General features: G+C 68.2%; 56 protein-coding genes, 1 rRNA gene and 1 pseudogene (1 of these 58 running past the window's edge). 33 read left to right on the top strand and 25 right to left on the bottom strand.

Annotated features, from left to right (window positions below):
* The 6 genes from LDL49_RS49195 to LDL49_RS49170 form a co-directional block, all read left to right on the top strand.
* On the top strand, positions 1-996 hold the 3' portion of the coding sequence (locus LDL49_RS49195) for a trypsin-like serine peptidase (RefSeq protein ID WP_225301865.1). The gene continues 126 nt to the left of window position 1, outside the view; 996 of the gene's 1,122 nt are visible here — the last part of the coding sequence; its start codon lies off the left edge, out of view; the stop codon is at positions 994-996.
* Between the two features lie 313 nt (positions 997-1,309).
* Complete coding sequence (locus LDL49_RS49190; RefSeq protein WP_225301864.1) at positions 1,310-2,386, top strand: trypsin-like serine peptidase; 1,077 nt, start codon at positions 1,310-1,312, stop codon at positions 2,384-2,386.
* 189 nt (positions 2,387-2,575) lie between these two features.
* The gene (locus LDL49_RS49185) at positions 2,576-3,742 is read left to right on the top strand and encodes a trypsin-like serine peptidase (protein ID WP_225301863.1); all 1,167 of its coding nucleotides are present in this window, start codon (positions 2,576-2,578) and stop codon (positions 3,740-3,742) included.
* 393 nt (positions 3,743-4,135) lie between these two features.
* Positions 4,136-5,644, top strand: a complete 1,509-nt coding sequence (locus LDL49_RS49180) for a trypsin-like serine peptidase (protein ID WP_225301862.1) — start codon at positions 4,136-4,138, stop codon at positions 5,642-5,644.
* A 432-nt stretch (positions 5,645-6,076) separates the two neighbouring features.
* Positions 6,077-7,594: a trypsin-like serine peptidase gene (locus LDL49_RS49175; protein ID WP_225301861.1), complete on the top strand. Its 1,518-nt coding sequence runs from the start codon at positions 6,077-6,079 to the stop codon at positions 7,592-7,594.
* Positions 7,595-7,818: 224 nt separating this feature from the next.
* Entirely contained in the window at positions 7,819-9,303 is a 1,485-nt protein-coding gene (locus LDL49_RS49170; RefSeq protein WP_225301860.1) for a trypsin-like serine peptidase, read from the top strand.
* A gap of 64 nt (positions 9,304-9,367) precedes the next feature.
* On the opposite strand, the gene LDL49_RS49165 is transcribed toward LDL49_RS49170, so the two are convergent.
* Both LDL49_RS49165 and LDL49_RS49160 read right to left on the bottom strand, forming a co-directional pair.
* Positions 9,368-10,714, bottom strand: a complete 1,347-nt coding sequence (locus tag LDL49_RS49165; protein ID WP_225301859.1) for an NsdA family TPR-like regulatory protein — start codon at positions 10,712-10,714, stop codon at positions 9,368-9,370.
* A 171-nt stretch (positions 10,715-10,885) separates the two neighbouring features.
* Positions 10,886-12,088 (bottom strand): NAD(P)-dependent malic enzyme, encoded by a 1,203-nt coding sequence (locus tag LDL49_RS49160; protein WP_225301858.1) that lies wholly within the window; start codon positions 12,086-12,088, stop codon positions 10,886-10,888.
* Between the two features lie 260 nt (positions 12,089-12,348).
* Between LDL49_RS49160 and LDL49_RS49155 the strand changes: the two genes are divergently transcribed.
* The 4 genes from LDL49_RS49155 to LDL49_RS49140 are packed head-to-tail and all read left to right on the top strand — an operon-like array spanning position 12,349 to position 15,283.
* Positions 12,349-13,215, top strand: coding sequence for an ABC transporter substrate-binding protein (locus tag LDL49_RS49155; RefSeq protein ID WP_225301857.1), 867 nt, complete (start codon positions 12,349-12,351; stop codon positions 13,213-13,215).
* Positions 13,170-14,048 carry an amino acid ABC transporter permease gene (locus tag LDL49_RS49150; protein WP_225301856.1) on the top strand — a complete coding sequence of 293 codons (879 nt, stop codon included), beginning with the start codon at positions 13,170-13,172 and terminating at the stop codon, positions 14,046-14,048. Before LDL49_RS49155 ends, LDL49_RS49150 begins: the two co-directional genes overlap by 46 nt.
* Complete coding sequence (locus tag LDL49_RS49145; RefSeq protein WP_225301855.1) at positions 14,045-14,788, top strand: amino acid ABC transporter ATP-binding protein; 744 nt, start codon at positions 14,045-14,047, stop codon at positions 14,786-14,788. The genes LDL49_RS49150 and LDL49_RS49145 overlap by 4 nt, the downstream gene beginning before the upstream one ends.
* 57 nt (positions 14,789-14,845) lie before the next feature.
* Positions 14,846-15,283 (top strand): CGNR zinc finger domain-containing protein, encoded by a 438-nt coding sequence (locus tag LDL49_RS49140; protein WP_225301854.1) that lies wholly within the window; start codon positions 14,846-14,848, stop codon positions 15,281-15,283.
* On the opposite strand, the gene LDL49_RS49135 is transcribed toward LDL49_RS49140, so the two are convergent.
* Positions 15,253-15,609: a S24 family peptidase gene (locus LDL49_RS49135; protein ID WP_225301853.1), complete on the bottom strand. Its 357-nt coding sequence runs from the start codon at positions 15,607-15,609 to the stop codon at positions 15,253-15,255. The genes LDL49_RS49140 and LDL49_RS49135 overlap by 31 nt on opposite strands.
* Before the next feature lie 30 nt (positions 15,610-15,639).
* Here LDL49_RS49135 and sodN point away from each other — a divergent pair, with 30 nt between their 5' ends.
* The 3 genes from sodN to LDL49_RS49120 all read left to right on the top strand — a co-directional run bounded on the left by sodN (position 15,640) and on the right by LDL49_RS49120 (position 17,391).
* On the top strand, positions 15,640-16,041 hold the full coding sequence (gene sodN, locus LDL49_RS49130) for a superoxide dismutase, Ni (protein ID WP_214640147.1): 402 nt from the start codon (positions 15,640-15,642) through the stop codon (positions 16,039-16,041).
* 127 nt (positions 16,042-16,168) lie between these two features.
* Entirely contained in the window at positions 16,169-16,594 is a 426-nt protein-coding gene (locus LDL49_RS49125) for an ATP-binding protein (protein WP_214640148.1), read from the top strand.
* Positions 16,595-16,611: 17 nt separating this feature from the next.
* Positions 16,612-17,391, top strand: coding sequence for an RNA polymerase sigma factor SigF (locus tag LDL49_RS49120; protein WP_214640149.1), 780 nt, complete (start codon positions 16,612-16,614; stop codon positions 17,389-17,391).
* A 27-nt stretch (positions 17,392-17,418) separates the two neighbouring features.
* On the opposite strand, the gene LDL49_RS49115 is transcribed toward LDL49_RS49120, so the two are convergent.
* On the bottom strand, positions 17,419-17,811 hold the full coding sequence (locus tag LDL49_RS49115) for a hypothetical protein (protein WP_225301852.1): 393 nt from the start codon (positions 17,809-17,811) through the stop codon (positions 17,419-17,421).
* A 90-nt stretch (positions 17,812-17,901) separates the two neighbouring features.
* Here LDL49_RS49115 and LDL49_RS49110 point away from each other — a divergent pair, with 90 nt between their 5' ends.
* Both LDL49_RS49110 and LDL49_RS49105 read left to right on the top strand, forming a co-directional pair.
* Complete coding sequence (locus LDL49_RS49110) at positions 17,902-18,867, top strand: diacylglycerol/lipid kinase family protein (protein ID WP_225301851.1); 966 nt, start codon at positions 17,902-17,904, stop codon at positions 18,865-18,867.
* 281 nt (positions 18,868-19,148) lie between these two features.
* The gene (locus LDL49_RS49105; RefSeq protein ID WP_225301850.1) at positions 19,149-19,403 is read left to right on the top strand and encodes a WhiB family transcriptional regulator; all 255 of its coding nucleotides are present in this window, start codon (positions 19,149-19,151) and stop codon (positions 19,401-19,403) included.
* Positions 19,404-19,545: 142 nt separating this feature from the next.
* Here LDL49_RS49105 and LDL49_RS49100 read toward each other — a convergent pair whose 3' ends face one another.
* A complete protein-coding gene (locus LDL49_RS49100) occupies positions 19,546-21,018 on the bottom strand; it encodes a PAS domain-containing sensor histidine kinase (protein WP_225301849.1) in 1,473 nt (490 codons plus the stop codon).
* Between the two features lie 473 nt (positions 21,019-21,491).
* Here LDL49_RS49100 and LDL49_RS49095 point away from each other — a divergent pair, with 473 nt between their 5' ends.
* Positions 21,492-22,211, top strand: a complete 720-nt coding sequence (locus LDL49_RS49095) for a GntR family transcriptional regulator (protein WP_225301848.1) — start codon at positions 21,492-21,494, stop codon at positions 22,209-22,211.
* A gap of 10 nt (positions 22,212-22,221) precedes the next feature.
* On the opposite strand, the gene LDL49_RS49090 is transcribed toward LDL49_RS49095, so the two are convergent.
* Positions 22,222-22,803, bottom strand: coding sequence for a hypothetical protein (locus LDL49_RS49090; RefSeq protein WP_225301847.1), 582 nt, complete (start codon positions 22,801-22,803; stop codon positions 22,222-22,224).
* Between the two features lie 100 nt (positions 22,804-22,903).
* Here LDL49_RS49090 and LDL49_RS49085 point away from each other — a divergent pair, with 100 nt between their 5' ends.
* The 5 genes from LDL49_RS49085 to LDL49_RS49065 all read left to right on the top strand — a co-directional run bounded on the left by LDL49_RS49085 (position 22,904) and on the right by LDL49_RS49065 (position 28,302).
* On the top strand, positions 22,904-23,872 hold the full coding sequence (locus tag LDL49_RS49085) for a thermonuclease family protein (RefSeq protein WP_225301846.1): 969 nt from the start codon (positions 22,904-22,906) through the stop codon (positions 23,870-23,872).
* An 81-nt stretch (positions 23,873-23,953) separates the two neighbouring features.
* Complete coding sequence (locus LDL49_RS49080; RefSeq protein ID WP_225301845.1) at positions 23,954-25,114, top strand: sensor histidine kinase; 1,161 nt, start codon at positions 23,954-23,956, stop codon at positions 25,112-25,114.
* A 34-nt stretch (positions 25,115-25,148) separates the two neighbouring features.
* Positions 25,149-25,802: a response regulator transcription factor gene (locus LDL49_RS49075; protein WP_225301844.1), complete on the top strand. Its 654-nt coding sequence runs from the start codon at positions 25,149-25,151 to the stop codon at positions 25,800-25,802.
* Positions 25,799-26,569: a DUF4097 family beta strand repeat-containing protein gene (locus LDL49_RS49070; protein ID WP_225301843.1), complete on the top strand. Its 771-nt coding sequence runs from the start codon at positions 25,799-25,801 to the stop codon at positions 26,567-26,569. The genes LDL49_RS49075 and LDL49_RS49070 overlap by 4 nt, the downstream gene beginning before the upstream one ends.
* 86 nt (positions 26,570-26,655) lie before the next feature.
* Positions 26,656-28,302 (top strand): acetolactate synthase, encoded by a 1,647-nt coding sequence (locus LDL49_RS49065; RefSeq protein ID WP_225301842.1) that lies wholly within the window; start codon positions 26,656-26,658, stop codon positions 28,300-28,302.
* Positions 28,303-28,392: 90 nt separating this feature from the next.
* On the opposite strand, the gene LDL49_RS49060 is transcribed toward LDL49_RS49065, so the two are convergent.
* Positions 28,393-30,111 (bottom strand): serine/threonine-protein kinase, encoded by a 1,719-nt coding sequence (locus tag LDL49_RS49060; protein WP_225301841.1) that lies wholly within the window; start codon positions 30,109-30,111, stop codon positions 28,393-28,395.
* Between the two features lie 257 nt (positions 30,112-30,368).
* Between LDL49_RS49060 and LDL49_RS49055 the strand changes: the two genes are divergently transcribed.
* Positions 30,369-30,749: a thioesterase family protein gene (locus LDL49_RS49055; protein ID WP_225301840.1), complete on the top strand. Its 381-nt coding sequence runs from the start codon at positions 30,369-30,371 to the stop codon at positions 30,747-30,749.
* A 17-nt stretch (positions 30,750-30,766) separates the two neighbouring features.
* Here the strand turns inward: LDL49_RS49055 and LDL49_RS49050 are convergent, their stop codons facing one another.
* The 8 genes from LDL49_RS49050 to LDL49_RS49015 form a co-directional block, all read right to left on the bottom strand.
* Positions 30,767-30,979, bottom strand: coding sequence for a biotin/lipoyl-binding carrier protein (locus tag LDL49_RS49050; RefSeq protein WP_225301839.1), 213 nt, complete (start codon positions 30,977-30,979; stop codon positions 30,767-30,769).
* A gap of 32 nt (positions 30,980-31,011) precedes the next feature.
* Complete coding sequence (locus LDL49_RS49045; RefSeq protein WP_225301838.1) at positions 31,012-32,379, bottom strand: acetyl-CoA carboxylase biotin carboxylase subunit; 1,368 nt, start codon at positions 32,377-32,379, stop codon at positions 31,012-31,014.
* Positions 32,380-32,610: 231 nt separating this feature from the next.
* Positions 32,611-33,441 carry an alpha/beta fold hydrolase gene (locus LDL49_RS49040; protein ID WP_225301837.1) on the bottom strand — a complete coding sequence of 277 codons (831 nt, stop codon included), beginning with the start codon at positions 33,439-33,441 and terminating at the stop codon, positions 32,611-32,613.
* Between the two features lie 228 nt (positions 33,442-33,669).
* Complete coding sequence (locus LDL49_RS49035) at positions 33,670-34,932, bottom strand: HD-GYP domain-containing protein (RefSeq protein ID WP_225301836.1); 1,263 nt, start codon at positions 34,930-34,932, stop codon at positions 33,670-33,672.
* The gene (locus tag LDL49_RS49030) at positions 34,929-36,284 is read right to left on the bottom strand and encodes an HD-GYP domain-containing protein (protein WP_225301835.1); all 1,356 of its coding nucleotides are present in this window, start codon (positions 36,282-36,284) and stop codon (positions 34,929-34,931) included. Before LDL49_RS49030 ends, LDL49_RS49035 begins: the two co-directional genes overlap by 4 nt.
* A gap of 243 nt (positions 36,285-36,527) precedes the next feature.
* On the bottom strand, positions 36,528-37,466 hold the full coding sequence (locus tag LDL49_RS49025) for an NAD-dependent epimerase/dehydratase family protein (RefSeq protein ID WP_225301834.1): 939 nt from the start codon (positions 37,464-37,466) through the stop codon (positions 36,528-36,530).
* Positions 37,467-37,475: 9 nt separating this feature from the next.
* A complete protein-coding gene (gene rsrA / locus LDL49_RS49020; protein ID WP_225301833.1) occupies positions 37,476-37,742 on the bottom strand; it encodes a mycothiol system anti-sigma-R factor in 267 nt (88 codons plus the stop codon).
* Positions 37,739-38,344 (bottom strand): sigma-70 family RNA polymerase sigma factor, encoded by a 606-nt coding sequence (locus LDL49_RS49015; protein WP_214640210.1) that lies wholly within the window; start codon positions 38,342-38,344, stop codon positions 37,739-37,741. Before LDL49_RS49015 ends, rsrA begins: the two co-directional genes overlap by 4 nt.
* Positions 38,345-38,578: 234 nt before the next feature.
* Between LDL49_RS49015 and LDL49_RS49010 the strand changes: the two genes are divergently transcribed.
* Positions 38,579-39,346: a class I SAM-dependent methyltransferase gene (locus LDL49_RS49010; RefSeq protein WP_225301831.1), complete on the top strand. Its 768-nt coding sequence runs from the start codon at positions 38,579-38,581 to the stop codon at positions 39,344-39,346.
* An 11-nt stretch (positions 39,347-39,357) separates the two neighbouring features.
* On the opposite strand, the gene LDL49_RS49005 is transcribed toward LDL49_RS49010, so the two are convergent.
* The gene (locus LDL49_RS49005) at positions 39,358-39,690 is read right to left on the bottom strand and encodes a TraR/DksA family transcriptional regulator (protein ID WP_225301830.1); all 333 of its coding nucleotides are present in this window, start codon (positions 39,688-39,690) and stop codon (positions 39,358-39,360) included.
* A 153-nt stretch (positions 39,691-39,843) separates the two neighbouring features.
* Positions 39,844-40,590: an SOS response-associated peptidase gene (locus LDL49_RS49000; RefSeq protein WP_225301829.1), complete on the bottom strand. Its 747-nt coding sequence runs from the start codon at positions 40,588-40,590 to the stop codon at positions 39,844-39,846.
* A gap of 94 nt (positions 40,591-40,684) precedes the next feature.
* Between LDL49_RS49000 and aroA the strand changes: the two genes are divergently transcribed.
* From aroA to hisN, 4 genes are all read left to right on the top strand, one after another.
* Positions 40,685-41,977 (top strand): 3-phosphoshikimate 1-carboxyvinyltransferase, encoded by a 1,293-nt coding sequence (gene aroA / locus LDL49_RS48995; RefSeq protein WP_225301828.1) that lies wholly within the window; start codon positions 40,685-40,687, stop codon positions 41,975-41,977.
* Positions 41,974-42,132 carry a hypothetical protein gene (locus tag LDL49_RS48990; protein WP_225301827.1) on the top strand — a complete coding sequence of 53 codons (159 nt, stop codon included), beginning with the start codon at positions 41,974-41,976 and terminating at the stop codon, positions 42,130-42,132. The genes aroA and LDL49_RS48990 overlap by 4 nt, the downstream gene beginning before the upstream one ends.
* Positions 42,133-42,232: 100 nt before the next feature.
* A complete protein-coding gene (gene rsgA / locus LDL49_RS48985; RefSeq protein WP_225301826.1) occupies positions 42,233-43,177 on the top strand; it encodes a ribosome small subunit-dependent GTPase A in 945 nt (314 codons plus the stop codon).
* Positions 43,178-43,297: 120 nt separating this feature from the next.
* The gene (hisN, locus tag LDL49_RS48980; RefSeq protein WP_225301825.1) at positions 43,298-44,083 is read left to right on the top strand and encodes a histidinol-phosphatase; all 786 of its coding nucleotides are present in this window, start codon (positions 43,298-43,300) and stop codon (positions 44,081-44,083) included.
* On the opposite strand, the gene LDL49_RS48975 is transcribed toward hisN, so the two are convergent.
* Together LDL49_RS48975 and LDL49_RS48970 are read right to left on the bottom strand one after the other, a co-directional pair.
* Complete coding sequence (locus tag LDL49_RS48975; protein ID WP_225301824.1) at positions 44,078-44,863, bottom strand: fructosamine kinase family protein; 786 nt, start codon at positions 44,861-44,863, stop codon at positions 44,078-44,080. The genes hisN and LDL49_RS48975 overlap by 6 nt on opposite strands.
* Entirely contained in the window at positions 44,850-45,272 is a 423-nt protein-coding gene (locus tag LDL49_RS48970; protein WP_504854026.1) for a low molecular weight protein-tyrosine-phosphatase, read from the bottom strand. Before LDL49_RS48970 ends, LDL49_RS48975 begins: the two co-directional genes overlap by 14 nt.
* A gap of 171 nt (positions 45,273-45,443) precedes the next feature.
* Here LDL49_RS48970 and pstS point away from each other — a divergent pair, with 171 nt between their 5' ends.
* The 5 genes from pstS to LDL49_RS48945 are packed head-to-tail and all read left to right on the top strand — an operon-like array spanning position 45,444 to position 49,928.
* Positions 45,444-46,556, top strand: coding sequence for a phosphate ABC transporter substrate-binding protein PstS (gene pstS, locus LDL49_RS48965; protein WP_225301822.1), 1,113 nt, complete (start codon positions 45,444-45,446; stop codon positions 46,554-46,556).
* Positions 46,557-46,562: 6 nt separating this feature from the next.
* Positions 46,563-47,543, top strand: coding sequence for a phosphate ABC transporter permease subunit PstC (gene pstC, locus LDL49_RS48960; protein ID WP_225301821.1), 981 nt, complete (start codon positions 46,563-46,565; stop codon positions 47,541-47,543).
* Entirely contained in the window at positions 47,540-48,415 is an 876-nt protein-coding gene (gene pstA / locus LDL49_RS48955; RefSeq protein WP_225301820.1) for a phosphate ABC transporter permease PstA, read from the top strand. The genes pstC and pstA overlap by 4 nt, the downstream gene beginning before the upstream one ends.
* 14 nt (positions 48,416-48,429) lie before the next feature.
* Positions 48,430-49,206 carry a phosphate ABC transporter ATP-binding protein PstB gene (gene pstB, locus LDL49_RS48950; protein WP_225301819.1) on the top strand — a complete coding sequence of 259 codons (777 nt, stop codon included), beginning with the start codon at positions 48,430-48,432 and terminating at the stop codon, positions 49,204-49,206.
* 26 nt (positions 49,207-49,232) lie between these two features.
* Positions 49,233-49,928 (top strand): response regulator transcription factor, encoded by a 696-nt coding sequence (locus LDL49_RS48945; RefSeq protein ID WP_225301818.1) that lies wholly within the window; start codon positions 49,233-49,235, stop codon positions 49,926-49,928.
* Positions 49,929-49,958: 30 nt separating this feature from the next.
* Here LDL49_RS48945 and LDL49_RS48940 read toward each other — a convergent pair whose 3' ends face one another.
* The 4 genes and pseudogenes from LDL49_RS48940 to LDL49_RS48925 all read right to left on the bottom strand — a co-directional run bounded on the left by LDL49_RS48940 (position 49,959) and on the right by LDL49_RS48925 (position 54,019).
* Positions 49,959-50,909: a serine hydrolase gene (locus LDL49_RS48940; RefSeq protein ID WP_225301817.1), complete on the bottom strand. Its 951-nt coding sequence runs from the start codon at positions 50,907-50,909 to the stop codon at positions 49,959-49,961.
* 553 nt (positions 50,910-51,462) lie between these two features.
* Positions 51,463-52,382: pseudogene (locus LDL49_RS48935) on the bottom strand (aminoglycoside phosphotransferase family protein).
* A gap of 237 nt (positions 52,383-52,619) precedes the next feature.
* Positions 52,620-53,450, bottom strand: coding sequence for an MBL fold metallo-hydrolase (locus LDL49_RS48930; protein ID WP_225301816.1), 831 nt, complete (start codon positions 53,448-53,450; stop codon positions 52,620-52,622).
* Positions 53,444-54,019, bottom strand: coding sequence for a dihydrofolate reductase family protein (locus LDL49_RS48925; protein ID WP_225301815.1), 576 nt, complete (start codon positions 54,017-54,019; stop codon positions 53,444-53,446). Before LDL49_RS48925 ends, LDL49_RS48930 begins: the two co-directional genes overlap by 7 nt.
* Before the next feature lie 95 nt (positions 54,020-54,114).
* Between LDL49_RS48925 and LDL49_RS48920 the strand changes: the two genes are divergently transcribed.
* Positions 54,115-54,612 (top strand): winged helix-turn-helix transcriptional regulator, encoded by a 498-nt coding sequence (locus LDL49_RS48920; protein ID WP_225301814.1) that lies wholly within the window; start codon positions 54,115-54,117, stop codon positions 54,610-54,612.
* Positions 54,613-55,380: 768 nt separating this feature from the next.
* Here the strand turns inward: LDL49_RS48920 and LDL49_RS48915 are convergent.
* Positions 55,381-55,845, bottom strand: a complete 465-nt coding sequence (locus tag LDL49_RS48915; RefSeq protein ID WP_225301813.1) for an Imm7 family immunity protein — start codon at positions 55,843-55,845, stop codon at positions 55,381-55,383.
* A 462-nt stretch (positions 55,846-56,307) separates the two neighbouring features.
* Positions 56,308-56,424, bottom strand: a 5S ribosomal RNA gene (gene rrf, locus LDL49_RS48910).
* Positions 56,425-56,567 lie beyond the last annotated feature (143 nt).

The raw sequence follows: 56,567 nt of genomic DNA, 5'->3' as shown, positions 1-56,567 counted from the left end.
GCGGCCACTCCCGCGGAGCAGGCGGTCCAGTTCTGGACGCCCGACCGCATCAAGCGGGCGGCCGACTACGACACGAACCTCGACGCGCGTTCCAACGGCGTCAAGGGCGTCAACTCCACCCCCGACGGCCCGCCCGGATCCGTCCCCCCGATCGGCGAGGAGAAGACCAGGACGGTCAAGAGCAAGCAGGTCAACCTGCCCAACACGGTCGGACGCGTGTTCTTCACGCTGCCGGGGTCGAACCCGGCGAACCCGGCGAGCTGGCGGTACTGCTCGGCCACTTCCGTGCAGGGCAGGTACCGCAACCTAGTGGCAACGTCGGCCCACTGTGTCTACGACACCAAGAAGGACACCTTCTACGACAACTGGATCTTCATCCCGTCGTACTGGGACGGCAACAACGCCTGGGAGGGCAAGGCCCCCTACGGCATCTACGCCGCCAAGACCTTCAACGCGCATGACGACTTCGTGGTGAAGGAGGACTACGACTACGACTACGCGTTCGTCAACGTCTACAACGGCATCAAGGTCAAGTGGGAGAAGGTCAACGACAAGTGGCAGTGGACGCGGAAGAACGTCGGCCGCCTCGGTGACAACGTCGGCGGCCAGGGCTTCACCTGGAACCGCAGCACCAAGGCGAACGTCTTCTCCTTCGGCTACCCGGCGGGCGAGCACCCCGACGGCGACAAGCCGTTCACCGGCCGCACGATGAAGTGGTGCTACGGCAAGACGGCCCCGATGCCCGCCGCGCCGAAGTACAACCTCCAGGAGCACATCGGCCTCAAGTGCGCCTTTACCGCCGGCGCCAGCGGCGGGCCGCTCCTGTACAGCTACAAGAGCTCCACCCGCACCGGCTACCTGATCGGTGTCAACAGCGTCGCGTGGGACACGGACGGCAACGACCGCTACGACCACATCTCGTCGCCGTACTTCAACACCGACACCTACAAGGTGTACAAGGCCGCCGCCAACCGGTGGACCGGCAACATGCCGTAACTACGAGGCAGCACCCATCCCTGGGCCCCGGTCTCTCCCGGCCGGGGCCCTTCTCACGCGTGATCAGAAACACCCAGGAAAAGCGGATGGACAACGAAGTCCGCTCATGTACTATGCCTCTGACGTGCTGAAACGATCCCCTACATGGATCGGAGACGCTATCCGGATGGAACCCTTGACGCACCCCTTATGGGACACAAGTCACGCTTGATCAGATAACGAATCTCCATCCGAGCTGCAATACAGTGAGTGATCTGGAAAAATCCATCGTTACACCCCCAGAAGTACTAACCCCCAAAGGCAAGGCATTTCCATGATCCCCCGGGCATGGCACCTGGTAGCGGCTGCGCTCAGCGCGCTGCTGATGCTGCCTGCCCTCGCGGGGACCGCCTCGGCCGCGCCGAACAGCCGGGTCTACTCGGTCACGCTGGCGAAGTCGGCGGCGGACATGAAGAAGGTCGCCGAGTACTGGAAGCCCGACCAGCTCAGGAAGGCCGACCAGTACAGCCCCGCCACGCCGGCTTCGCAATCCTCGCCCACCGCCACGACCGCCGGCGGGGCGGGCCAGATCGTCCAGGCGAAGCGCTCGCAGGTCCTGTCGAACGTCGGACCCGCCCTCCCGAAGGGCAGCGCGGCCGCCAAGACCATGGGCAAGGTCTTCTTCCGCTTCGGCGACAAGGAATACTGGTGCTCGGCCAGCTCGATCGCGGCCAAGAACCGCAGCGTGGTAGCGACCGCCGGACACTGCGCGTACGACTCGCGCCAGGCCAAGCCCGCCGATTACTGGATCTTCGTCCCCAATCCGGGTCCCGGTGGGGCAACGCCCGACGGCATCTACGTGGGCGCCGCGATCAGCATGCACGAGGACTGGCCGGGCAAGGGCGACTACGACTTCGACTACGCGTTCGTGACCGTGCACCGCGGCTTCAAGTGGGTCGAGAAGAGCGGCCAGCTCACCATGCAGGACGTGGGCCGGCTGCAGGACAACGTCGGTGGGCAGGGCCTGACGCTCGGCAAGGGCCTGGCCCTCACGATCACCGCCTTCGGCTACCCGGCGGGCCCGCAGCCCGACGGCAGCCACCCGTTCGACGGCAAGACACTGAAGGTCTGCTCGGGGAGCACGAGACGCACGGTCTCCCCCAGCCTCGACCTTCAGTACGGCGTGCAACTTCAGCCGTGCGACTTCAGCGCCGGCGCCAGCGGCGGCCCCTGGTTGCTCAACTACCAGCCCGCGCAGAAGGTCGGACTCCTCACCGGAATCAACAGCCTGACCTGGAACAGAGACGCCAAGGGCGGTTACGACGCGGTGTCCTCGCCGACCTTCAACGCCACGACCGGCGAGGTCTACCGACGCGCCGCAGGGCTCGCAACGCCGCAAAATGTGACGTAAGTTACACCCAGCGTATCGCCACCCCGAGTGATCAGCCGGTTTCACATCTCGAGATGGTCACGGCCATGATCGTCGCGCTTTACTGCGGTAACGGGTAATTCACACGACCAGAGTCAGACCGATAGGTTCCCGCCTGTCCGTTTGCTGCATTCTGGGGTGCACGAGGCGCCCCGCGTCTGGAGTTTTACCTTGAAGCGCATCCTTTTCCCGGCCGGTAGCGCCGTCCTGGCGACCGGCCTCCTGGCCGCCGGCCTGGCAGGCACCGCTCAGGCACAAGGCGACATCGCCACCGACCCCATGGCCCGCAACACGCAACAGGCCTCCTCGGTCGCGTCCTTCTGGGCCGCGTCGAACTTCGCCGCCCTCCGCTCCGCCACCGCGTACCCCTGGGACGCCAAGGAAGTCAGGAAGGTCGTCTCGAAGGGCGGCTACAGCCCTGACGGCAACCCGGGCAGCGCCACTCCCATCGGGGAGGAGAAGAAGGCCCCCGGCAAGGCCCAGAACGTGAACATGCCCAAGACGCTCGGCAAGGTCTTCTTCGTCGACGGCAAGGGCAAGTTCCGCTACTGCTCGGCCACGTCCATCCAGTCGAACTACCGCAACCTGGTCGCCACGGCCGGCCACTGCGTCTACGACACCGACAGCAACAAGGCCACGCTCGACAACTGGGTCTTCGTGCCCGGCTACTACGAGGGCAAGGCTCCGTTCGGGATCTACGTGGGCAAGCAGGCCTTCACCCACTCCGACTTCGACGTGTACGAGGACTACGACCGCGACTACGCGTTCGTGACCGTCTACAACGGCATCTCCTTCAACGGCGTCAAGCAGGTGACCAAGAAGGAGTACGACGACTTCGTCGGCCCCAAGCGGAACTGGGGCGGGCGCTACTACATTCTGCTGTCCAAGGACGCCGGCCGACTCGGCGACGTCGTCGGCGGCCAGGGCGTGTCCTGGAACCAGCCCACCGGCAAGCAGGTCCGCGCGTTCGGCTACCCGGCCGGCCCGCACCCTGACGGCAACAAGCCCTACAGCGGCGTGACGCCGAAGTGGTGCTACAACAAGACCACCGCCAAGGCCGTGGGCGCCCCGTGGCTGAAGATCGAGGAGCACATCGGCCTCAAGTGCGCCGTGACGCCCGGCTTCGACGGCGGCCCCTGGCTGGCCAACTACAGCAACGGCAAGCGTCTGGGCTACGTCAACGGCGTGACCAGCACCTTCGCCGACCAGGACGGCAACGACCGGATCGACTACATCACCTCGCCGTACTTCGACGGTGAGACGGCCGCTGTGTACAACTCGGCCAAGAACACGTGGTCCGGCAAGATCGTCGGCCCGAACGGCGAGCTGTACAAGTAACCACGCAACACCCAAAAGGGGCTCGGCCGGGTTCGGCCGAGCCCCTTTTGCGTGCTCTTTCAAGATCATTTATGCGGATTTGGCGATATTAGACGGAACTCGCGCCAATCTGGTTCCTGTGATCTGAATCACATTGAGCCGCCTACTCGACGTGACACGCCCTTCACTGCCGCCTCGCCGCATTCCCCACATACCCAGCGAAAACGTGGTCTATCGATCACTTTCCGCGAAGATCTCTGACTGGTAACAAGACGGTAACGGCGGTAAGGCGGGCTTCCGGATGCCCCAGAACGGCTTTTACCTGCGGAGATCACCACGCTATGTTCCTTGCTATCCCTTTACTGACGCATGGGACACCTGTTGCGTCCCACGACAGAGCAAGGAGCAGTTCCCTTGAAGCGCATCCTCATCCCCGCCGGTGGCGCCATCCTGGCTACCGGCCTTCTGGCTGCCGGCCTCGCCGGTACCGCCACGGCCGCCAGCGACGTAGCCTCCGACCCGATGGCGAAGAGCGCCGCTGACGCCAAGGCCATCGCGGAATTCTGGGCGGGCACCAACAACGCCGCCCTCAAGGCCGCGAAGGAGTCCAACGTCTGGGACTCCGGCGACGTCGCCAAGCTGCAGAGCAAGGGCGGCTACAGCGCCGACAGCAAGCCTGGCTCGTCCGTCCCGATCGGCCAGGAGAAGAAGACCTCCACCAAGGTCCAGAACGTGAACATGCCGAAGACCATCGGCAAGGTGTTCTTCGTCAACAGCAAGGGCGAGAAGAAGTGGTGCTCGGCCACTTCGGTCCAGTCGAAGTACCGCAACCTGGTCGCCACGGCCGGCCACTGCGTCTACGACACCGCCACCAACTCGGACGTCATGTCCAAGTGGGTCTTCGTGCCCGGCTACTACCAGGGCAAGACGCCGTTCGGGATCTACGTGGGTAAGCAGGCCTTCACCCACTACGACTTCGACGTGTACGAGGACTACGACCGCGACTACGCGTTCGTGACCGTGTACAACGGCATCCAGCTCGGTGGCGGAACCGCGAAGCAGGTCTCCAAGGCCGACTTCGACAAGTTCCAGGGCATCAAGGACGCCAAGGACGTGGCGATCACTGAGGCCGAGTACCAGAAGTGCAAGGACCTCAACGGCGGCGAGACCCCGGACTGCTGGGCCAAGACGGACAGCAAGATCGAGGTCGTGGGCCCGGACTACCCCGGTGCCATCAAGGCCCTCACCGAGGTCGCCAAGGAGCAGTACGACGCCGCTCCGACGGGCAAGGCCAACGGCACCAAGGCGCCCGCCGCCACCAAGACGGAGAACGTCACCAAGAGCGAGTACGACGCCTACAAGGGCCCGGGCTACCGGAAGATCGACTCCAAGGGCAACTTCACGATCACCCACTACTTCGTCAAGAACTGGGTGAAGAAGACAGACATCAAGGGTTACTACAAGACTGTCTTCTACATCGTCGAGGGCTTCGCCAAGGACGCCGGTCGTCTCGGTGACGTCGTCGGTGGCCAGGGCGTGTCCTGGAACCAGCCCACGGGCAAGTACGTCCGCGTGTTCGGCTACCCGGCCGCGGCGCACCCCGACGGCCACAAGAACTACACGGGCATCACGCCCAAGTGGTGCTACGGCAAGACCAGCAAGAAGGTCGTCGGCTCGGCCGCCAAGAAGATCGAAGAGCACGTCGCGCTCAAGTGCGCGATGACCGAGGGCGCCGACGGTGGCCCCTGGCTGCTCAACTACAGCAACACCAAGCGTCTCGGCTACGTGAACGGTGTCACCAGCACCTTCAACGACCAGGACGGCAACAAGCGAGTCGACTACATCTCCTCGCCGTACTTCGACGGTGAGACCGCTGCGGTCTACAAGTCCGCGGCGAACGTGTGGTCCGGCAAGATCCTCTAAGTAACGCACCGCGACCGTTCCAGGACGGTGCGCACAGCGGTAACTCGCGAAGGGCCCGGCATCGCCGGGCCCTTCGGCGTTCCCGGACAAATCTGAAGGGCGTTTTGACGCATGGGACGCCCGGACGGTGCCATCAAGTCGATGTGATCTGTGTCACATCAGCTGACGGGCCGCCGAGAGGGCGGCACTCGAGCCACCGCAGTCACACTGACAACTTCCTTATGTTGATCTGCGGAAACGGTGTCATCCGACACTTCCGGCAAGTCATCCTCTATCGCGACTTAAACATCACAGAACGATCACGCCCGCCTTAGCGCCGTTTTTCCTGCCAAAGCAGCTACCGCACTTCAAGATCCACACTGTAAGTTCTGGCTATCCCTTTACTGACGCATGGGGCGCAAGAAGCGCTCCACGACAGACCAAGGAGTTACCTTGAAGCGCATCCTCCTCCCCGCCGGTGGTGCCATTCTGGCCACCGGTCTTCTGGCTGCCGGCCTCGCCGGTACCGCTGCTGCCAACGCGAGCGGCGACGTCGCGTCCGACGCCCTGGCGAAGACTCAGGCTCAGGCTGAAGAGACCCTGAACTTCTGGACCAAGTCGAACAACGCGGCCCTCTCGCAGGCAGTGGCCTTCAACCCCGACTCCCTCGAGGTTGAGAAGATCTCCCGTGGTGGCGGTTATAGCGCCGACACCAAGCCGGGCGGCTCCAAGCCGATTGGCGAGGAGACCAAGGTCACCGTCAAGTCCCAGAACGTCAACATGCCGAAGACCATCGGCAAGGTGTTCTTCGAGGGCCGCGACGGCAAGCTGTACTGGTGCTCGGGCACCTCGATCCAGTCGCAGTACCGCAACCTGGTCGCCACGGCCGGTCACTGCGTCTACGACATCGCCGGCAACGACGAGGTCGTTTCGCGCTGGGTCTTCGTCCCGGGCTACTACCAGGGCAAGACGCCTTACGGTGTGTACGTGGGCAAGCAGGCCTTCACGCACTACGACTTCGACGTGTACGAGGACTTCGACCGCGACTACGCGTTCGTGACCGTGTACAACGGCATCGGCGGCGTGCAGAGCAACGGTGCCCCGACCAAGGTCTCCAAGTCTGAGTACGACGCCTACCAGGGCGAGAAGTTCGCTAAGGACATCTCGATCACCGAGGCCGAGTACACGAAGATCAAGGACCTCAATGGTGGCGAGACCCCGGACGCCTGGGCCAAGCCTTCCACGATCGAGGACCTTGTCGGCCCGGACTACCCCGGCGCCATCATGACCCTCAAGGAAGTCAGCGTCGAGCAGTACAACGCTGCCCCCTCGGGCAAGGTGAACGGCGGCAAGTCGCCTTTCGTCTGGACTCAGAACGTCACGGAGTCGCAGTACAAGGCCTACACCGGCCCGGGCTACCGGAAGATCGACCCCAAGGGCAACTTCACCATCACCCACAACTACCTCCGGTACTGGGTGAAGAAGACCGCCAAGGTCGAGTACTTCCGTACCGAGTTCTACACCGTCGCTTCTCCGCTCAAGGACGTCGGTCGCCTCGGTGACGTCGTCGGCGGCCAGGGCGTGTCCTGGAACCAGGCTCCCGGCAAGGTCGTTCGTACCTTCGGTTACCCGTACGGCCAGAACCCTGATGGCAGCAAGCCCTACACCGGTGTTGCGCCGAAGTGGTGCTACGGCAAGACTGCCAAGAACGTCATCAAGGTCCCGGCCCGTAAGGTCGAGGAGCACCAGTCGCTGAAGTGCGCCGTCACCGCCGGTTACGACGGTGGCCCGTGGCTGGCGAACTACAGCAACTCGAAGCGTCTCGGCTACGTCAACGGCGTCACCAGCCTCATCGTGGACGTCGATGGCAACAAGCGCTACGACACCATCACCTCGGCTTACTTCGACGGTGAGACCGCCGCGATCTACAAGGCCGCTGCGGCCTCGTGGTCCGGCAAGCTCGTCAAGTAGTTAGCTGAACCGAACGAGGATCTAGGTCATCGTTCACCTGCTTCACTGAAGGGCCCGGCATCCTGCCGGGCCCTTCAGCCTTTCCGCACAAACCAGGCCCCACAAACCAGGCCATGACCTGGTACTCCACCATTTCTGTAACACTCCCGCACGATCTGTTACCAGAGTGACCAGTGGGTCGATAGGGTCTCCACATCTGCTTGTTAACTTTGTGGAGATCCTCAGTGAAGCGCCTGCTCGTCCCCCTGACCGCCGCCAGCCTGAGCGCCGCCGCCCTCGCCCTCCCCGCCAACGCCGCCCCCGACTGGGTCCAGGACCCGCTCGCCCCCAAGGCCGCCGAGGCCTACAGCAACGCCTACTTCTGGCTCGACGCCAACGGTGCCGCCCTCAAGAAGGCCACGCAGTACAACGTCGACGCCAAGGACGTTCAGAAGCTGGTCTCCACGCAGGCGAAGGCGCCCGACGGCAAGCCCGGCTCGGCCTCCCCCACCGGCACCACGCCCGCCGCCACCAAGACCAAGGCCGTCAACCTGCCCAAGACCATCGGCAAGGTCTTCTTCCTCGACAGCGGCGGCAACTACCGCTGGTGCTCGGCCACGTCCGTCCAGGCCAGGAACCGCAACCTGGTCGCCACCGCGGGCCACTGTGTCTACGAGCGCGGCAAGGACGTCTTCCGCAAGTGGGTGTTCGTCCCCGGCTACTACCAGGGCAAGGCGCCGTTCGGCGTGTACGCGGGCGCCTACGCCTTCACCAGCTACGACCTGGACACCTATGACGACTACGACGGTGACTTCGCGTTCGTGGCCGTGCACAACGGCTTCGCGCTCCCGAACGACAAGAAGGTGTCGTTCAAGGAGTTCCAGGAGTGGCGGGGTGACAAGTGGGTCAAGCCGGTTGAGATCAGCCCCGCCGAGTACGCCAAGTGCGTCCTGACCCTCGGCCACTGCTGGTCCGAGGGCGCCGACACTCCGGCTGACAAGGTGGGCCCCGACTTCCCCGCCGCGGTCCTGGAGAAGGTCGAGGTGGGCGACAAGGAGTACGAGGCCGCCAAGACCGGCAAGGGCAACGGCTTCAAGTTGGGCGAGCCCGAGACCGTGCCCGTCACCCTGCCGGAGTACGAGGCGTACAAGGGCCCGGGCAAGAAGACCATCGACAAGTCCGGCAACTACCTCATCACCCACTACTACACACAAAAGTGGGTCAAGCCCGGCACCTCGCGCAAGTACTACATGGCCGAGTACGTCATCGGCATCGCCAAGGACCAAGGCCGCCTCGGTGACATCGTCGGCGGCCAGGGCGTCGCCTGGAACCAGCCCATGGGCCAGACCGTCACCGCCTTCGGCTACCCCAGCGCCCCCCACCCCGACGGCGACAAGGCCTTCACCGGTGTGACGCCCAAGTGGTGCGCCGGCAAGACCGGTACGAAGACCTACCAGGTCAACACGTTCAAGGTCGAGACGCACCAGGTGCTGAAGTGCTCCATGACCCCAGGCGCCGACGGTGGCCCCTGGCTGATGAAGTACGACAACAACAAGCGCACCGGCTACGTCAACGGCGTGACGAGCATGTTCCACGACCAGGACGGCAACGGCCGGATCGACTTCATCAGCTCCGCCTACTTCGACGGCGAGACCGCTGACGTCTACAACAAGGCCCAGTACGCCGCGACCAAGTCGATCGTCGGCCCCAACGGCGAGATGATGCAGTAATACCTAGAAACAAACGAGCCCGTCGCCGGATCTCCGGCGGCGGGCTCATCTCATAGAAGAGGACTCACACGGCCGACAGCTCGCGCAGCGCCCGCACCACGGGTTCGCTCTTGTACGGCTCCAGCCGCCGACGCAGATCGGCCGCGTAGGACCGAGACCGCACCGACTGCAGCTCACCGGCCAGCTTGAACGCCGTCTCCGCCACCTTGCACGCCTCCTCCAGCTCCCCGCACTGCAGCAACCCGGCCGCCAGGAGCGACAGGTTGAACATCCGCCCGCGCACGTAACGGCCGTCCATGTCGAGCGAGCGGTGCGCCTGCCGGACGACCCGCTCCCCCTCCCCCAGGTCGCGGAAGCAGTGGGCGAACTTGGCCGACAGGTACGCCTCGTCGAAGTAGCTCAGCCAGGCCGGCTCGTCGGCGGGAGCCCGCGAGTCGAAGGCCACCTCGGCCGCGTGCAGCGCGCTGCCGCAGGCGCGCGCGTCGCCGAGGCCCGCCTGAGCGTGCGCCTCCAGCACCAGGCCGGAGCACAGCAGGGTGTGGACGCCCGCGCGGCGGGCCGAGAGCTGGGCGGCCCTGGCCAGGTCGAGCGCGTGGGCGTGCTGGCCCATGTAGATGGCCTGGTGCGCCATGCCGGCCAGGATCTCGCCGCCCAGCGCGTGGTCGCCGGCGCCCTGGGCCAGGCGCAGCGCCTGGATCAGGTAGCGCTGGGCCAGACCGTGCTGCTCCAGGTCGTAGGCCATCCAACCGGCCAGCCGGGTCAGCTCCGCGGCGGCCCCGGCCAGTTGCCTGCCCGTCGCCTCGCCATAGGCGCCCTCTTTGAGCAGCGGCGAGACCGCGGTGTCGAGGTATTTGATGACCGACGCGCGGACCCGTCCGCTGCCGAACCGGTTGTCGAGCTCACCGAACGAACGGGTGACCTCGTGGATCGCGGTGATGTCGGTCCTGCCGACGCGGCGTGCGCCGGAGCCACCCGGGCGTTCCTCCGGCGGGGCCGTCAGCCAGCGGACGGCCCCTACCGAGCCCGCACCAATCGCGAAAGTCGAATCGATCAGGAAGCGCCGCCTCTCCATATCGGCCCGCCACAGCGCCGTCACGGTCGCGACCCCCTCCTTCCACGTGTGCGTGAACTCCTGTCCGAGATCCAGGGGTGTAACGATGGCCGGCATGCCCACCTCCACGGGGGAGAAGGGCCGGCCGAGCCGGAGTGCGAAAATCTCGGTAAGAAGGCACGGCACAGGGTCCCGAGGCCGCTGACCACCGATCCAGCGCAGCACGGAGCTGTGGTCGTACTTCAGGCCAGGGGTGCCACGCGCGGCTCCCAGGTCGTTGAGGCGCCTGGCCAACCCCTTGTGGGAGAAGCCGGCCTCCGCGATCAGCTGCTGTAGCAGTCGATTGGGCTCGCGTTCCATCGCTCTCCTCGCGGCAACAGGAGTCGGCGCCCGCATCCTTACAGAGAGCCCTCTTTATAGCACGGAGAGTAAAGGAAATTTGGCGGTTCCCTGAGGAAGTGCAGGTTCCTGCGGAAGTGCAGGTTCCTGCACAAGCGCAGGTCGCCGCGGGAGTGGCGGGTTCCCGGGGAACTACAGGCGGGCGACCCCGTCGGCGCGGGCCTGGGCGGCCACGGCGGCGGTCACCGCGGGCGCCACGCGGGCGTCGAACGGGCTGGGGATGACGTAGTCGGCCCTGACGTCCGCACCCACCACGTCGGCGAGCGCGACGGCGGCCGCGACCTTCATGTTCTCGGTGATCGTGGTGGCCCGGACGTCGAGCGCGCCGCGGAAGACGCCGGGGAAGGCCAGCACGTTGTTGATCTGGTTGGGGAAGTCGGAGCGGCCGGTCGCGACCACCTTGGCGTACTTCGCGGCCACCTCGGGATGCACCTCGGGGGTGGGGTTTGACAGGGCGAACACGATCGAGTCCGCGGCCATCGAAGCGATGGCCGCCTCCGACACCGTCGAGCCGGACAGGCCGAGGAAGACGTCGGCGCCCGCCAGGGCCTCCTCGGTCGAGCCCTTGTGACCCGCCTTGTTGGTGTCGCGGGCCAGGGCCTCCTTGACCGGGTTGAGCCCTTCCCTGCCGTCATAGATCATGCCCTTGGAGTCGGCGACCGCGATGTCGCCGATGCCGGCCTCCAGGAGGATCCGGGTGACCGCGACCCCGGACGCGCCGGCCCCGGCCACCACGGCGCGCAGGTCGCCCAGAGAGCGGCCGGTCAGCCGGGCCGCGTTGGTCAGTGCGGCGAGGGCGACGATGGCGGTGCCGTGCTGGTCGTCGTGGAAGACCGGGATGTCGAGCAGGTCCCGCAGCCGGTCTTCGACCTCGAAGCAGCGGGGCGCGCTGATGTCCTCCAGGTTGATGCCGCCGAACGAGGGCGCCAGTCGTACGACGGTCTCGACCAGGGCGTCGACGTCGGTGCAGTCGAGGCAGATCGGGACCGCGTCGACGCCCCCGAACTCCTTGAACAGCAGCGCCTTGCCCTCCATCACGGGCATGGCGGCCGCCGGGCCGATGTCGCCGAGGCCGAGCACGGCCGTGCCGTCGGAGACGACGGCGACCACGTTGGAGACCCAGGTGTAGTCGTTGACGAGTGACGGCGTGTCGGCGATCGCGGTGCAGACGCGGGCGACCCCGGGGGTGTAGGCAAGGGAAAGGTCGTCGGCGTTGCGGACGGGGATGGTGGATCGGACCTCGAGCTTGCCGCCGCGATGCAACGCGAAGGCGGGATCGAGATCGAGGGATTCGACGGAAGTGGGTGTGGTAGTCACAGCGACCCCAGTAGTCATCGGACGGATGAGACCTTCGGCAGACGGCGCGAGAGGCCTGGCTTCGGTAGCCGCCAGGTGCCCCTCCTCGATCGTCTCGTAAGAGGGGTTACGGGGGTCACCCGTCGCTCCATAGTGCCACATGCTGAGATGGGGTCTGTCTCAGGACCGACTCCGTTCTGTTGACGCATTGTTAATTCTCAGATGACGGTCCGCAGCAAAAGCCCATTTAAACTTCACAAAAACCAACTTTCCTTACATATCACTCGAGGAGGCCCGCAATGGCCCTCTGGCCCAGGACGCGCCGTGGCTACACCACCGGTGCGCTCGCCCTGACCGCCGCCCTGGCGCTGTCCGCCTGCGGCAGCACCTCGCAGACGGGCACCAGCGCCTCGTCCTCCGCACCCGCCACGGCGGCGGGCGGAGTACAGCTGGTCGCCCCCGGAAAGCTGACCACCTGCACCAACCTGCCGTACCCGCCGTTCCAGTCCAAGGACGCCAGCGGCAAGGTCGTCGGGTTCGACGTGGACATGATCGACCTGGTCGCCAAGAAGCTGGGTGTGACGCAGGACATCGTGGACATCGACTTCGACTCGATCAAGGGCGGTGCCGCGCTCAGCGCCGCCAAGTGCGACGTCGCCGCCGCCGGTATGACGATCACCCCGGACCGCAAGCAGCACCTCGACTTCTCCAACCCCTACTTCGACGAAGTGCTCGGCCTGGTGACCAAGAAGGGCGCCGGTGTGCCCGACCTCGAGACCGCCAAGACCAAGGGTCTGAGCGTCGGCGTGCAGGCCGGCACGACCAGCCTCACGCTCGCCAAGAGCAAGGGCATCGAGGCCAAGGAGTTCAAGGACTCCGGCAAGTTGCTGCTCGCGCTGCAGTCCGGCCAGGTCGACATGGTGATCCAGGACCTGCCGGTGGTCGTCGACTGGATGAAGAAGCCGAACGTCTCCTCCGCCTATGAGCTGTCCGGCCAGGTGCCGACCCACGCCCAGTACGGCTTCGCCGTCAAGAAGGGCAACGCCGCGCTGCTCAAGGTCATCAACGAGTCCCTGGCCGAGGCCATCAAGGACGGCACCTGGACCAAGGAGTACCAGGAGTGGATGGGCGCCGCGCCCGTCACGACCCCGTCGCCCGCCTCCTGATCATGACGACCACGCCGACCACCGCTGAGCCCGCGAAAAGCGGGCTCAGCCCCCGCCAGCGCCGCCGCGTCAGCCTCGCCATCCAGTACGCCGTCTTCGTCCTCGTCCTCGTCGCGGTGATCCTGATCGCGGACTGGCCGAAGATCTTCGAGAACTTCCTCAACGGCAAGGTCGCCGCGGGGATGTTCCCCACGCTGTTCACGGTCGCGTTGAAGAACACGCTGATCTTCACCGTCGCCGGTTATGTGATCGGCTTCGCGCTCGGTCTCGTGCTGGCGCTGATGCGGTTGTCCTCGGTGGTCCCCTACCGGGTGGTCGCCCTCGTCTACATCGAGATCTTCCGCGGCCTGCCGGCACTGATCATCTTCCTGCTGCTCGGGTTCGGCCTGCCGATCGCGTTCCCGGGGTTCAAGCTCCCCGGCGACGTCTACGGCACGGTGGCGCTCGCGCTGGGCCTGGTGGCCGCCGCCTACATGGCCGAGTCGTTCCGCGCGGGCATCCAGGCGGTGCCCAAGGGGCAGATGGAGGCGGCCAGGTCGCTCGGCATGAAGCCGGGCCGGGCGATGCTCTCCATCATCCTGCCGCAGGCCATCAGGATCGTGATCCCGCCGCTGACCAACGAGCTGATCCTGCTGTTCAAGGACTCCTCGCTGGTCTTCACGCTGGGCGTGACGGCGGCGACCACCGAGCTGACCAAGTTCGGCTCCGACACCACGATCGACCAGGCCAACAGCACACCGCTGATCGTGGCCGGCGCCACGTACCTGCTGATCACGATTCCGCTCGGGTTCGTGGTACGCCGCCTCGAAGCGCGCCAGGGGAGGAAACGGTGACGCACGCCGTAGAGATCAGGGAACTCCACAAGTACTTCGGCGACAACGAGGTGCTCAAGGGCATCGACTTCACCGTCGAACCCGGTCAGGTGGTCTGCGTCATCGGCCCCTCGGGCTCGGGCAAGTCGACGCTGCTGCGCTGCGTGAACGTGCTGGAGACGCCGACCAAGGGCCGGGTGTTCGTCAACGGCTTGGAGCTGACCCATCCCGACGCCGACATCGACGCGGCCCGGCGGCACGTCGGCATGGTGTTCCAGCAGTTCAACCTGTTCCCGCACCTGACCGCGCTGCAGAACGTGATGATCGCCCAGCAGCGGGTGCTGAACCGGAGCAAGAAGGAGGCCGAGATCGTCGCCAGGGAGAACCTGGCCAAGGTCGGCGTCGGCGACAAGTGCGACGAATATCCCGGCAAGCTCTCCGGCGGACAGCAGCAGCGGGTGGCCATCGCCAGGGCGCTGGCCATGAACCCGGACCTGATGCTCTTCGACGAGCCCACCTCGGCGCTGGACCCCGAGCTGGTCGGCGACGTGCTCGCCGTCATGCGCAAGCTGGCGGAGGAGGGCATGACCATGCTGGTGGTCACCCACGAGATGGGGTTCGCCCGCGAGGTGGCCGACCGCGTGGTGTTCATGGACGGCGGGGTGATCGTCGAGGAGGGGACGCCCACCGAGGTGATCGGCGACCCGAAGCAGGAGCGGACCCGCTCCTTCCTCAGGCGCGTCCTGCACCCGGAAGGTTGACCTTCGAAGCGGGGCGCCCGAGGCTGGGGCGCCCCGCAGGTCGTGTAATACTCCGGCATGGACCTCACCTCTTACGCCGAGTGGGCGGTCCGGCTGGTGAACGATCCGCACCCGCCGCCGGAGCTCATAGAGCTGCGTGACGAACTGGCGGCCCTGTTCGACGGGACCGGTGGCGAGCAGGCCGTCGTGGCGCGGCTGAACGCGCTGCTCGTGCGCCATCCGGTGCGCCCCCAACTGTCGGACCACGACGGGCAGCGCTGGCACCTCCACCTCGCTGTGGACGCGCACGGCACAGCCGCCGCCGGGGCCGTGATGGGCCTGGCCGCACTCGTCGCCGAGCTGGGCGCCGACCGGCTCGGCCGCTGCCAGGAGCCGCGGTGCATGCGGGCCTTCCTCGACACCTCGTCCAACCGCTCGCGCCGCTACTGCTCCGCCCGGTGCGCCAGCAGGGCCAACGTCGCCGCCTACCGTGCCCGCCGCAGGAGCGGCCAGTAGCGCAGCACCACCCGGCCCACGATGTCGTTCACCGGGCCGAAGTCCCAGCTGTCGCGGCGCCCGCCCGCCCGCTGGTTGTCGCTCTCCAGCCACCAGCCGTCATCGCCGCGCCAATGGGCCCGCTTGACGATGAGCCGATCGGGCTCGCCCGGGAGCCGCGCCACGACCAGATCTCCGGGACGCACCGCGGCGCCACGCCGTACGAGAAGCCAGTCGCCGGGCATCAGCGCGGGCCGCATCGAATCCCCCTCGACACGCACTCTCATGGGCTGTGACCCCCTCCGCCGCAGGCGTTTGGACCCGAGTAAGGTCGGTAGTTGGACCAAGCTGATTCAGCATCAAGGAAGGATTTTCTGATGCTCGCACGACTGCTACGACCCAAGCATGTCGCTTCCGCCCACTGCGACCTGCCCTGTGGGGTATACGACCCCGCGCAGGCCCGGATCGAGGCGGAGTCGGTCAAGGCGATCATGGAGAAGTACGCGGCCAACGAGGACCCGATCTTCCGCGCCCGGGCGCTCTCCATCAAGGAGGAGCGGGCCGAGCTCGTCAAGCACCACCTGTGGGTGCTCTGGACCGACTACTTCAAGCCCCCGCACCTCGAGCAGTACCCTCAGCTTCACCAGCTCTTCTGGGAGGCCACGAAGCTCGCCGGCGCGGCAGGCGGCAAGGGCACCGTCGAGGTCACCAAGGCTGAGGACCTTCTCGGCAAGATTGACGAAATCTCCAAGATCTTCTGGGAGACGAAGGCCGCCTAAACCGGCACAAAGGCTCTGTGCGGCGACCTTCCGCGCAGAGCCTTTTCGGTCGATGGCGAGTCTGAATCCGCCAACCACCTCCCGGGGGCGGTAAGTTGCAGTCAGCGCCGTATACGCGAGGAGGAACGTGACCGAGGAAACCGAGACGCGGGCTGAGGGCGTGGCCGGCATCCGCGACGTGGTGAGCATCAGGCTCCCGGCCGCGAGTGCCTACCTGTCCGTACTGCGTACGGCCACCGCCGGGCTGGCTGCACGGCTCGACTTCACGCTGGACGAGATCGAGGATCTGCGGATCGCGGTCGACGAGGCGTGCGCGATGCTGCTGAGCGAAGCCGTGCCCGGGACCGACCTGACCGCCGAGTTCGAGCTGACCGGGCAGGAAATGCAGGTCAGGGTGGAGGTCGCGACGGTCGGCAGCTCCGCGCCGAAGCGGGACGACTTCGCCTGGATGGTATTGACCGCCCTGGCAGACGATGTGGAAGCGGTGATCGACTCTCCCGATCGCATGGCGATCGTCCTGCGTAAGCGCCGAGGCACGGCGAGGCCGGCGTGACGGAAAGGACTGGAGCCATGGCCACCAGCGACCACGCCGTGCCCGACAGGGTGCGGGCCCGCATCCTCTTCGCCGAGCTGGCCGAGCTGGGGCCTGACGAGCCGCGTCGGCAGCGCATCAGGGACGAGCTGGTCGAGCTTCACCTTCCTCTGGTCGAATATCTGGCCCGCCGCTTCCGCAACCGGGGCGAGTGGCTCGACGACCTCACCCAGGTCGCCACCATCGGGCTGATCAAGTCCATCGACCGCTTCGACCTCAACCGCGGCGTGGAGTTCTCCACCTACGCCACGCCCACGATCGTCGGCGAGATCAAGCGCCACTTCCGTGACAAGGGCTGGGCGGTGCGCGTGCCGCGCCGCCTGCAGGAGCTCAAGCTGTCGCTGACCAAGGCGATCAGCGAGCTGTCGCAGCGCGAGGGCCGGGCGCCGACCGTCGCGGAGCTGGCCGCCTACCTCAAGATGACCGAGGAGGAGGTGCTCGAGGGCCTGGAGTCGGCCAACGCCTACTCGACCGTGTCCCTCGACGCGCCCGACTCCGGTGACGACGACGCGCCCGCCGTGTCCGACTCGCTGGGCATCGTGGACGAGTCGCTCGAAGGCGTCGAATATCGCGAGTCGCTCAAGCCGCTGCTCGAACGGCTGCCGCCCCGCGAGAAGCGCATCCTGCTGCTGCGGTTCTTCGGCAACATGACGCAGTCGCAGATCGCCACCGAGCTGGGCATCTCGCAGATGCACGTTTCACGGCTGCTGGCCCGCACGCTGGCCCAGCTGCGCGAGGGCCTGACCGCAGACGACTAACTCTGGACGACTGACGCTGGACGACGACTAACCCTTCTGCGAGTCCTCGCCATATAGGGCGTGGGTGGTGGGGGGCGCGAGCAACGTGCCGAGGCCGGCGACGGCCACCACGATCAGCGGGATCCCATAGAGCGGCTTGTCCGACTGGATGAGCGTGATCGCGACGGGGAGCACGAAGATCTGGGCCAGCACGCTGGGCGATCTCCCCCATCGCTCCATCTTGTACAGGCCACCCCAGGCCACCCAGAGCAGTCCCGCGCCGATCAGCACCCCGAACACCGACTCGGCCAGCGCGCTGGTGATGTCCTCCGCCGCGCCGGCCAGCGTCTCCACCGCGACGTACAGACCGAGACCGAGCGCCACGAGGCCTTCCAGGGCGACGATGAGCGCGGCGGCGAGAAGTGTCCAAGGTCGGTTCACGCCCCAAACCCTATCGGTGCCCCTTGCCGCCTCTAGATTCCGACTAATGGCCGATAAGCCAGATATCGGACACCGGCTACGCTGAACGACATGCGAGCGATGCTCCTGGTCAACCCCAAGGCCACGACCACGAATGCCCGTCGGCGTGACGTACTGATCCGCGCGCTCGGCGCCGCCGTCGAGCTGACCGTGGAACAGACCCGGTACCGGGGCCACGCGGCCGCGCTGGCCACCACCGCGCACGCCAAGGGCTACGACGTGGTGGCCGTGCTGGGCGGCGACGGGACGATCAACGAGGCCGTGAACGGCCTGCTCAACGCCGTCAACGGCGACGACCCCGCGTACCACGACGATCCCAGTGCCGGGCGGCCCGCGCTGCTCGTCATCCCGGGGGGCAGCGCGAACGTGTTCGCCCGCGCCCTGGGCCTGCCGAACGACCCCGTGGAGGCCACGGGCGCCGTGCTGGAGGCGCTGCGCGACGACCGCCGCAGGACTGTAGGACTGGGCCAGGCGCTTTGGGAGGGCGAGAGCAGATATTTCACCTTCTGCTCGGGAATGGGGTACGACGCCGAGGTCATCCGGGCCGTCGAGGCGCTCCGCGGCTCGGGCAGGAAGGCGACGCCGACGCGCTACGTCAACACCGCGCTGCACCACTACCTCGCCACCGACAAGCGCCACCCGGCGATGACGCTGACGGGCCCCGGCCTCCCCGCCGCCAGGGGCGTCTACATGGCGATCATCTCCAACACCTCGCCCTGGACCTACATCCGCACCCGGCCGGTCTCCCCCACACCCTGGGCCGGCTTCGAAACCGGCCTCGACCTGCTGGGGCTCCAGCGGATGGGTCCGCTCTCGATCCTGCCGGTCATCCGGCAGATTCTCACGGAGCGTGACAGCCTTCCATCGGGCCGGCACCTCGTTCAGCTGCACGACGAGGCCGAGTTCACCTTGACGGCGAACCGCCCAGTGGCCTTCCAGCTGGACGGCGACTACCTGGGAGAACGGGAATCAGTGACATTCCGCTCTATCCCGAACGCATTACAAGTTCTGGTCTAGCTGGTTACATTCGGTCATTGTGTGACGCATCCGACATCCATCCACACCAAAACTTCCTACCAACCCTCTTGCGTGCACTCTGTGTGGCTGACAGGCTCAACTTTGACGTCGGAACGTAGGACCTTTAACAAGCCTTACCGGGTCCGCTCCGACGCTCAGCGGGCAACCCCGGTCCAGCACAGGATCCGGGTCGCTGCTCGCGCGAGTTAGTGAAACTCTTCACAAAGTAGTAGTAGCCGCACGGAGCCAACCAGAGGTTCCATCTACTAAGGAGTGAACGCATGGACTGGCGCCACCGAGCTGCCTGCCGTGACGTCGACCCCGAGCTGTTCTTCCCGATCGGCAACACCGGCCCGGCACTCATGCAGATCGAAGAGGCCAAGCAGGTGTGCCGCTCGTGTTCGGCGGTCGACCTGTGCTTGAAGTGGGCCCTTGAGTCCGGCCAGGACGCCGGCGTCTGGGGCGGCCTGAGCGAGGACGAGCGCCGGGCGTTGAAGCGCCGCAGCGCCCGTGCCCGCGCTCGCGCCTCCGCCTAGCCCAACCGCCCGACCTCCAGCTCGTACGGCAGGCATGGGCCGGCCCCACCCGCCATACGTGGCGGCGGGCCTCCAGGGAGACGCCCGCTGAACCCGCACGTGGCGGGCCGCCGAAACGCGCGCCCGTGACAAGGGCACGCCGTCAGGCGGCCGGCAGTGGGATGGAGAGCGTCACCTCTGTGCCGCCCTCCAGGCGAGGGGCGATCGAGAGCTTGCCCGAGAGTTCGCCGACCACGAGCGTGCGGACGATCTGCAGGCCCAGGCTCGTGGAATTGTCCAGCTCGAAGTCGTCGGGCAGACCCTGACCGTCGTCCCAGACGGTCACGTGCAGCCTGTCGGGAGTCGGTTCCACGACCACTTGCAGGTGTTTGGGGCGGCCGTGTTGCAAGGCGTTCTGGAGAAGTTCGGTGAGAGCCATCGCCAGAGGTGTGGCGATGAGCGACGGAAGGGTGCCGAAGCTGCCGATCCGTCGCGGGGTGACCGCCGCCTCCGCCGCCGACACCTCGCCCGCCATCGCGATCACGCGGTCGGCGATGTCGTCGAAGTCGACGAACTCCTCCGGCGCGTGAGAGAGCGTCTCGTGCACGATCGCGATCGAGCCGACCCGCCGCACCGCCTCCTCCAGCGCCTCGCGCCCTTCGGGCACGCGCAGCCGCCGCGCCTGGAGCCGGAGCAGGGCCGCCACCGTCTGCAGGTTGTTCTTGACCCGGTGGTGGATCTCGCGGATGGTCGCGTCCTTGGTCATCAGCTCGCGTTCGCGGCGGCGCAGCTCCGTCACGTCACGGATGAGCACCAGCGCGCCGATGCGACCCCCGCCGACGATCAGCGGGATCGCCCGAAGCTGCACGATCGTCCCGCCGGACTCGACCTCCGTCTCCTTGGCCGCGCGCCCGCTGGCCACGATCATCAGGTCCTCGTTGATGGGCTCGTCGGAGTAGCAGAGCGTGGCGGTCACCCGGCCCAGCTCGGCCCCGACCAGATCCGCGTGCAGACCGAGCCGCCGGTAGGCCGACAGCGCGTTCGGCGACGCGTACGTCACGCGGCCCGCCCGGTCCAGCCGCAGCAGGCCGTCGCCGACGCGCGGGGAGCGGACCAGGATCGGCTCCTCGCCGGAGAACGGGAAGCGTCCCTCGGCCACCATCTGCGCCAGGTCGGAGGCGCTCTGCAGGTAGGTGAGCTCCAGGCGCGACGGGGTGCGCGCCGAGGACAGGTTCGTGGAGCGCTGGATCACCGCGAGGAAGCGGGCCTCGCCGACCGGGACCGCTCGGCGTACGGGGATGGTCTCCTCGCGGACGGGCACGCCCGTCGACCAGTCGGGGTCGCCTTCGCGGCAGATGCGCCGCTCGTTCCACGCCGTGTCGATCAGATAGCGCTCACCCTTGGCGGCGACGGTGCCGACGATGTCGTCGTGGTAGACGGTGGGCCCGGTGGTCGGGCGCATCTGCGCGATCGCGATCCAGCCGCCGCCCTCGCCCTGGAGCGGTGCCCACAGGATGAGGTCGGCGAACGACAGGTCGGCCAGCAACTGCCAGTCGGAGACCAGCGAGTGCAGCCAGTCGAGGTCCGCCGCGTCGAGAGCGGTGTGGCGGACGACGAGGTCGCTGAGAGTCGGCACGAGTGCATCATGCGTGCATTCCGCCGGAACAACCAAACCGGCGACCCGGTCCGGCCCTCCCGCCGGCGGGCTCGCCGGCTCGCGAACACCGGTGAACACGGGCGTGTCGCCGTGCGGTCAACCGCCGATTTTCGGGAATCTCACACTGTGAAAACCGTCACACCGTTCCGTTCGGTCAGCCCTCAGAGCGGGACCGTGCGGAGCGCAACGGAGGTGATCGACACGTTGATCGTCTCTGGCCCGACGTCGGTCACGGCCTCGGTTGCGGCCACGCCTGCCACTGTGTATATCCTTCACAATCAACCTGAGCTGCCCGAACCGGCATGTATCACGGCGGGCGAGCCCGGTCTGGCGACGAGCGCGCCCCTGCCCGTGTCGTGCCGGTGGTTGACCGCTCGGGCCAATCTGAGTTCCGATGATCTCGCGGTGATCAGACACGCCCTCACCGCCGTGGCAGAAGTGAAGGTGAGAGCGTGACGGACGACGGCCCTCGCGTACCGAAGTACTACGACGTGAAACGGAGCCTGCTCGAGCTCACCAAGAGCCTGTCTCCCGGCACCGCGCTGCCTCCCGAGCGGGCGCTGGCCGTACGCTTCGAGACCTCGCGCACCACCGTCCGTCAGGCGCTGACCGAGCTGGTCGTCGAGGGGCGGCTGCTGCGCATCCAGGGCAAGGGCACGTTCGTGGCCCAGCCGAAGGTGGCGCAGGTGCTGCAGCTGACGTCGTACATCGGTGACCTGCGCACGGCCGGCCTGGAGCCCGACACCAAGATCCTGGAGATCGGCTACATCACCGCCGACGAGCCGCTCGCGCGGCGGCTGGCCATCAACCCGGGCGGACGCGTCCTGCGCATCCACCGCCTGCGCCTGGCCAACGGGGAGCCGGTCTCGATAGACACCACCCACCTTTCGGCCCGCCGCTTCCCCAGGCTGCGGCGGGAGCTGGAGGTGCACGCGTCCCTGTACGAGACGCTGCACAACGCCTACAACGTCCGGCTCACCGACGCCGAGGAGATCATCGAGACCGTGCTCGCCACGCCCTATGACGCGAAGGCGCTCGGCGTGGACGTCGGGCTGCCGATGCTGCTCCTGACCCGGCACGCCTTCGACGCCGACGGCAACCCGGTCGAGTGGGCGCAGTCGCTCTATCGCGGCGACCGGTACAAGTTCGTCACGCGTCTGCGCCGCCCCTGAGGCAGCCGCGTCAGCAGGCGGCCACCGGCAGGTCGCAGACCTTCGCCGTCATCCGCTCCGCCTGGGAGACGAGGCCCTTGAAGCGCTTGAGCGGCAGGCTCTTCGTCGCCCAGGCCGATCCGCCCACGACGTAGACGGTCGCGCCGTTCCGTACGACGACCGTCAGCTCACCGCTCTCGAAGAAGCTGCTGCCGGCCCGCAGAGCGTCGTCGCCCACCTTGAGGGGCTTGGTGTAGTAGTGGTGGCGGTCGGGACCCTTGCCGAAGTTCTTGCACCGGGACAGGTCCGCGCGCAGCCCCCGCATCGCCTTACGGGCGGCGGACACGCTCTTGTAGACGATCAGCTGCTCGTACTTGAACGTGTCTTCCGAGCGGTAGTGGACAGACCTGGTCGCTAAGCGGTCGGTGGTCGAGGCCGTACGACGCTCGCACGGGTTCAGCCGGAGCGGGAGGCTCTTCGACTCCGTGGTCTTGTAGGACTCCCACTTCTTGGCCGCCGGGTGGGTCTCCAGGAAGAGCATCCCGTCCGGGAGGGGGCCCGCCCCCAACGACATCGCCGCGGCGGCTGCCACGGCTACCCCGATCTGTAACATCTGGACCTCCAGCTCATTCGTCACCAGGTGAGACGGCCAGCAATGCCGATTCGTTCAACTATTTCGGGACTTGCAGCCATTACCGGGTGATGATGCAGGCATGGCAAAGGCGATCGAACAACCCGTTCCCGGCGTCACGGTCGGACACGCTCTCCTCGGCCGCTCCAAAGGCGCGGCCCAGCCGGTGGACAAGATCGTGCACGACGGCGACACGATCAACATCGCGGCCGACGGCAACTTCGGCGTGCGCCTGCTCGGCGTCGACGCCCCCGAGGTCAGCTTCGAGTTACCCCGCAACCCGAACTTCCCCGACTTCCCCAAGGGCTTCGTCTCCATCGACAAGCCCGCCTGGACGACCTTCCTCACCGACCCGTTCGAGAAGGGCTACCAGGAGCTCACGCTCCGCACTGCCCTGCACAACAACCTGCTGGGCAGGCTGGGCCCGGCGGCCGCGCCCAACCACGCCGCCCACGCCGCCCCGGCCACCCAGGCGCTCAAGACCATGATGCAACTCGACATCACCGAGCAGGGCCTCACCGACGAGACGTTCAAGATCAGGCTGGCCTTCGCGTACGAGATCCTCGACCGCTACGGCAGGCTCCTCTGCTACGTCAACCGCGACCAGCGCGACAAGCCACGCCCCGATCCGTACAACGAGCGGCTGCTCGCGGCCGGGCACGTGATCCCCTACTTCATCTGGCCCAACGTCGACCCCTTCGTCCGCCAGGAGGGCCGGTTGGCCGACGCGGTGCCGGCGCCGGGCAGCGCCAGGACGGTCGCCGAAGCAGGGGCCCTGGGCAGGGCCAGGCAGGCCGTACGGCGGGCCCGTGAGGCGGGGCTGGGCCTCTGGGACCACGCGAACCCGCTCGCCCTGCTGCCGTTCGAGCTGCGCTTCCTGGCCCAGCGCCGGGCGCCCGACCGCTATGTGCTCGATCTATCGGACAACGCCAGGGAGTTGCTGCACCCGCAAAGCTACTTCCGCATCCCCAACCCCGAGGACCGGCTGTTCGTCAACGCCGAGCACGCCCCGCTGTTCGGGGAGAAGGGCTGGTCGGTTCCACCACTGTGAGTGGGGTGGGGCTAGCCCCACCCCGCAGGCACACACCAAGCCCATGTCGCGCAGGCCCCGGAGGTCAATACCGTTGGTGCCATGAAAGTCCCCCGCCCGTGGTCGGCACGCGCCTGGCTCGACACGGCGCATGTCGTGATCGGGCTGCCGGTCGGCGTGATCCTCGCCGGGCTGACCCTCGCGTGCGCCGTGGTGCCGCCCCTGATGCGCCGCGGCCTGCCGCTCTTCACCCGGGTGCAGCGCTCCCGGTTCGAGGCTTTTCTCGGGGTGCGCATCCCGCCGGTGCGCTCGCCGATCTCCTGGCGCAGCCGCATCACCTGGCGGCAGATCGGCTACCACCTGCTCTCGCCGCTGGTGGGGCTGGCCGGGACCGTCCTGGTGGCGGCCGCGTGGGGGGCGGCCGTGGTGGGGCTGACGGCGTTCCTGCAGCCGATGCTGCAGGAGCCTCCGTTGGTGTTCGAGTTCAACCTGAGGGACCCTGTCGTGCTTTCCGCGTACACGGGGGTCGGGTTCGTCCTGCTGGTGGTGGCTCCCACCCTGGCGCGAGGAATGGCGCACCTCGACCTGTCGGTGGCGCGTACGCTGCTCGGCCCCAGCCGCCACGAGCTGGGGCAGCGGATCGAGACGCTTACCGAGAGCCGCGCCGGGGTGATCGACGCGGCCGACGCCGAGCGGCGGCGCATCGAGCGAGATCTGCACGACGGCGCCCAGCAGCGGCTGGTCTCGCTGGCCATGAACCTCGGGCTGGCCCGCGCCACGCTGACCGACCTGCCCGAGCCCGCCCGCGAGGCGATCGCGCAGGCGCACGAGGAGTCCAAGCAGGCGCTCAAAGAGCTGCGTGACTTCGTCCGCGGCCTGCACCCCGCCGTGCTCAACGACCAGGGCCTCGACGCGGCGCTCTCCGGCATCGCCGCGCGCGCCCCCATCCCGGTGCGGCTGCGCGTCGACATCGACCTGCGCGCCTCTCCCACCATCGAGGCGGTGGCGTTCTTCATCGTGTCCGAGGCGCTCACCAACATCGCCAAGCACGCGGCGGCCACCAAGGCCCAAGTGAGCGTGGTCCGCGAACGCGACCGGCTGTGCCTGCGCGTCTTCGACGACGGCTGCGGTGGCGCCCGGCTCGACGGCGGCACCGGGCTGCGCGGCCTCCTCCAGCGGATCGACTCGGTCGACGGGACGCTCCGCCTGTCCAGCCCGCTCGGCGGGCCGACCACAATCGAGGTGGACCTGCCGTGCGAGTAGTACAAGCGGAAGACTCCGTTGAGGTGGACCTGTCGTGCGAGTAGTGCTGGCGGAAGACTCCGTACTTCTGCGCGAGGGGCTCGTCCGGCTGCTCGACGCGGCCGGCATGCGGGTGGTGGCGGCCGTGGACGAGGCGGAGGGGCTGCTGCGCGCCGCTGAGGAGCACCTGCCCGATCTGGTGGTCACGGACGTACGGATGCCTCCCACACACACCGACGAGGGCCTGCGCGCGGCCCTCGTGCTGCGCCGCGAGCATCCCGACATGCCGGTGCTGGTCCTGTCGCAGTACGTGGAGGAACGCTACGCGGCCCGGCTGCTCGCCTCGGCCGCGGGGGGCGTCGGCTACCTGCTCAAGGACAGGGTGGCCGACGTGACCGACTTCATCGACGCGCTGCGCCGGGTGGCGGCGGGCGGCACCGCGCTGGACCCCGAGGTCGTCGCCCAGCTGCTGCTGCGCGGGCACAGCGACCCGCTCGACCGGCTGACGCCCAGGGAGGGCGAGGTGCTCAAGCTGATGGCCGAAGGCCGTTCCAACGCGGGCATCGGCCAGGAGCTGGTGCTCAGCGAGGGAGCCGTCGGCAAGCACATCGGCAACATCTTCACCAAGCTCGACCTGTCCCCGGCCGAGGGCGACCACCGGCGGGTCCTCGCCGTCCTGCAGTTCCTCAAGATCAGGAGTCTGCCATGAGGGCCTTGTGGCTGAGCGCCGGCGCCGTGGCGACCGTGTGCGCGTTGCTGTTCAGCAGTCTCACGTTCTGGGATGGGTTCGCCCACGCCAGTCCACCGACGGAGAACACCAGCAGGAGCATCGCGTTCAAGCTGTCGCAGCTGAAGGTGATCGCGGGGCGCGGAAGCGTGAATCTCAGCATCCATCCCGGCGAGGCGGGCGAGCTGTTCCTCGAACGGTCACTGCGCTGGTCGAAGACGAAACCGACCGTCAAGGAGGACTGGGACGGCCGGACACTGCGGCTCGACGCCTCCTGCCCGGGCACGGACGAGCGGCACGCGCCGATCTGCGAGGCCGACTACACGCTGTTCGTGCCGGTGGAGACCGATGTCGAGGCGGAGTCGGCCAACGGCGGCCTGGAGGTCAACCGTATCTACGGCAATGTCCGGATGACCTCCGAGTCGGGTCTGCTGCGGGTGAACGAGACATCGGGCACCGTCTGGGCCAGGAGCGGTTCCGGCAACATAGGGGGCAGGGCGCTCATCGGCGGCGAGGCCGACGTGGAGACCGGCTCGGGCCGGGTCGACCTGGCCTTCGACACCGCTCCGACGAGGGTCCGCGCGGTCGTCAGGACCAGGGGGAGCGTCGCTGTGCTGGTCCCCGGCCTGGCCTACGACGTGGACGCGCGTGCCAAGAACCTCAACCTCGACATCAGGAAGGACTCCGCCTCGCCAAGGAAGATCACCGTGCAGGTGCCGGACGGCGTGGCGAGTGTCTGCTGCAGGTGAGGGCCGGGAACCGGCCGCCCCTGGCTCGGTGAGGACCCAACCGTTGACATCTGTTTACTCTGTTGGCTCGTTGGTAGGTTCCCGGCATGGAGTCTGCGAAGCACGCCGGTGACGCCGCCGTCGCCGTGTCCAAGGCCTATGGTGTCGAGACCATGTTCACTCTGTCGGGAGGGCACGTCTTCCCGCTCTACGACGGCGCCGTGCACGAGGGCGTGCGGATCCTCGACGTACGCCACGAGCAGAGCGCCGTGTTCGCCGCTGAGGCCACGGCCCGGCTGACCAGGAAACCCGGGCTGGCCGTCCTCACGGCCGGGCCCGGCATCACCAACGGGATCAGCGGCGTCGCGACCGCGCACTTCAACGGCTCCCCCGTGGTCGTCATGGGCGGGCGGGCCCCGCGCTCACGCTGGGGCAGCGGGGCCCTGCAGGAGATGGATCACCCGCCGCTGCTCGGGCCGATCACCAAGCTGTCGTTCACCGCGACCGGAGCCGACTCCATCGGCCAGGACGTCGAGGCGGCCTTCCGCACGGCCGTCGCGCCGCACCGCGGGCCGGTCTTCCTCGACTTCTACATGGACGACCTGTTCGCGCCGTCGCCGACGCACCTGGTCGAGACGCAGAGCCCGTCGCCCCTCGAACCCGACCCCGAGTCCCTGGCCACCATCGCCAGGCTGCTCACCGAGGCCGAGCGCCCGGTGCTGGTCTACGGGTCCGACGTGTGGATGGACCGCGCCGAGGAGGCCGCGCGCGACTTCGCCGAGAACTGGCGGCTGCCGGTCATCCCCAACGGCCAGGGCCGCGGCATCCTGCCCGCCGGCCATGAGCTGCTCGTCACCCGGGCCCGCGGCCTCGCCTTCGCCAAGGCCGACCTGGTCATCGTGGTCGGCACCCCGCTCGACTTCCGCCTCGGCTACGGCTGGTTCGGCGGCAAGCAGGGCGCGCCGCCGGCCAAGGTCGTGCACATCGTCGACACGCCGTCGCAGTTGGCCACGCACACCCAACCGGCCGCGTCCGCCGCCGGCGACCTGTCCGTGGTGCTCTGGAGCCTCGGTACGGCCTGCGGCGACGCCGGCCTGAAGCCCACGGCCTACTCCGGCTGGGTGTCGCAGCTGTCGGAGGCCGCCGCCGCGGCGATCGCCGACGACGCCGCCCTGCTCACGGCCGACTCCGACCCGATCCATCCCATGCGCATCTACGGCGAGCTGGGCAAGGTGCTCGACGACGACGCCGTGGTGATCGGCGACGGCGGCGACTTCGTCTCCTACGCGGGCAAGTACGTCGAGCCCAAGCAGCCCGGCAACTGGCTCGACCCGGGCCCCTACGGCTGCCTCGGCACCGGCCTCGGCTACTCCATCGCGGCCCGCTTGGCCCGTCCGTCCTCGCAGGTGGTGCTGCTGCTGGGCGACGGCGCGGCCGGGTTCTCACTCATGGACGTCGACTCGCTCGTACGGCACAACCTGCCGGTGGTCATGATCTGCGGCAACAACGGCATCTGGGGTCTGGAGAAGCATCCGATGCAGATGCTCTACGGCTACGACGTGGCCGCCGAGCTGCAGCCGCAGTGCCGTTACGACCAGGTGGTGACGGCGCTGGGCGGTGGCGGCGAGCTGGTCACCCGGCCGTCGGAGATCGGTCCCGCGCTGCGTCGCGCGTTCGACTCCGGCGTGCCGTACATGGTGAACATCGCCACCGACCCCCAGATCGCCTACCCCCGCACCACGACCGGGATCTGACCCGGCCGACCCCTAGATCGTCCACCCCCGCACGCACCACGGCGGGGATCTGACCTGACCGCCTTCCCCGCACCACGGCGGGGATCTGAGCTACCTGGCCCCGAGCGTCGGCGTCGGGGTCGGGGTGGGTGACGGGCAGGGGCCGCCGTCGATGACGACGATCTTGACCGGTTTGGTCACCTCTAGCCACGTGCCGCCGTTGGGGAAGGTCTCGCCGATCCGGCCGCAGGTGATGCCCTGTTCGGTGGTGGTCTGGTCGTCGATGCGGATGTTCTGGAAGCCCGCGGCCCGGATCCGCTGGGTGGCCTGCGCGTACGGCAGCTCGACCACGCCGGGGACCTGCTTCTTCGTCACCGTCGTGCTCGGCTTCGGCGAGCTGCTGGGGGTCTTGGTCGGCGTCTTCTTGTCCGTCGGCTCCGGAGTCGGCGACTCCTTCTCCGTCGGCTCGGCGGCCGTCCTGGTGGGCAACGGCTCCTGCGTGGACGGCTTGGGCTTGGACGTGCGCTTGGTGGGCTTCAGCGTTGGAGTGGTCGGGTGGGGGGTGGGATCGGTGTTCGCCACGTCCGACGTAGTGGCGGTCGGCTGGGGTTCGGGCTGGGCCGACATGTTCGTCAGCGCGACGGCACCGGCGCCCGCCCCGAGGACGACCGCGGCCGCGATCCCGGCGACGAGGGCACCCCTGCGGGGCGCTTTGGCCCCGGCGCGGCGGCCGCCCTGCCGCGGCCCGGCCAACGTCTGCGCCTCAGACGGCCCAGCGTGATGGGACCCGGTCTGGTGCGGCCCAGCCTGGTAGGACCCCGTCTGGGGCGGCCCACCGGCCTGGTAGGAGCCCGTCTGATGGGGAGCTCCCTGATAGGACCCCGTCTGGTAAGAGCCCGCCTGGTGGGATCCGGTCGGGTGGGGACCCGACTGGCGGGACCCGGTCTGGTACGCCTCCATCGGCGCGGCCATGGTGGCACCCGTCACCGGCTGCGCCGGCTCGGGAGGGGGCGTCTCGCCGGCCGCGATCTTGCGGGCCGTCTCGCTCATCGCCCTGGCCGTCGGGTAACGGGCGAGCGGGTCTTTGGACAGGGCGCGCTCCACGAGCGCGCGCGCGGGCGGGGGGATCTCGGCGGGCAGCGGCGGCGGCGCCTCGCGGATGTGCTTGAGAGCGATCGTGACCGCGCTCTCGCCGTCGAACGGCCGCTGCCCCACCAGGCATTCGTAGGCCACCACGCCCAGCGCGTAGATGTCCACCGCGGGCGTCACCGGCGCGCCCTCGGCCTGCTCGGGCGCGCAGTAGGCGGCGGTGCCCAGCACCATGCCCGCGTCCGTGAGCCGGTTGGCCATGTCGGAGCGGGCGATGCCGAAGTCGGTCAGCACGAGCGTGCCGTCGCGCTGGACCAGCAGGTTGCCCGGCTTCACATCACGGTGCACGATCCCCTGTTGGTGCACCGCCTGCAGCGCCGAGGCCGCCTGAGCGATCAGCTCCATCGCCGGTTGGGGCGGGATCCGGCCCAGCCGCATCAGCAACCTGTCGAGCGGCTCCCCGTCGACGAACTTCATCACCAGATAGACGGTGTCCCCGCTCACACCGTAGTCGTAGACGTCGACGACACCCGGATGGTTGATCGTCGCCATCGCCCTGGCCTCGGCCTGGAAACGCGCGACGAACCCGGGATCGTCCATGCGGCCGGGCAGCAGCACCTTGACCGCGACGGTGCGCGCCAGCACGATGTCCTCGCCCCGCCACACCTCGCCCATGCCACCGGCGCCGATGCGGGTGTCCAGGCGATAGCGCCCCGCCAGCGTCGTTCCTTGGGCTACCATGACTCCCCCGTTACCCCTTTACCTCTATAACCTCTCCCACCCCAAGGATCTCCAACAAAGCGAAGTTGTGTCGCGGTGAGGTAACACAGAGGTCACGGAACTTCGAGAGTGTACGACTCACGAGTCCCACATGCCACTTAAATGCCGTAAGCCCTACAAACCCTATCCTGCGGCCTTCTAACCGCACTTGTCCGCGTTTCCGGGAGATCAGGGCCCTTGACAGCGAGCCGCGGTGATGATCGCAGTACGCTGGCGCTATGACGCTCGCTCCGGGTCTCCGCGCCCAGCTGCTCATCATGGTCGAGAGGTCCGACACCGCTGAGAAGATCGGCAGCGGCGACGTCCCGGTGCTCGCCACTCCGCGGCTGCTCGCGCTGGCCGAGAGGGCGACGGTCAACGCGGTGCACGCGCATCTCGCTCCCGGTGAGACGACCGTCGGCACCCGCGTCGAGCTGGAGCACCTGGCCCCGAGCCCGCTGGGCACGCACGTACAGATCACCACCGAGCTCACCGAGGTCGACGGCAGGCGGCTGGTCTTCGGCTTCGAGGCCCGCGACAAGCAGAGCGTCGTCGGCCGGGGCACGATCGAGCGAGTGGTGGTCGATCGCGCGAAGTTCCTCGACCGCGCCACCCACTGAGATCTTCGCACCGGCGGCTATTCGATGACGGCGATCAGGTCGCCCTCCTGGATCACGTCGCCCTCGCCGACCTTGAGCTGCGCGACGACGCCCTCGTCCTCGGCCAGGACGGGGATCTCCATCTTCATCGACTCGAGGATGACCAGCGTGTCGCCCTCGGAGACGGTGTCGCCCTCCTGGACGACGACCTTCCAGACGTTCGCCACCATCTCCGCGCGTACCTCAGCCACCGCGACTCCCCTCTTCCAATGAGCTGACAATGTCATGTGCGCTGGGCGCGCATCCGCCCGATCAAACCGGTGTCATAGTCGCCGCTGACGAACTCGGCGTTGTCCAGCAACTCCGCACAGAACGGCAGGTTGTTCTTGGGCCCTTCGACGACGAATCCCGCGACGGCCTCGCGACCGGCCCGCAGCGCCTCGGCCCGGGTCGCACCGAAGACGCAGAGCTTGGCCATGAGGGGATCGTAGAACGGCGTGACCGTATTGCCCTCCTCGTAGCCGGAGTCCACCCGGACGCCCTCGCCGGCCGGCTCTCGCCAGGCGGAGATCTTGCCCGGCCCCGGGAAGAACCTTTTGGGATCCTCGGCATAGACGCGGAACTCGATGGCGTGGCCACCGGTCTCCGCCTTCACCTCGGGACTCTCGCCCGCCGCCACCCGGAGCTGCAGCTCGACCATGTCCAGCCCGGTGACCAGCTCGGTGACGGGGTGTTCCACCTGAAGTCTGGTGTTCATCTCCAGGAAGACGAAGTCCTGCGCGTCGGCGTCGACCAGGCACTCCACGGTGCCCGCGCCCAGGTAGCCGACGGCCTCGCCGGCCCGCACGGCGGCGGCGAGCATGCGCTCGCGCAGCTCGGGCGTGATGCCGGGCGACGGCGACTCCTCGACCACCTTCTGGTGGCGGCGCTGCACGGAACAGTCGCGCTCACCCAGGGCCACGACGGTGCCGTCGGGCAGGCCGAGAATCTGCACCTCGACGTGGCGGGCCCGCTCGATATAGCGCTCCAGCAGGATGGCTGGCCCGTCGAGGACGTCACCCGCGGCGAACCTCGCCGCCGCCCGTGCGGCCTGCTCGAACGCCTTGGCCAGTCCTTCGTCGTCGTGGGCGACGCTCATCCCGATGCCGCCACCCCCGCCCGCGGTCTTGACCATGACCGGGTAACCGATCCGGCCCGCCGCCCGCAGCGCCGGCTCCAGATCGGTGACGGGCTCCCGGGTGCCGGCCGCCACGGGCACACCCGCGTCCTCCATCAGGTTGCGAGCATTGATCTTGTCGCCCATCTGGTCGATGGACTCGGGAGCCGGACCGATCCACACCATCCCGGCATCGATCACCGCTCTGGCGAACGCCGCGTTCTCCGCGAGAAACCCGTAGCCGGGGTGAATCGCCCGCGCTCCGGCGACCCGCGCCGCCTCCAGCACCTTCCCGGCATCGAGATAGCTCACCTGAGGGTTGGCCGGCCCGATCAGCACGGCCTCGTCCGCCTCGCGCACGAACGGCAGATCCGCGTCGGCCTCGGAGTAGACGGCGATGGCCCGCAGCCCCAGCCGCCTCACCGTACGGATGACCCGCCGGGCGATCTCCCCTCGATTGGCGACCAGAACGGCCCCGAGCGTCTCAGTAAGCACCCGCCCACCCTACGGCTGTTGGCCTGAGGTCCTTTTCCCGCTAAACCACCGATCGCGCGGACGTCTTCTGTAGAAACCCCACAAACCCCACGCCTTACGGCATAGCCACCCACCGCACATGGCTGTGGGCCTCCAGGAGAACGGCCGCTGACCCAGCACAGCGGAGCCGCCGGAATAGGGCTGCGGGCTGTTGTAGTCGCAGCCGCCGCACCATCCGCGGACCAGGGCGAGCTACCTCTCGCCGGCGGCATCCCGGATCAGCCTGGCGACCATCCCGGGACGGGAGATCATCACCACGTGCGAGGCCCCCTTGACCTCGACGCTCTCCTTGGCCTTGGCCCGCTTGGCCATGAACGCGTGGGCCGCCGGCGGAATGTTCTTGTCAAGCTCTCCGTAGACGAACCACGAGGGGATCGTCTTCCACGCCGAGGCGTCGGCCGGATCGTTGAGCCCGGCTTCGGTCACGGGGCGCTGGGCGACGGCCATCAATCTGGCCTTCTTCTCCGGGAGATCGGCGGCGAACTGCTTCCAGAATTTGTCCTGCCGGATCAAGAGGTCCTTTCCACCGGGAACGCTCACCGGAGGCGCCAGCGTAGGGGCGAGCGTGCTGCCCGGGAAGCGGCCCGACAGCTTCGCGGCACTCTCTCCCTTCTCGGGGGCGAAGGCGGCGACGTAAACGAGACTCTTGATGTGCTTATTACCGACCGCGGCCTCGGTGATCACCATCCCGCCATAGGAGTGCCCGACGAGCACGACAGGCCCCTTGATGCTGCGAAGGACATCGGACACGTAGGCCGCGTCACTCTTGACCCCGCGCAGCGGAACGGCGACGGCGATCGCCGGATACCCGTGAGCCAGCAGCCTGCTCACGACCCCGTTCCAGCTGGAGGAGTCCGCGAACGCCCCATGGACGAGCACGACGGTCGGTCTCGCGGGCTGGCCGTTCTCCGCCGAGGCGTCCGCCGCGAACCACAGGATGAGCAGGAGAGCGACGGCCATCGCGATGAGCCAGTGGATGGCGCGGCGGAAAATCGGGGTGCGGGTGACGTGGTGGTGCTCCATGGACGTTGCTCCTTGGGTTCTCAGCAGCAGAGACATGACCCAAAAACCGAACGTACAGAACACATAGTCACAAAACGGTCAGGTGCTGCTCGCTCTCGACCGAAGGCGGGGCCATCAGGCACGCTGGTCGCGGGGGTGCTGCGCGGCCAGGGGCATCCCCCAAGACCCCAACCACCATCACACGGTTCGAGGCGGTCGTGTGACGAGCCATCGTCGCCGCACCCGGGGTTACAGCTTGTGGACCGCTAACCGGTCCACGACCCGGGTCATCGCCTCGATCGCCGCCGGATCATACGCGGTGCCCACCGCCAGCCGCAGCCGCTCAAGCGCCGCCCCCGCCCGATCCCGATCGGCCGACCCGCCGACCAGGTCGTCGTAGGCGTTGGCCGCCTTGATGATCCGGCTGGACAGCGGTGGGTCCTCGGCGATCTGGTCGCATTGGCGGCGTACGAGCTCGGCCACCCGGTCGAGCACTCCCGTCTGCTTGATCACCTCGGCGCCCAGCTCGGCGATGCGGCGGGCCTGTGCGGGATCGGCGAGCACCGTCGCGCCGCCCGGGATGGGGTCGCTCAGGGACAGCTGGCCGATGTCGTGCATGAGGGCCGCGTACTCGAGCTCCAGCAGCTCCGGCTCCGCCATGCCCAGCTCGCGGCCGACCGCCACGGCCAGGCGGCTCACCCGGCGCGAGTGGCCGGGCTCGACGTAGCCACCGACCTCCGTGACCCGGGACAGGGCCCGTACGGTCTGCAGGTAGGTGGCGCGGATCCCGGCGTACTTGCGGAAGGCCACCTGAGTGACCAGCAGCGGAGCTGCGAAGACCAGCAGCGCCACCAGGTCCATGCTGTGGGTGGCCAGCGCGAGCAGCACGCCGGACGCGGCCACGGCGGCGCCGAGCGGGAAGGCCATGTTGAGCTCGTCGCGTACGGCCACCTTGAAGGCGGTGCGCACCTGCTCGGCCCTGAGCAGGGCCGCGATCAGCACGTCGATCAGCAGGGTGAGCGTGATGAGCGTGACCATGACGCCGAGCGCCGGCCACCACGTCGGAGGGTCCTGCCGGGTCAGCTGGAAGAGCGGGTCGGCCAGCGGACGGAAGGCGAAGGCGAGCAGCGCGCCGGTCAGCAGGCGGCGCGCCATGGCGTCGAGGCGGGGCGGGCGGCCGACCGCCAGGTGCGGCAGCGCGCCGGCGATCATGCCGACCGCGATGACGGCCACCACCTGGAGCGCCGTGTGGCGCAGCGGGTTGTCGCTGAGGTCGAGCAGCAGCGTGTAGCCGAGCGCGGCGGCGGCGCCGATGGGCGCGACCTCCCGGTTTCCCGGCATGGTGAGCCTGGCCAGCTCGCCGACCGCGATCAGCGCGCCGAAGCCGATCGCGATCTCGGGCCGGTCGAGCCCCACGGCGGAGGTGTGCGCGACGCCGGCCACCGCGACCAGCCCCGCCCCGCAGATGAGCAGCAGTTGCCCGGAGTCCAGGCTCTGGAAGGCACGCGTCAAGGCCCGCTCACCACTTCGATCGGCCTGGTCGGGTCGTCATGATCCTTGATCGGGGTCTCGGTCGCTTCGGGCGGCGGCGACTCGACGCGGCGGGGCGGCTGCCATGGCTCGCGTTCGAGCGCTCTGGCGAAGGCCGCCACCATGACCGGGTCGAACTGGCGGCCCGCGTTCTTGCGCAGCTCGTCGACCGCCACCTCCACCGAGCGGGCGTGGCGGTAGGAGCGGTCGGACGTCATCGAGTCGAACGCGTCGGCCACGGCGATGATCCGGGCGAACTCCGGGATCTCGTCGGCCGCGAGCCCCATCGGATATCCCTTGCCGTCGTGGCGTTCGTGGTGGTGCATGATCCCGGCGTAGGCCTCGTCGAGGAAGTCGATCCCTCGGACGATCTCCAGCCCGCGCATCGGGTGGAGCTGGATCGCGGCGAACTCCTCCTCGGTCAGCGGCCCCTCCTTCTGCAGCACCTTGGTCGGCACGCCGAGCTTGCCCACGTCGTGCAGCATGCCCGCGTAGCGGATGGCGCGCAGCCGCTCCAGGCCCATGCCGATCTCCTGAGCGATCATCGAGGAGGCCAGCGAGACGCGGGTGCAGTGGCCCCTGGTGTAGTAGTCCTTCGTCTCGACCGCCTGGCACAGCGCGGCGATCGTGGCGTCGTACGAGCGCTGCTGCGCGTGATATTGGCCGAACGCCCAGCGGGCGACGAACAGCGGCAGCAGCACCAGCACCGCCGAGATCGACTGCACGGTCGCCCAGAGCCCGGCCACCAGCAGCCCGAACGTGCCGTAACCCAGGTAGGACAGCAGGAACTGGACCATGCCCCGCAGCGGCACCTCCATGGCCCGCACCCGGGTCGCCAGCCGGATCATGGTCAGCGTGAGCACGATGTTGAGCGGCACGAACACGCCCGTCGCCGCGGCGTAAGGGCCGATGAGGTCGTCGAAGGCGTTGACCCCCGGCACGCCGGAGGCGCCGCCCAGCCCCTGGTAGATCCAGCCGGCCGCGTAGCCGCAGATCGCGAACTGCGCCCCGTTGAACAGCCTCTTGATCAACGGCAGCCCCGGCCGCACGCTGAAGACCGCCGTGAACCCCACCAGAGCGGCCCCTTCTGGACCGATCAGGACGACAGCGGCCAGAGCAGCGGAGAAGCTCACGGACACCGCGAACTGCTCCACGTTCAGCAACGTCGGCATCGACTCACAGACCAGGAACAGCAGCGCGAGCACCAGCAGGATGCCCAGATCGCCGGGTGCCACCAGGCGCCCGGAAGTGATCACGCTATGTCCGAGGAGGATGGTCGCCGCGCCGATGACGGCGATGAGATAGACCTTCGCAGGCCACGGCAGATCACGCATTGCGGCCCCCAAGGGTGCTCAGGTCCAGGACACCCCGTGAGGCAGGGCCCCGCCCGCGCTCATCAGCAGTGTCATCACAGGGGTGATCAGCACCGCGGCCGCGATCAGCCGGGCGATCATAGCCTTCAGCATGTGCTCGCCTCCACGTCGACTCGTTACGCCGACTCCTGTGGGTCACGCTACAGAAGGCCCGGTCTGTGCAGGGCCAGAGTCGAGAATCGCAAGCAAAGCGTAATCAATCCACTACCTTGGGCGACGGGCCGCCCAGGCGACCGTGTTCTTCAGCCCGGTCGCCAGGTCGGTGCGCGGCTGCCAGCCGAGCCCCTCGTAGGCCGGCACCGGGTCGACCGCCATGGCCGGCAGGTCGCCCACCCGCGGCGGCGCGAACCCCGGCTTGTCCGGCGCGTCGGCCGCGTCGGCGATCAGCGCGTGCAGCCTGCGGTCGGTGGTCTGGATGCCGGTGCCGAGGTTGAACCTGCGCCCGTTGCCGTCGGCTCCACAGGCCCGGACGAAGCCGTCGACCACGTCCTCGACGTAGATGTAGTCGCGGGTCTGCGTGCCGTCGCCGTAGAGCACCGTGGGCGTGCCGCTGAGCAGGCCGTCGGTGAAGATGGCCACCACTCCGGCCTCGCCTTCGGGCGACTGGCGCGGGCCGTAGACGTTGGACAGCACGAGCGTGGTGTATTCGATGCCGTAGAGCGCCCGGAACGTGGCGAGGTAGGTCTCGCCGCTCAGCTTGGAGGCGGCGTACGGGGAGCGCGGGTCGGTGGCGGCGTCACCGGGCACCGGGATCGTGGCGGGCCGGCCGTAGACCGCGACGGAGGAGGCGAAGACCACCTTGCGGGTGCCGGCCTCGTGCGCGGCGGTCAGGACCGACGCGGTGCCCTGGACGTTCACACTGGCGTCGTGGACCGGGTCGGTGACGCTCTTGCGTACGCTGATCTGCGCGGCGAGATGGCAGATGACCTCGGGCCGCAGCTCGGCGGCCAGCTCGATCATGGCCGGATCGCGGACGTCGATCTCGTGCAGGCGGAAGCGGCCATGCGTGGCCGCGTCGGCCAGGTTGTCGCGGCGGCCGGAGGAGAAGTCGTCGACGACCGCGACGTCATGCCCATCCGCCAGCAGGCGGTCGACGAGATTCGACCCGATGAACCCGGCACCCCCGGTGACAAGCACGCGCATGGGGGAATCCTAGTCGGACAGCTCCGACCTCACCTGCGCGATGCGGGCCAGCACTTTGGAGCGCAGGTCGCCGGGGACCGGGTCGCAGCCGCAGTGCTTGGCCACGAGCGCCTTGATCGCCTTGTCGAGGTCGTACTCCTTCAGGCACGGGCTGCACTCTTCGAGGTGCACGCGGATGTCGACCACGTCGCCCTCGGTCAGCTCGCCGTCGAGATAGGAGTAGACCTTGTCGAGTACTTCCCGACAGTCGGTGTCATGCGGGTTGCCACAGCTCATTTCGATCCCTCCGCCGGGACCAGGCCGCGCTCGCGGGCGTAGTCCTCGAGAAGTCCGCGGAGCTGCCTGCGACCGCGGTGCAGCCTGGACATCACGGTGCCGATCGGGGTCCCCATGATGTCGGCGATCTCCTTGTACGGGAAGCCCTCGACGTCGGCCAGATAGACCGCGATCCGGAACTCCTCGGGCAGGACCGCCAGGGCCTGCTTGATATCACCGTCGGGGAGATGCTCGAGCGCCTCGACCTCGGCCGACTTCAGTCCGCTCGACGTGTGCGACTCAGCGCGGGCGAGCTGCCAGTCCTCGATCTCCTCGGTGCCCGACTGCTTGGGCTCGCGCTGCTTCTTGCGATAGCTGTTGATGAAGGTGTTGGTCAGGATCCGGTAGAGCCACGCCTTGAGGTTCGTACCTTCCTGGAACTGGTGGAACGACGCGAACGCCTTGGCGAAGGTCTCCTGAAGCAGGTCCTCCGCGTCCGCTGGGTTCCGGGTCATCCGGAGCGCCGCGGAGTAGAGCTGCTCGAGGTAAGGCATGGCTTCGCGCTCGAACCGCTCACTTCGCTGTTCCAGAGTCTCCGCGCCTGTCGCGGGCACCGGACCCACCCCCCTAAGATCACCGGTGGCCGGCTGTTGCGGTACACCGTACTCAGGGGAGAATACCCGCTCGTCACGGACCGGTCCGTCACTGGGGAGGGGTTCGAGCAATGTGAGCATGCACGTCGCAACACGCCCGCGCCCTCGTCTGTTCCCGCAAGATAGAAGGTGACGAACGACCCGGTGCGGGGAAAACCATACGTACCGGCTGGTAGCCATTTTCCCGGAACCCAGGAGTCGCGTGTGCTGCCCATTCCGGCCGAGGAACTGAACGGCTCAGGGACGCTCGGGCCGTACTGGACCTTCTACCGCGCCGTTGTCGCCGAGCAGCTGACCCGGTGGCTCCCCACCCAACCCTCCGTCGTCCTCGACCTGTCAGGCGGCCGCGGACGCTGGTCCGGGCAGGCCGCCAGAGCCGGGCACCGGGTGATCGAGCTGCTCGACTTCCGCCGTACCACTTCCTTGTCGTTGAGCCCCTCGGCTCCCGACCCGCAGGCGCGGCTGCGCGACGCCGGGCGCGTGCGCCACGTACGCGCCGACGACCTGGCCTTCCTCCCCGACGAGAGCGTGGACGCGGTCGTCGCCGAGGAACGCGCCATGTCGATCGAGCTCATGGCCGAGTCGGCGATGAGCGACGTGTTCCGGGTGCTGCGGCCCGGCGGCCGGGCGCTGATCTGCGTCGACTCCCTGGTGCTGGGCATGGCGATCCTCGCCGAGCAGGAGCAGTGGCAGCACCTGCGGCAGACGGGCGAGGTCATGCTGGTGCCGTGGCCCGACGGCAGCATCACCCGCTGCTTCAGCAGCGCGCAGCTGCGCGAGCTGCTGACCGGCGCCGGTCTGGAGGTGGAGTGGGTACGCCCGCGCACCGTCCTGTCGCCCTCCACCGTCGACCACGTGCTGGGCTCCGACGCCAGGTCGCTGGCCTGGCTGGTGCGCACCGAGCTCGACGCGCACCCTGACGACGACGACACGGTCGGCATCCACCTCGTGGCCAGCGTCCGCAAGAGCTGACCCGCCGTCCGCTAGCGGCGGCGTTCCTGCCTGCCCTGGCACTCCACGCACCGCGCGGCCTCCGGACGGGCCTCCAACCGGCCCTCCGGAACCGGCCTGCCGCAGTCGACGCAGCTGCCGTACGTACCTTCGTCCACGCGCTTGAGCGCCTCGATCACGGCCCTGCGCTGCGCGGTGGCGACGGTGAGCATGGCCTGGGCGCGGTCGGCGTCGGTCAGGTCGGACCCCGCGTCGGCCGCGGAGTAGTCGCGGATCGCGACGGGGTCGCCCTGCAGCACCCCGATCGATCGGTCCAGGTCCGCGAGCATCTTCTCCAGCTGCTTACGAGCGGTCGCGTCGTCCACGAATCCGCACCTCCGGGTAAAGGGGGGCAAGCCGCAGCGGGACTCCCCGGAAGTCCTACCCGGCGCATTGGGGGGCATGTGTGGCGGTGACTCCGGGTGAACGGATGCATCGCTTTCCCCACCGAATGCCCACTAAGCCTGGCTCTTACACCTTCAGCGGAGAGCGGTTTCCTCCTCCGGGGGCAGGGGTTTGATGAGGTCCGGGCCGTTGTTCCGAACATTGTTGACATCTGTGGAAACGGCCAGCGCCGTCAGCCGCCCGCTGTCGGCCGGCACCAGCAGCCCCGAGGCCTGCTCGGGGTCGGTGAGCTTGGGGTCGAGCCACTCCGCCCAGCGCTCCCGCTCGATCATCATCGGCATCCTGTCGTGGATGCGGCCCAGGTCGTCCTCGGCGTCGGTGGTGATGACCGTGCAGGTCACCAGCCACTTGAGCGGATCGTCGTCGTCGCGCGACTTGTCCTTCCAGAACTCGTACAGGCCCGCCATCGCCAGCACCCCGCCGTCTTCCGGATGGATGAAGTAGGGCTGTTTCTTCTTCTTGTCACCCTCGACCGGCATCCACTCGAAGTAGCCGTCGGCCGGCAACAGGCACCTGCGCTTGGCGAACGCCTGGCGGTAGGACGGCTTCTCGGCCACCGTCTCGATCCTCGCGTTGATCATCCGCGAGCCCACCGACGGGTCCTTCGCCCAGGCCGGCACCAGCCCCCACCTGACGATCCGCAGCTGCCGCACGGCCCGCTCGGCGTCCTTCGGGACCCGGCTGAGGACGGCGTAGACGTTCTTGGTGGGCGCGACGTTGTAGTCGGGCCCGAGCTCCTTGTCGGGGTCACCGTCGAGCTCGACCTGGAACTCCTCCAGCAGCTCGTGCTTCTTGCGCGCCGACGCGTATCTCCCGCACATGTCCCCACACTGCCATGTACGGCCGGCGACCGCATGCGTGGCCGTCCGAGCCGTCGGCAGCCGTGAAGTTCACCGGCGCCAGTATTCTTTGACCATGCCCGCACCGCACTGGCCCGCACCCACCGCGACCGCTCCCGTGGTCGCGTCGGTCCGCCTGCCCGGCTCCAAGTCCGTGACCAACCGCGCGCTGCTCCTCGCCGCGCTGGCCGACGGCCCCGGCATGGTGCGCCAGGCACTGCGCAGCCGCGACGCCGACCTCATGGTGGCGGCGCTGCGTGTCCTGGGCGCCACCCTGACACCGGTGCACGAGACCACGGCCGCCGTCGACTGGCAGGTCACCCCCGGCCCGATCCGTGGCGGGGGGAGCATCGACGCGGGCCTGGCGGGCACCGTCATGCGCTTCGTGCCGCCGATGGCCGCCCTGGCCGACGGCCCGGTCGCCTTCGACGGCGACCCGCACGCCCGCAAGCGCCCCATGGGCCCCATCCTCGACGCCCTGCGCGCGCTCGGCGCCCGCGTCGACAACGACGCCCTGCCCTTCACCATCCACGGCCCGCCGGCGGGTGGCGAGGTCACGCTCGACGCTTCGGGCTCGTCGCAGTTCGTCTCGGGGCTGCTGCTCACGGCGGCGCGCTTCGAGAAGGGCATCACGATCCGCCATGTCGGCCCGCCCGTGCCTTCGCAGCCGCACATCGAGATGACGATCCAGATGCTCAGGGCGGCCGGGGTGACGGTCGACGACGGCGAGCGCGACCTCTGGCGGGTCGAGCCCGGACCGATCGCGGCCAGGGACCTGGCCGTCGAGCCCGACCTGTCCAACGCGGCGCCCTTCCTGGGCGCGGCGCTGGTCACGGGCGGCACGGTCACCATCCCCGGCTGGCCCCGCACGACCACGCAGCCGGGCGACGCCCTGCGCTACCTGCTCACCTCGATGGGCGCCACGGTCCGGCTGTCCCCGGAGGCCCACGAGGCGACAGGCGACCTGACCGTGACCGGCACCGGCCGGATCGAGGGCATCGACGCCGACCTGCGCGAGGTGGGCGAGCTGACGCCGACGATCGCCGCGCTGGCCGCACTGGCGAGCTCGCCGTCCCGGATCCGGGGCGTGGCGCACCTGCGCGGCCACGAGACCGATCGCCTGGCCGCCCTGGTCACCGAGATCACCCGGCTGGGCGGCGACGCGGAGGAGACCGACGACGGCCTGCTCATCCGCCCCCGCCCGCTGCACGGCGGCGTCTTCCACAGCTACGACGACCACCGCATGGCCACGGCCGGAGCGGTCATCGGGCTGGCGGTCCCGGACATCAGCGTGGAGAACATCGCGACGACGGCCAAGACGCTCCCGGAGTTCGTCCAGATGTGGACGACCATGCTGGGCGAGCGATGACCACCCGTCCCACGCGGATGCCCGTACGGGCGGCCATGCCGGTCGGCATGGTGGGATGGACACGCGGGCACGATCCCCTGGGCACCCGCCCGGTGGGGCAACATGTGGACAGGACCGCCACGATGGACGGGCGGCGCACGGCGACATGGGAGTAGATCGCTGAGAAAGCGGGAGTACGACGAGGACGACGTACGGGTCAGGCCGAGCAAGGGCTCGCGGCCGCGGACCCGGATCCGGCCTGCGCATGATGACGCCGTGGAGGGGTTCGTGGTCGCCGTCGACCGGGGCCGCTACACCACGCTGGTCGAGCCCGAGCGCGCCAAGGGATCGGCCCAGAAGCGCAAGCAGCCCGAGCGACGCTTGGTCACCGCCATGAAGGCGCGCGAGCTCGGCCGCAAGGGCATCGTCGTCGGCGACCGGGTGGCCCTCGTGGGCGACGTCTCGGGCCGCCCCGACGCCCTGGCCAGGGTCGTACGCGTCGAGCCGCGCACGTCGATGCTGCGCCGTTCGGCCGACGACGTCGAGGACACCGACGGCATCGAACGCCCGGTGGTGGCCAACGCCGACCAGCTGGTCATCGTGACCGCGCTCGCCGACCCGCCGCCCCGGCCGCGCATGATCGACCGGATCCTGGTGGCCGCCTTCGACGCCGAGATCGAAACGCTCCTCTGCCTCACCAAGTCGGACCTGGCGCCGCCCGACGAGCTGGTGGCGATGTACGAGCCGCTCGGGGTGTCGCACGTCGTCGTCCACAAGGGCGGCTCGCTGGACCAGCTCCGCGACCACCTCACCGGACGCCTCAGCGTCATGGTCGGCCACTCGGGCGTGGGCAAGTCGACCCTGGTCAACGCCCTCGTCCCGGCCGCCAACCGGGCGGTCTCCCAGGTCAACGCCGTCACCGGCCGGGGCCGCCACACCTCGACCTCGGCCGTGGCCCTCGAGCTCCCGGAGGGCGGCTGGATCATCGACACCCCCGGCGTACGCAGCTTCGGCCTGGCCCACGTGTCGGTCGAGACGGTCCTCGCCTCCTTCCCCGACCTCATCGAAGGCACGGTCAACTGCCCCAAGGGCTGCACCCACCTGGACGCCGACTGCGCGCTGGGCCCCTGGGTGGCGGCCGGGCACGCCGAGCCGGCCCGTCTGGAGTCCCTGCGCCGCCTCCTGTCCAGCCGGGAGGGCACCCCGGACGACGGCACCTGAGCCCCGCAGCGAACGGGACCTATCAGAAGAACCAGCCATCCGTCGGGGAACGGGACTTACCAGAAATGCAGGGCCGCTCGACTGATGTTCGGGAGGTAAGTCACGGTAGCGTGGCTCATCGTGACGGGTTATAACGATGATCTACGTCTGGCGCACGTCATGGCGGACCACGCCGATGACCTGACCATGCGGAGGTTCAAGGCGGTCGATCTCAAGGTCGACACCAAGCCGGACCTCACGCCGGTCAGCGATGCCGATCGTGCCGTGGAGGAGGCCATTCGCGGCACCCTCCGGCGGGCCCGGCCGCGTGACGCGGTCGTGGGCGAGGAGTTCGGCAAGACGGGCTGGGGTGCCAGGTCCTGGATCATCGACCCGATCGACGGCACCAAGAACTACGTGCGCGGCGTGCCCGTGTGGGCGACGCTGATCTCGCTGATGGAGTACGGCCAGGTCAAGGTGGGCCTGGTGTCCGCCCCCGCCCTGGGCAAGCGCTGGTGGGCGGCCACCGAGGGCGGCGCCTGGACCGGCAAGAGCCTGACCAAGGCGACCCGGATGCGGGTCTCGTCGGTCTCCGATCTGGAGAACGCGTCGTTCTCCTACTCCAGCTTCGGCGGCTGGGAGAAGATGGGCCGCCTCGACAACTTCCTCGACCTCGGCCGGGCCTGCTGGCGCACCAGGGCCTATGGCGACTTCTGGTCGCACATGATGGTCGCGGAGGGCTCGGTGGAGGTGTCCGCCGAGCCGGAGCTGTCGCCGTGGGACATGGCGGCCCTCACCGTGATCGTCGAGGAGGCCGGCGGCAGGTGGACGGACCTCGCGGGCGTACCCGGGCTGGAGGGCGGCAGCCTGGTCTGCACCAACGGCCTCCTGCACGACGAGGTCCTCAGACGCCTGAACGCCTCATAGAGCCAGCACCCGCGCCACGGCAGCCAGCAAGCTGTCGCGATATGTCCCGCCAAAGAGCACCACGTGGACGAGCAGCGGATGCAGTTGGTGCAGCGGCACCCGCTCCCGCCACCCGTCCGCGAGCGGCGTCTCCTCCTGGTAGGCCCCCAGGATCCGATCCAGATAGGGCGCCCCGAACAACGCCAGCATCGCCAGGTCCGTCTCCCGATGCCCGCCGTGCGCCGCCGGGTCGATGAGCACCCCGCGCCCGTCCGACCAGAGCACGTTCCCGCTCCACAGGTCACCGTGGATGCGCGCCGGCGGCTCCGGCGGCCCCGCCACCTCGCCGAACCGCGCCACGGCCCGCTCGATGAGCGCCACGTCCCGCGCGGGCAGCCGCGCCTGCCGTACGAAGGGCAGCACCCGGCGGGTGGCGTAGAAGGCCGGCCAGTCGTCGACGGGCGAGTTGTCCATCGGCAGATCGGCGATGAAGCCCGGCCAGGGCGCGCCGAACGCGGGCGCGCCCGCGCGGTGCAGCCGCGCGAGATCGCGCCCGAACCGCTCGGCGGCCGCCGCCGTCGGCGCGGCGGTGTCCACCCACGAGAGGACGAGCCGATCCCGGGACACCTCGATCACCTCCGGCACCGCGATGACCTCGCCCAGCCACCGCAGCCCCTCGGCCTCGGAGGTGAACACCGGAGAAACGGCTCCGGTCTTGGCGAACACCACGCGCCCGTCGTCGAGCACGCCGCGCTGCAGCCGCCACCCATGGGAGGCCCCGAGATCCTCAGTCGATCTCATCGGCGATGTGTTTAGCGACGCCTTCGGAAGCGGCCTCGACCAGCCGCAGCACCTCTACGAAACCGTCGGCCTCGCCGTAGTAGGGGTCAGGCACCTCGGCGCTGTCCGGCGCGTCGGGGTCGAACGAGCGGAACAGCCGCACCTCCACGCCCTCGGGGGCCATCCGCCGCAGGAAGGACAGGTTGTCCCGGTCCATGGCCAGCACCAGGTCGTAGCGGTCGAACCACCCCGAAGTGAACTGCCTGGCCCGGTGCGCGGAGCCGTCATAGCCGTGGTCGGCCAGCGTCCGCAGAGCCCGCGCGTCCATGGGATCGCCCTCGTGCCAGCCGCCGGTGCCGGCGCTGTCGACGGCCACCCGTTCATCGAGTCCGTGGTCGGCCAATGTCCGCCTGAGCACGGTCTCCGCCATAGGTGAACGGCAGATGTTTCCCATGCACACCAGGCATACGCGATAAGTCATACCTCCCATCATGAGGGTGACCAGGGCCGTTCACCGTCCGTTCACCCCTGGTAGGGGGATTGAGTCACTTTGGCTGCATAACTTCGTAGCGACTAAGGACCAAGTGGGAGGAACCCAACCGTGAAGTATGCAGGCCGGCTCGCCGCCGTCGCCGTCGTCGGCGCGCTCTCGCTCGCTGCGTGCGGCACAGACAACAACAGCGGCGCCGACGCCACCGCGTCCGCCGGTGCCACCACCGCCGCGGGTAACGACAACGGTCTGAGCGGCACGATCAACGCCGCCGGATCCTCGGCCCAGGCCAACGCGATCGACCAGTGGAAGAAGGACTTCCAGAGCAAGAACCCGGGGGCCAGCCTGAACTACCAGCCCAGCGGTTCGGGCGCGGGCGTCCAGGCCTTCATCCAGGGTACGGTCGCCTTCGCGGGTTCCGACTCGGCCCTCAAGGACGACAAGGGCGAGCCCGCTCAGGCCGACGCCCGGTGCAAGACCGGCAAGGCCATCAACATCCCGATGGTGACCGGCCCGATCGCGGTCGTCTACAACCTCCCGGGTGTCGACGGGCTGCAGCTGTCCCCCAAGACCCTCGGCGGCATCTTCAGCAGCAAGATCACCAAGTGGGACGACGCGGCCATCAAGGCCGACAACCCGCAGGCCAAGCTGCCTTCGACGCCGATCCAGGCCTTCCACCGGGCCGATGAGTCCGGCACCAGCGACAACTTCACCAAGTTCCTCAAGGCCACGGCCGAGTGGCCGTACGAGCCCGCCAAGGCGTGGCCCGCCGAGGCCAAGGGCCAGGGCGCCAAGGGCTCCGACGGCATCGCCTCCTCGGTGAAGGGCGCCGAGGGCTCGATCAGCTACGTCGAGCTGTCGTTCGCCGAGAACTCCCAGCTCCAGAAGGCCAAGGTCGCCAACGGCGCGGGCGAGTTCGTCGAGCTGAACGCCGACAGCGCCGCCAAGACGATCGAGACCGCGGAGATCAAGGGCACCGGCAACGACCTGAAGCTCGGCATCGACTACGCCACCAAGACCGCGGGCGCGTACCCCATCGTCCTGGTGACGTACGAGATCACCTGCGAGAAGGGCCTGCCCGCCGACCAGTCGAAGCTGGTCAAGTCCTTCCTCACCTACACCGCCAGCGACGAGGGCCAGGCCGCGCTGAAGGACCTCGGTTACGCCCCTCTCTCGGGCGATCTCCTGACCAAGGTCCGCACCGCTGTCGAGGCGATCTCCTAGCAGCCGATGACGACCAACGTTCGTACCCGTGACGGCGGATCGGCCAGGAGCCGGTCCGCCTCGCGGCGCAGCCATGGTGAAGGGCCCTTCCGTTACGCCGCCACCGGCGCGGGCGTCATCCTGCTGGGGATCATGGCGGCCATCGCCGTCTTCCTCATCAGCGAGGCGATCCCCGCCCTGCAGGCGAACAAGGGTCACTTCTTCTCCGAGCTGGTCTGGGACCCGAACGGCAGCCAGGTCTTCGGCATCGCCGCCCTGGCGTTCGGCACCGTGCTCAGCTCGGCCCTCGCGCTCGTCATCGCGACTCCCATCGCGATCGGCGTGGCGCTGTTCATCTCCCACTACGCGCCCCGCCGCCTGGCGGGGCCGCTCGGCTACCTGATCGACCTGCTCGCCGCCGTCCCCAGTGTGGTGTACGGCCTGTGGGGCGTGGTCTTCCTGGTGCCGCTGCTCAAGACGCCGTCGCAATGGCTGAACGAGAACCTGGGCTGGTTCCCTCTCTTCGCCGGCGAGGGCGCGATCGGCGGCAAGACCATGCTCGCGGGGGCCATCGTCCTGGCGATCATGATCCTGCCGATCGTCGCCGCCATCTCCCGCGAGGTCTTCCTCCAGGCGCCCAAGATGAACGAAGAGGCGGCGCTCGCGCTCGGCGCCACCCGCTGGGAGATGATCCGGATGGCCGTGCTGCCGTTCGGCCGTCCCGGCGTCATCAGCGCCGCGATGCTCGGCCTCGGCCGGGCGATGGGCGAGACCATCGCGGTCGCGCTGATCTTCCCCGCCACCTTCGACATCAGCTTCGAGATCCTCACCCCGCACGCCAACAGCATCGCGGCGAACATCGCCAACGGCTTCGGTGAGGCCACCCCGATCGGCAGAGGCGCGCTGATCGCCTCCGGCCTGGTGCTGTTCGTCATCACACTGCTCGTCAACATAGCGGCCCGCATGATCATCAACCGCCGCAAGGAGTACGCGAGGGCCGCCGCATGACCGCGATCCAGCACATCTCGACCAGCCGCCGCATCAAGGACCGCGTCGTCCAGGGGCTGGTCTACCTGGCGTTCGCCCTGGCCGTGGTGCCGCTCGTGTCCGTGCTCTGGCTGGTGATCAAGAACGGCCTCGGGCGCTTCGACCTGGACTTCCTCACGCACTCGATGCGCAACATCGGCGCCCGCGACGCGGGCGGCGGTGCCTACCACGCGATCATCGGCACGCTGGAACAGGTCCTGCTCGCCTCGCTCATCTCCGTCCCCATCGGGCTGCTGACCGCGATCTATCTGGTCGAGTACGGCAACGGCGGCCGGTTGAGCCGATATATCAGCTTTTTCGTGGACGTCATGACCGGCGTCCCTTCTGTCGTCGCCGGCCTGTTCATCCTGGCGTTCTGGGTCCTGTTCCTGGGCCTGCCGTTCTCCGGGTTCGCCGGGGCGCTGGCACTGTCGATCCTGATGATGCCGACCGTGGTCAGATCGGCCGAGGAGATGCTCCGCCTGGTCCCGAACGACCTGCGCGAAGCCTCGTACGCGCTGGGTGTGGCCAAGTGGCGCACGATCATGAAGGTCGTCCTGCCGACCGCGCTGACCGGCATCATCACCGGCGTCATGCTGGCCGTGGCCAGAGTCGCCGGCGAGACCGCGCCGCTGCTGCTCACCGTGTTCTTCACCGACTCCATCAACAACGACCCGTTCAGCGGGCCGCAGATGGGGCTCCCCCTGTTCGTCTTCGACCAGGCGGGTCGTCCCAACGACACCGCCGTGGATCGGGCCTGGACCGGAGCCCTCACGCTCATCCTGATCGTCATGCTGCTCAACCTGGTGGCGCGCCTGATCGCCCGGTGGCGCGCGCCCGCCAGAGGCCGATAAGGGGTAAAGCCACTATGTCCAAGCAGATTCAGGTCTCCGGCCTCGACGCCTACTACGGAGGCCACAAGGCCATCGAGGACGTCTCGATGACCATCGAGCCGCGCTCGATCACCGCGTTCATCGGTCCCTCCGGGTGCGGCAAGTCGACGTTCCTGCGCACGCTCAACCGCATGCACGAGGTCATCCCCGGCGCGCGCGTGGAGGGCAAGGTGCTGCTCGACGGCGAGGACCTGTACGCCTCCAGCGTCGAGCCCGTCTCGGTACGCCGGATGATCGGCATGGTCTTCCAGCGCCCCAACCCGTTCCCCACGATGTCGATCTACGAGAACGTGGCCGCCGGGCTCCGGCTCAACGGCCGTGTCTCCAAGTCGGAGATGGACGGCGTCGTCGAGACGTCACTGAAGGGCGCCAACCTCTGGAACGAGGTCAAGGACCGCCTCAACAAGCCCGGCGCGGGCCTGTCGGGCGGCCAGCAGCAGCGACTCTGCATCGCCAGGGCCATCGCGGTCCAGCCGCAGGTGCTGCTGATGGACGAGCCCTGCTCCGCGCTCGACCCGATCTCCACTCTGGCCATCGAGGACCTCATGGCCAAGCTCAAGGACGACTACACGATCGTGATCGTCACCCACAACATGCAGCAGGCCGCCCGGGTCAGCGACCGGACCGCCTTCTTCAACCTCGCCGAGCAGGGCAAGCCCGGCAAGGTCGTCGAGATGGACGAGACCTCCCGCATGTTCACCAATCCCACCGAGAAGGCGACCGAGGACTACATCACCGGGCGCTTCGGCTGATGATCCACCAGCAGGCGGCATCCAGTGTGAACGGGGACACGAGGACGAAGCCCATCCTGCTCATCGCGGACCCGGACAACGGGGTCGTGGAGGACGTGGCCACCGCCCTCGAACGCGAGGGCGTCTCGGTCACCGGCGTCCCCGACGGCGCCCAGGGCCTGATCCAGGCCGGGGCGCTGCAGCCTGACGTGGTACTCGTGTCGGCCACGCTGCCGGTCATCGGCGCCGTCGACTTCGTACGGGCGGTACGGCTCTCGCGGGCCGTGCCCGTTCTGCTCGGCGTCGGAGAGGGGCACGCCGAGCAGGCTGTACAGGCGCTCGCCGCCGGTGCCGTCGCCTGCGTGGCCAGGCCGTACCGGGTGCCGGAGTTATTGCCGTTCATCCACGCGGCCTCCCCGGAGGGCCGCGAGGTGCTGGTCGTGGGCGGCGTCGAACTCGACGCCCAGGCCTACCAGGTACGGGTGGACGGACGGGTCGTGCACCTGCCGCTGCGCGAGTTCGAGCTGCTGCAGTATCTGATGCGCAACGCGAACCGCACGGTCACACGGGAGCAGATCATGCGGCATGTGTGGCACACGGTGTCCAGCACCTCGACGAATACGATCGCGGTACACGTCAAGCGGCTGCGGGCCCGGCTGGGCGACGACGAGGACGCACTGATCCAGACGGTCCGCGGCGTGGGCTACCGTTTGGTCGCCCCCGCCCCCTCCGGCTCTGTGTGACCCTGCTCGGCCCTGTATGACCCCGTGCGGTCAGGCGTGGCACGACCGGAAAGATTTCATGATCCGCTCGGCCACGCCCTGCACGGTCGCGATGCCCTGGCCGGTGTCGGCGTTGTTCTCGGTCAGTACGGCCAGCGCGTAGTCATGGCCGTGGCCGCGGATGAGGCCGACGCTGACGATGGCCCAGCGCTTGGTGGACACGCGCTTCAGCCAGCCGTTCTTCAGGGCGACACGGTCACCCTTGCACTTGGCGGCGCTCACGCCCCAGTCCTGGCCGTCGATCACCTTGCCCATCAGCCTGAGCACCTGCGCACGGTCCTTGGCCCGGAGCGGGCTCTTGGCCGACACGAGGGCCTTCATCAGCCGCACCTGGTCTTCGGCCGAGGTGCCGGTGATGCCCCAGCAGTACAGGTCGACGCAGTCACCCGGAACCCCCTGAGTGTGGCGGAGCCCGAACTTCTCGCCCGCCTTCGTGAATCCGGCGGCCCCGCCGATGCGCAGCCAGAGACGGTCGGCGGCGTGGTTGTCGCTGTAGCGGATCATGAGGTCGGCGTCGCGCCTGGTGGCCTTCGAGAGCTTGTGCCAGGGGGTCTTGAGGAGGAGCGCCATGAGGATCTGCACTTTGGCGGTGCTCGCGGTGATCAGCCGTTCGTTGCGGTGATAACGGTAGAGACGCCCGGTGGTGAGATCTTTCACCATGGCCGTGACGGGACCCGGACGTCCGGCCAGGTACTGATCGAGCCGCTTGGTGATCTTCTTAGCTGCGATCGGCGGCTCCGGCTTGGGCTTCTCGCGATGCTTCACCGGCGCGAGGGCTTCGACCAGTGCCTGCTGCTGAAGCAGGATCGGGGCCTGCTGGTGGAAGGCGGCCGGGCGCTGGACCGGCTCTCGCTGAGGCGCCGGCCAGACGGCCAAGACCAGCAGGAGGATCCCCGCTAAGGCCACGCGGGAGAACCCCCCAACGCCTCTGCCCGCCACCATTCGTGAATTATCACGAATGGTACTGATGTGACGCTAGTGGCCAGTAGTGCCCAGTTTGGGAGACCAGGTCAGCGTCACAGGTGTCCCGTTCAGCAAACCCTGTGGGGCGGCCTCGCCCAGTGGGGCGGCCTCGCCCAGTGGGGCGGCCTCGCCGGGGGCGGCCTCGCCCAGTGGGACCGGCCTGGCCCTGTAGGTCGGCCTGGCACCTGCGGGACGATCGCCTGGCGGCCCGCGACCTGGCCAGGGCGAGCACGAGCCGCGAGCGCGGCCACAGGATCGGCGTCGCGCGTCGTCGCCAAGAGCACCGAGCACACGAGCAGCGAGCACCGACAACTCGCAGCAGATCGTCGTGCACGTCCTGGACTCGACAGCTGGCCGGCCAACGCCCGGCCACCACAATGCCGACGCACGGACCACGCTATCTAGGGTCGTCAAGCAAACTGGCTGCCCAGCCGCCTGGAGGTCTGGCAGGCCACGTCAGGCAAGTGGACCCAGCATGCCGATCGCGGCGGAGTCGGCGCGAAGGTATTCGAGCGTGTGGAGAGGCGATCGATCAGCGATGGGCCGTTGCGGTGAGGCGTCGCAGTGCGGCGTGGGCGGGTGGGCCCCACGTGGCCTTGCCGCCTGGGCGGCCGCGGACGCCGGCCTCTCCGATGAGGATGCCTCCGAGCGCCTGCCCCGCCGCCCATCCGCGAGCGCGGCGCAGGGTCGCGGCGTCCGGGGCCGGCTGGTAGGCGGCATGGAAGCGGTCGGCAGCGCCATCCGGCAGCAGATTCCAGGCGGCGGCGAGGTCTGCGGCCGGATCGCCGGCGCAGACGTCGCCGAAGTCGATCACGCCGCAGATGGTGCCGTCAGCAGTGAGGACGTTGGCCGGATGCAGGTCGCTGTGGAGCCATAGCGCCGGGCCTGTCCAGCCAGGCGCGGCGGCGGCATCGTCCCAGATCGCGCGGACGGCGTCCGGGTCGGGGATCAGCCCCAGCTCGGTGGCCGAGGCGAACTGCTTGGCGAACCTCTCGGAGTGGTCGGCCAGCGACCCTCCGCGGCCAAAGCGGCCGGCGGGCGCCTGGTCGGGGGCGGGTCGGTGCAGAGCCGTCAGGAAGCGGCCAACGCGTCGGCCGCCTCCTCGGCGCGCGTGACGGGGGCGCGGTCGGCAGGCTCGCCCCGCACCCAGGTGGTGACGATCCAGGGTCGCGGAAACAGAGCGGAGGGCTCGCCGAGGCGCTGCGGAACGGGAACCGGCAGCGGAAGGCGTGGGGCGAGATCCGGCAGCCAGGTGTATTCCTGCCGCAGCAGCACGTCCGCGTCCTCCGTCGCCCAGGGCAACCGGACGGCGAGGTCGTCGCCGAGCCGCCATAGCTGGTTGTCCCAGCCACGCGCGCCGAGCTTCACCGGGTAATCGGCCAGGTCGGGGTGCTGATCACGCAGCAGATCCCGCACCAACTCCGCGGTGATCTGGATCTCGGTGTGCGTCATGCGGATCAACAGTAGCCGGATGGCAGCCGCCCGTTTTCTCCCCGGTTCAAGGCTCTCAGACCAGGAGACCCAGGATTCGAGCGCTTCCCTGGCGGTCAGCTGCCGCCCAGGGTCGGTTTCCGGGCTTGAGCAGCAACCGAACGGTCAGTCACGTTGAAGAGCCCGGCGGACGCCTCTTACCGTCACTGGCCGTTCCGATGTGGATGGCGTCGGATGGGCTGTGTCGCACACCGATCGCTAGCGGGGCGCCCCGTCGCGCTCGCTTCTTTGGGCGAGACGCTGGGCTTGTCCGTTGTGCACGTCGCTTACCCACTCCCAGCCGGGCTTGGCCGATGGACCGACCCGCGGGTCATTGACAACCTGATGGTCACGCAGGGCCTGCACGTACGCCCGATCCTGGTCGATCTGGGCGCGCAGCTGCTCAGCTCCGCCGACGGACCCGTGACCCGGGATGAAGACATCGACGTCGCCTGCCACGCCTTCGAGCAGTCGCAGCGCGGCGAGGTAGTCCTCGATCGGGTCAGCGGCGCTCAAATCGAGCATCGGAATCAAGACATCAGACAGCATGTCGCCGACGACGAGAACCCTGCGTTCCTCGATCAGTAGCGCCGCATGGCCCTGAGCATGTGCCTGATGCTCGATGATCCGGACCTTGGGGCCATCCCACGGAATCTGCGTAGTTTCGGCAGGCAGGCCGGTAATGAGGCCGAACAGGTCCAGTGGCGTCTCCTCAGCGATTTGCGGCGGCAGCCCCTCAGCGACGCGGGCCTTCCAGTCCGCGTTCGACAGCAGATCTCGCATATAAGCCGCGCAGCGGGCTGTACCGTAACGGGGAGCTTCGCCGAGCTTGGCGTGCCAGAGCACGTGATCCCAATCAGGATGCGTCGAGAAGCCTGCCACAACGGACTGGCCCAACTTACGAAGGTCGTCCGCGATGGCGACCATCTCGTCGCCCGTGATCCCGGGGTCAACGAGCAACACGCCGGCCCGGCCTTGCACGACAACGGTGTTGTTCTGGAGCAACTCACTCTGGTGGGCCAGGACACCCTCCGCGACCCGCCTCAGCATGAGCTCGCCTCCTTTGCATTCTGGATGGCGTAACGATGCATCGTGACGCCCTGCTCGAACGATCGCTGCTCGAGCAGATCGAGCTCGATCGGCATGTCGTAGTCGTCGAACAGCGGCCTGCCGAAGCCGAGGATCGCCGGGTGGGTCCAGAGCAGCAGCTCGTCGAGCAGCCCTGCCCGGAGCAGCTGTGTGGCGAGCGCCGCGCCGCCCACACTGATGCTGCCGTCGGTCGCGGCCCGCAGGGCGGCGAGTTGCTCGATCGCATCGTCTCCGCCGATGATCCGGGTGTTGTGATCGGCGCCGCGGCGGGTGCGGGAGACGAGCACCTTGGGCTTGGCGGTCCAGATCTCGCCGTACTCACGCATGTAGTCCGGCAACGACGCGTCCTCGCGTGCCCGTGGCCAGTACTCCTCCATCGTCTCGTAGATGAGCCGACCATGGACCATGAGCGCGAGCTCCCGCGTCTGGGCATTAGCCTCGCGGTGCAGCTCCTCGCTGATGCGCAACCACTCGCCAGCGCCGTTGTCCCCAGGAACTTGCTCGATCCGCAGGTCGAGGGACACGTTCATCGAATAAATGAAGCGGCCCATCATCCCCCTTCCTCATAGTGCTTGCATTCTGCAACTACTATATTGAGGGCGAAATACCTGTCAAGGAGGGAATCGTGGAACCACGGTCCGGGTGTCCGATCAACGCCGCCGTCGAGGTGCTCGGAGATCGCTGGTCGTTGCTCGTGCTTCGCGACGTCATCTTCGGCGACCGCCGCTACTTTCGGGCGCTGCTCACCGGTTCGATCGAGGGCATCGCTTCGAACATCCTCGCCGACCGCCTCGTGCGGCTCGTCGAGGCGGGGATCCTCACCCGCGGCACCGCCGCGCGGGGGCAGCGCGCTCGCTACAGCCTCACTGAAGCCGGTATCCAGACTCTTCCGATCATCTACGCCCTCGGCAACTGGGGCCTCGACTGGCGCCCGGGCAGCGACGAGTTCCGGAGTCGACAGCAGCTCATGCGCGATGAGGGTCCGGCCTTCATCGAGGAGCTCATGGACGAGCTTCGCGTCCGCCACCTCGGCGCCCCGCCGAAGCCGCACGACGGTCCAGGCCCGTTCGAGCGCCTCGACGCCGCCCACGCCGCGGCCGCCGAGCAACAACACGTCGATTGACGGTGACGGAACGGCCCCGCCCAGACGCTGAAGTGGTCTGCATTAGATCAGTGATCCATGAGCTCCGCAGCACGTCGATCGGCACTTCCGCATCAGCGTGCAGCTGGCGATAAGAGTGCCGGAAGGCGTACGGGAAGATCAGCGAGCGGTCGAACGGCACCCGCCGCGCCTCCAGGCCGAACTCCTCGGCCAGCAGTTGCGGGACCTCATCGTCGAAGGCCCGGATGATCGGCGAGATATGGTGGGACTCCAGGTGCCGCACCCGCCCGAACTCGCCGGCCGACGAGAACAGGAACTCCTCCGACCCACTCGGTAACTCGATCGTGGCGCGGACGGCCAGCCAGGTCAGGTGGTGGACAGTGGCCACGGTCGCGGCCGGGATCGGCAGCCGTCGCCCGTTGCGCAGGCCCTTGCCATTGTCCCAGCGCAACTGCCAATGCTCCCTGTCCTTCTCCAGGCAGTCCGCTTCCACCTGGGCGATGTCGTAGGGGCGGCGGCCGGTGTCGCGCATCAGCTCATAGATCGCCACTGAACACTGGCGAGGCAAGTACGCGCCAACCTTACTTAATTCACATGACTGGCTACTAAGGGTCATTCAGGTAGGCGCACGGACGCCACGATGCTGGCGTTCCTGCGCACGCACAACACCACGGTCTCGCTCGCACGGACACCACGATCTGCTGTCCACCCAAGTTCTGTATCGGCATCGAACTCCTACTGACAGACGGATAGCCCTGGCCAGGAGTCCAGTTCGAGGCCCGGTTCGGGTCAGGAGTCGGGCTCGGGATTCGGTTCGGGGTCCTCGAGGGTCGGGATCGTGGGAGAGAGCAGGGTGTCGGCGTGCTCGCTCAGCCGGCCGCGTACGAGTCGGTAGACGCGGAACTCGTTCGGGTGAGTGCCTTCGTCGTCCCAGAGGTGGAGCAGCCCGTAGGAGCCAGGCGCGATCTGGCCGATCCGTTGGAACAGCCCGAGGATGATGTCGCTCCAGCCGCCGTCCCGATTGGGCTGGCCGGCCACGTGCAAGGAGGGACTACCGTTCAGCCAGCGCAGGTCGATCAGGCCGTAGTCGGGAAGTTGCGCCAGATAAGCACGAATCTCCTCCACCTGCCGCTCCAGGAGGCCATCGTCGCCGTCATCGTGCGCCCCCTGCTGCTCCAGGGGGCCGTCATGGTCGTCGGCCGCCTGCTGCTCCAGGAGGCTGTTGTAGCCGTAGCCGCGGTCGGCGCGAGCCATCTGACGGATGGTCACCCACCCGTGATACTCCATCATCGTCCCCCCTTTCGCCTTCGCCCTCTCTCCATCAGGCCGACTCGTGTGAGGCTCGGGAACGCAAGAAAGGCCTCAAGGGCCAAGCGGTCCCCCTCCCGCCCTTGGCCGTCCGCCCAGCAGACCGCCCCGCGACTCGCGGGACCGCACCCTACAAGGCCCGGAAACGTAAGAAGGGCCCCACGCACCAAGGCGTCAGACCCATGGCCGTGAACGGTCCTCACGCGCTACCCACCCTTCCACTCACCTGGCCCCAAAACGCAAACCCCATAACGCAAGAAAGGGCCCCACGCGGCAAAGCGTGAGACCCATACACCGTACAACGCAGAAAAAAAGGGGGGCCGCACGCGTAAGGCGTGCAATCCCCCGTAACACAGGGAAAAGGGCCCCACACGTCACGTGTGGAGCCCTTTCCCGCTATCAAAGATTGTCCGGCGGTGACCTACTCTCCCACACCCTCCCGAGTGCAGTACCATCGGCGCTGGGAAGCTTAACTTCCGGGTTCGGAATGTAACCGGGTGTTTCCTTCCCGCCATAACCGCCGTAACCCTATGAAACTGTCAAACACACAACCAACCAGGCGTGTTTGTTGTTTCAGAATCGCATAGTGGACGCGAGCAAGAAAAGCTTTGTGGTCAAGTCCTCGGCCTATTAGTACCGGTCAGCTCCACACGTTACCGTGCTTCCAC

It is taken from the genome of Nonomuraea aurantiaca, assembly GCF_020215705.1.
GTDB lineage: Bacteria > Actinomycetota > Actinomycetes > Streptosporangiales > Streptosporangiaceae > Nonomuraea > Nonomuraea aurantiaca.
This window is presented reverse-complemented; position numbering and strand designations above follow the sequence as displayed.

Bases quoted from the DNA above. Each gene is read 5' to 3' on its own strand.
- LDL49_RS49120 (WP_214640149.1), top strand. From the start codon at position 16,612: ATGGCCACCAGCGACCACGCCGTGCCCGACAGGGTGCGGGCCCGCATC.
- LDL49_RS49110 (WP_225301851.1), top strand. From the start codon at position 17,902: ATGCGAGCGATGCTCCTGGTCAACCCCAAGGCCACGACCACGAATGCC.
- LDL49_RS49000 (WP_225301829.1), bottom strand. From the start codon at position 40,590: ATGTGCGGGAGATACGCGTCGGCGCGCAAGAAGCACGAGCTGCTGGAG.
- pstA (WP_225301820.1), top strand. From the start codon at position 47,540: ATGACCGCGATCCAGCACATCTCGACCAGCCGCCGCATCAAGGACCGC.
- LDL49_RS49060 (WP_225301841.1), bottom strand. From the start codon at position 30,111: ATGGTAGCCCAAGGAACGACGCTGGCGGGGCGCTATCGCCTGGACACC.
- LDL49_RS48940 (WP_225301817.1), bottom strand. From the start codon at position 50,909: ATGGTGGCGGGCAGAGGCGTTGGGGGGTTCTCCCGCGTGGCCTTAGCG.
- LDL49_RS49030 (WP_225301835.1), bottom strand. From the start codon at position 36,284: ATGCGTGATCTGCCGTGGCCTGCGAAGGTCTATCTCATCGCCGTCATC.
- rsrA (WP_225301833.1), bottom strand. From the start codon at position 37,742: ATGAGCTGTGGCAACCCGCATGACACCGACTGTCGGGAAGTACTCGAC.
- LDL49_RS49090 (WP_225301847.1), bottom strand. From the start codon at position 22,803: ATGTTACAGATCGGGGTAGCCGTGGCAGCCGCCGCGGCGATGTCGTTG.
- LDL49_RS49140 (WP_225301854.1), top strand. From the start codon at position 14,846: ATGGACCTCACCTCTTACGCCGAGTGGGCGGTCCGGCTGGTGAACGAT.
- LDL49_RS48915 (WP_225301813.1), bottom strand. From the start codon at position 55,845: ATGGCTCGCGCCGACCGCGGCTACGGCTACAACAGCCTCCTGGAGCAG.
- LDL49_RS49105 (WP_225301850.1), top strand. From the start codon at position 19,149: ATGGACTGGCGCCACCGAGCTGCCTGCCGTGACGTCGACCCCGAGCTG.
- LDL49_RS48970 (WP_504854026.1), bottom strand. From the start codon at position 45,272: ATGGCGGAGACCGTGCTCAGGCGGACATTGGCCGACCACGGACTCGAT.
- LDL49_RS48925 (WP_225301815.1), bottom strand. From the start codon at position 54,019: ATGAACGTGTCCCTCGACCTGCGGATCGAGCAAGTTCCTGGGGACAAC.
- LDL49_RS49155 (WP_225301857.1), top strand. From the start codon at position 12,349: ATGGCCCTCTGGCCCAGGACGCGCCGTGGCTACACCACCGGTGCGCTC.
- LDL49_RS48990 (WP_225301827.1), top strand. From the start codon at position 41,974: ATGACCACCCGTCCCACGCGGATGCCCGTACGGGCGGCCATGCCGGTC.
- LDL49_RS49165 (WP_225301859.1), bottom strand. From the start codon at position 10,714: ATGGAACGCGAGCCCAATCGACTGCTACAGCAGCTGATCGCGGAGGCC.
- LDL49_RS49160 (WP_225301858.1), bottom strand. From the start codon at position 12,088: ATGACTACTGGGGTCGCTGTGACTACCACACCCACTTCCGTCGAATCC.
- LDL49_RS49070 (WP_225301843.1), top strand. From the start codon at position 25,799: ATGAGGGCCTTGTGGCTGAGCGCCGGCGCCGTGGCGACCGTGTGCGCG.
- LDL49_RS49025 (WP_225301834.1), bottom strand. From the start codon at position 37,466: ATGCGCGTGCTTGTCACCGGGGGTGCCGGGTTCATCGGGTCGAATCTC.
- aroA (WP_225301828.1), top strand. From the start codon at position 40,685: ATGCCCGCACCGCACTGGCCCGCACCCACCGCGACCGCTCCCGTGGTC.
- LDL49_RS49085 (WP_225301846.1), top strand. From the start codon at position 22,904: ATGGCAAAGGCGATCGAACAACCCGTTCCCGGCGTCACGGTCGGACAC.
- LDL49_RS49080 (WP_225301845.1), top strand. From the start codon at position 23,954: ATGAAAGTCCCCCGCCCGTGGTCGGCACGCGCCTGGCTCGACACGGCG.
- LDL49_RS49040 (WP_225301837.1), bottom strand. From the start codon at position 33,441: ATGGAGCACCACCACGTCACCCGCACCCCGATTTTCCGCCGCGCCATC.
- sodN (WP_214640147.1), top strand. From the start codon at position 15,640: ATGCTCGCACGACTGCTACGACCCAAGCATGTCGCTTCCGCCCACTGC.
- LDL49_RS49190 (WP_225301864.1), top strand. From the start codon at position 1,310: ATGATCCCCCGGGCATGGCACCTGGTAGCGGCTGCGCTCAGCGCGCTG.
- LDL49_RS48975 (WP_225301824.1), bottom strand. From the start codon at position 44,863: ATGAGATCGACTGAGGATCTCGGGGCCTCCCATGGGTGGCGGCTGCAG.
- LDL49_RS49065 (WP_225301842.1), top strand. From the start codon at position 26,656: ATGGAGTCTGCGAAGCACGCCGGTGACGCCGCCGTCGCCGTGTCCAAG.
- LDL49_RS48930 (WP_225301816.1), bottom strand. From the start codon at position 53,450: ATGCTGAGGCGGGTCGCGGAGGGTGTCCTGGCCCACCAGAGTGAGTTG.
- LDL49_RS49055 (WP_225301840.1), top strand. From the start codon at position 30,369: ATGACGCTCGCTCCGGGTCTCCGCGCCCAGCTGCTCATCATGGTCGAG.
- pstC (WP_225301821.1), top strand. From the start codon at position 46,563: ATGACGACCAACGTTCGTACCCGTGACGGCGGATCGGCCAGGAGCCGG.
- pstB (WP_225301819.1), top strand. From the start codon at position 48,430: ATGTCCAAGCAGATTCAGGTCTCCGGCCTCGACGCCTACTACGGAGGC.